The organism is Microbacterium sp. 18062 (assembly GCF_902706225.1).
Classification (GTDB): Bacteria; Actinomycetota; Actinomycetes; order Actinomycetales; family Microbacteriaceae; genus Microbacterium.
Genome location: NZ_CACSKB010000016.1, coordinates 1 through 56904 on the forward strand (window position 1 = coordinate 1; position 56904 = coordinate 56904).

Consider the following 56904-nt stretch of genomic DNA (forward strand, 5'->3'; position numbering starts at 1 on the left):
GGGCGGGTCAGAGCGGGTACTGGCCGGGCTCGCGGCGCAGGGTGATCCAGCGGGTCTCGGTGAACGCGTCGATGTTCGCCTGGGCGCCGCCGTGCCGGGACCCGGTGCCCGAGGCGCCGACCCCGCCGAACGGCGCGTTCGCCTCGTCGCCCACCGTCTGATCGTTGATGTGCACGATGCCGGTCGGGATGCGGCGTGCCAGCTCCAGCGCCGCCAGCCCGTCGCGGCTGACGATCCCGAGCGACAGGCCGTACTCGGTTGCGGCCGCCAGCTCGACGGCCTCGTCGTCGGTCGCGAACGACACGACGGAGGCCACCGGCCCGAACACCTCGTCCGCGTAGGCGGCCGCATCCTTCGGCGGGTTCGCGAGCACCGTCGGGCGGTAGAAGAGCCCCTCGTAGGTCCCGCCGGCGGCGAGGGTCGCCCCCTGCGCGACGGCATCCTGCACGAGGGTGTGCACCCGGTCGCGCTGCACCTCGTCGATGAGCGGCCCCAGATGCACCTGGTCCGCGGCCGGGTCGCCGACGGCCATCGAGTCCGCCTTCGCGGCGAGCTTCGCGACGTACTCGTCGAAGAGCGACTCGTGCACGATGTGCCTGCCGACGGTCATGCAGATCTGTCCCTGGTGGAGGAACGACCCCCAGGTCGCGAGGTTCACGGCCTGATCGACGTCGGCGTCGGCGCGGACGAGGAACGCGGAGTTGCCGCCGAGCTCCAGGTGGGCGCGCTTCAGGTGCCGTCCCGCGAGCTCGCCGACGATCCGTCCCGCCCTCGTCGACCCGGTGAACGCGATGACGCGCACGTTCGGATCGGTCACGAGCGCCTCGCCGACCTCGGCACCGCCGGGCACGAGCTGCAGCACGCCGGCGGGCAGCCCCGCCTCCTCGAAGATGCGCACCATCGACACCCCGCCGGTCACGACGGTGCGCGGATCGGGCTTGAGCAGCACCGCGTTGCCGAGCGCGAGCGCGGGTGCGACGGCGCGGATCCCGAGGATGAGCGGGACGTTGAACGGCGAGATCACGCCGACCACGCCCACGGGCACCTGCTGCGCGAGCGACAGCCGCGGCTCCTCGCTGGAGAGGATCGACCCGAGCGGCGCCGACGGCAGCGTCGCCGCCTCGTAGCACTCCGCGGCCGTCACGTGGAGGGCGAACCCCGCCAGCGGCGGGATCGCGCCCACCTCGCGGATGTTCCAGCCCATGATCTCGTCGGCGTGCTGCTCCCAAAGCTGAGCCGCGCGGCGCAGCACCGCGGCGCGTTCCGGATGCGGGGTCGCCGCCCAGGCCTTCTGCGCCTTGGCCGCGGATGCCGCCGCTCGGGCGACGTCATCGGCCGAGGCGATCCCGACGGTGGCGATGACCTCGCCCGTCGCGGGGGCGACGGATGCGGTCTCGCCGCCTCCGCCGAGCACCCAGCGCCCGTCCAGATGGATCTTTCCGGCGATCGCCGCCGCGTCGATGAGACGCGCATCGGTCTCGGTGATGGTGGACATCGTCGTTCCCTTCGTCGGTGTGGGGATCAGGTCGTTCGGATGGGGGTCACGTCCGGGCGAGGGCCGGGGAGGTCAGGTGGTCGCGCCGCGCGCCAGCCGATGCGCCCGCCGCCCGGCGGTGCTCTCGGACCATCCCCGCCGGATCACGCGGAGCGCCTCCTCGGCGATCTCTCCCCCATCCTGGAACGGAGACCGCCAGATCGCCAGCGTGTCGGCGACGGGCTCGGCGAGCACCGCACGGGAGAACGCCTCTACGCCCCAGCGCCCCTCGTAGCCGTCGTCGATGGCGCGGGCGATGACGGCGGGCAGGTCGATCGCACCGCTGCCGAGGTGGCCCCGCCCGGACTGACCGAGCTCGAGGTAGCCGAGCTTCGGCAGAGCGGTGCGGATGGCGGCGTTCAGGTCCGCCTCCTCGACCGCCATGTGGAACGTGTCGAGGTGGATGCGCAGGTGGTCCGACCCGCTCCGGTCGACGAGCTCCATCGCACGCTCGGCGGTGTTCACGACGGAGGTCTCGTAGCGGTTCAGCACCTCGAAGGTCACGGTCACCCCGCGCTCGTGCGCCTCGTCCGCCACCCGGCCGACGGCCCGCGCCGCCCGATCGAACCGCCCGGTGGGCACCGGTGCGGTCGGATGGGCGAACACGCCGTACGGCACGCCGTTCATCTGGTCGCCGCCCAGGGCGACGGTCAGCTCCAGCACCGCCCGCAGGGCGCGTTCGCCGGCCGCCGCCACCTCCGGTTCGTCGGACGAGACGTCGGCGTCCGGCGTCTGTCCGGCGATCGTGATCGGCGCCAGGCCGTGACGCGCGAGGGCCGCGCGCAGGGGCGCGGGATCCGTCTCGCCGGGATCGAGCGGCGGCAGCACCACGCGACGGTAGCCGAGGTCCGCGAGCGTCGCCAGGGCGCCGTCGAGACGAACGGGTTCCGCATCCGGCACCAGGACGTTCAGGTGACAGGCGAGATCGAGGTCGAGATCGAGGTCGGGGTTCATGGCTCAGAAGACCGGCAGGTCCAGCCGCTGCTTGAACACCGAGTAGCCGTCGTCGACGTGCACGACCGTGCCGTTGATCACGTTCGACTCGTCCGATGCGAGGAAGGCGACGACGTCCGCGATCTCCGACGGCTCCGTCATCCTGTCCCGCAGCTGCTCGGACGCGAACGTCGCCTTGAGATCGTCGCTGAACTGATTGATGATCGGGGTTCCCACGCGCCCAGGCGTGATCGCGACGGCACGGATGCCGTAGGGCGCCAGCTCGTACGCTGCGGAACGGGTGAAGGAGATCACCGCCGCCTTGGCGGCGCTGTAGGTGAACGAGAGCTCGGCCGCCTGCTCGCCGTAGATCGACGAGGTGCTGATGATGACGCCGCCCGTGCCCTGCGCACGGAACTGTCGGCCGGCCGCGAGGATGCCGTAGTAGACGCCGTCCTGGTCGACGCGGATGATCGGCTCGTAGTCTTTGACCGGATCGTGCTCGAGAAGGGGGCGGCCCCCCGCGATCCCGGCGTTGTTGAAGATGACGTCGAGCCTCCCGAAGTGCTCGACTGCTCGCGCGACAGCGGCCTCGACCTCGGCGTACACCGAGACGTCGACGCCCACCGCGGCCACCGATCCGTCGAAGCCCTCGCCGGAGACCGCGTCGGCGGCAGCCCGGGCGCGCTCGAGATCGATGTCGGCGATCATCACCTTCGCGCCCTCGCGGACGAACTTCTGCACGGTCGCGAGACCGATCCCGCTTGCGCCGCCCGTGATGAGGGCGATCTTGCCTTCAAGCCTCATTCTGAATGCTCCTTCGTGATGGTGTGCCGGCGGGGAGCGGATCTCCCCGCCGGCACAGGTGGGTGGACTCTTCCTCAGAATCCGGTGTGCGAGAGGGCGAGCGCGCCGCCGTCGACGGCGAGGATCGCCCCCGTGACGAACGACGATGCGGGCGCGACGAGGAACAGCATGGGCCCTTGGACCTCGGCCATGGTCCCCATCCGCGCGAGGGGGATGGTCTCCGCCCACATGGCCTCCGCCTCCGGCGTGATCTCGGTCTTGCCGTCGCCGATGCGCGTGCCCTTGAACGGACCGGGTGCGATCGCGTTGACGCGGATGCCGCGCGGTGCGAGCTCGAGGGCGAGCTGGCGCACGAGATTGAGGATGCCCGCCTTGGTGGTGACGTAGGCGTACGAGACCATCGGGTCCGTCCGAAGCCCCGCCGTCGAGGCGGTGACCAGGATCCGGCCGCCGGATTCGAGCACCCTCGATGCCGCGCGGACCGTCTCGAACGTGCCGGTGAGGTTGGTCGCGAGGACCTCGTCCCACTCGGCGTCCGTGTAGTGCGCGATGCGGCCCTCGCCGAGGTAGCTCGCGCCGCCGGCGATCCCCGCGTTCGCGACGACCACCGTGGGACGACCGACCTCGGACGTGATCCGCTCGAACACGGCATCCAGAGCGCCGCGCGCGGCGACGTCGACGGCGTACCCGTGGGCGTCGCCGCCTGCGGAGACGATCCCCGCTGCGACGTCGGCCACGCGCGCCTCGCTCCGTCCGAGGACGACGACGGTGGCACCGGCGGCGGCGTAGATCTCCGCCGCCGCCTGCCCGATGCCGCTGGAGGCTCCGGTCACGACGACGACGTCCCCGCTCAGATCGAGCAGTGCCGACAGATCGGATGGGGTGACAGCACTCATCGTCACGGCCCCGATCAGAGCGTCGGCACGTAGGTCGCGACGTTGCTGCGGTCGATCAGCTCGCCATCCAGCGGGATGTAGTTCTCCGCGGGCAGCGTCGCCGAATCGCGGTAGTCGTTCATCAGGACGATCATGTCGTCGACGACCTTGACCCAGTCCTGCGCCACGGACGCGTACATCGGGCCGTTCTTCGCGATCTCGACCGCGGTCTCGCCCAGGGCATCGACGCCGGTGACGAAGATGTCGTCACGGCCGGCCTCCGTGATGGCACGTGCCGCGCCGAGGGCTGCGTCATCCCAACCGACCCAGACCCCGTCCAGTCCCTCGGGGTTCGCCTGCAGGTAGTCGGTGACGAAGTTCAGCGCCTCGGTCCGGCCGGTGCCCGGATCCAGCGCCTGCTTCATCCCGCCGCCGGCGATGATCGCTCCGGCCGCCTCGAGCTTGTCCAGGGCCAGGTTCGACCGGGTCTGGATGCCGATGTGCGGGTCGTGCCCGATCACCATGACGTTCTTGCCCTCGAGACCGCCCATGGCCTCCTCGAGCGCGCCGACGGTGAGGTCCGCGGTCACCTCCTGGCTGAAGGTGATGTCCACGACGAAGTCGTCGTTGGGCTCCACGCCGCCGTCGATCGAGAAGATCGGGATGCCGGCCTCCTGCGCGGCCTGGACGAGCGGGGCGATCTGACGCGGGTCGGGGAAGCCGGCGAGGATCGCGTCCGCGCCCTGCTGGATGGCGGTCTGGACGTCGCTGTTGATCTTGTCGTAGTCGAACGCGCTCGTGTACAGCGTCACCTCCCAGTTCTCCTGGGCGTTGCCCTTCTCGACGAACTCGTCCAGCGTCAGCTTCCCACCGGGCGTCGCATAGCCCGCGGTGAATGCCGCCACCTTGAAGACGCCGTCGTCTCCGAGACCGTCGGTCTTGCCTTCGGCGCTCGTGCCGCCGCCCGATGACCCGGTGGTGACCGAGCATCCCGCGAGGGCCACCACGGCGGCGATGGTGAGCGCGGTCGTGGTGAGGCGACGCTTCGTGATTACAGTGCGCATGAGCGGACTCCTTTGTCGTGTTTCGTACTGTGTCTTGCATGGGATCGCCGGAACGATCGCCCCGGCGGGAGGAATTGCCTGTGTTCGGCGAGGCGCGCCGATGGCGCGCTACGCGTTCTTCTGCTTGAGCCCCGACAGGAGAACCGCGGCGATGATGATCACGCCGATGAGCACCTGCTGGATGTAGGTGTTGACGCCGACGATGTTGAGGCCGTTCTGGACGACACCGATGATCGCGACGCCCACGATCGTTCCGCCGATGTTCGCCTGTCCCGACCGCAGCAGGGTCATGCCGAGGAACACCGCGGCGACGGCGAACATCATGAGGTCGTTGGCGCTCGAGGAACCGGCGCTGCCGAGGCGACTGACCAGGACGATGCCTCCCAGGCCCGAGAGGAAGCCGGCCACCGAGAATGCGAGGAAGCGAGTGGAGCGGACGCTGACACCCGAGAGCCGGGCGACCTCGGCGTTGCCGCCGATCGCGTACCAGCGACGCCCGATCGTCGTGAAGCGCAGGACCGCCCAGGCGATCAGGGCGATGACGATCGCGTAGACGACGGGGAACGGCACGCCGTTCACCCGCGACTGCCCGAGGAAGCCGAACTCCTCCGGCCAGCCGTACAGGGTGGTTCCGCCCGTCACGATCAGGGCGAGCCCGCCGACGGTGGTCATGGTCGCCAGGGTCGCGACGAAGGCCGAGAGGTTGAGGTAGGCGACGAGGATGCCGTTGACCACGCCGACGAGCGTGCCGACCACCAACGCGATGACGATCGCCAGCGGGACGGGCACGCCGGCGATCATGAGGGCGGCGGCCGACGCTCCCGAGAGGGTCGCCGTCGTGCCGACCGACAGGTCGAAGTCTCCGACGACCATGACGAAGGTCTGCGCGACCGCGATGATCGTCAGGATCGCGACCTGATTGAGGATGTTCGTCATGTTGCCCGCGGTGAGGAACACCCCGTTGCCGGCGATCGTGAACACGATGACCAGAACGACGAGGGCGATGACCGTGCTCCCCTGCCACACCCACTGCAAGGGCGAGGGCCGGTCGCGCTCCACGGCGGCGATCGTGAGGGTGTCTGTCTGCGCCATGTCAGGCGTCCCTTCCATATGCATAAGTGAGGATGAGCTCGTCGTCGGCTCCGTCTGCGTCGACTTCGCCGGAGATGCGACCCTCGTGCATGACGAGGATCCGGTCCGAGAGACCGATGAGCTCGGGCAGTTCGCTGGAGACGGCGACGACCGCTGTCCCCGTCGCGGCCAGCTCGCGGATGAGGCGGTAGATCTCCGCCTTCGTCCCCACATCGATTCCCCGAGTGGGCTCGTCCATGAGCAGCACCTTGGGGCCCCGCGCGAGCATCTTCGCGAGCACGACCTTCTGCTGGTTTCCGCCGGAGAGCTGCCCGACCGGCTGCCGGACGCTTCTGGCCTTGATCCGCAGATCGGCGAGCGCCCGCTTGGCCAGCTGCACGATGCGTCGCTGGGACACGATGCCCCCGGGGCTGACCGACTTCAGGTTCGCGATCGCGATGTTGTCGGCGATCGGCGCCGAGAGGATCACACCCTGCGCCCGGCGTTCCTCGGGGACGAGAGCGATGCCCGCGTCCAGGGCACGACCGACTCCACGACCGACCACGGCGGTCCCGCCCACCTGCACGATCCCCGCCGAGTTCTTCTGCGCTCCCGCGAGGAGGCGGAGCAGCTCGCTCCGCCCCGATCCCGCGAGGCCTCCGACCCCGACGACCTCGCCCGCCCGCACCTGGAACGACACGTCCTTCACGCGCCGGCCGGAGAGCCCGTCGACGGCGAGCACGACCTCGCCCCCGCCTCTGCCGCGCTCGGGGTACAGCTCGTTCTGCTCGCGACCCACCATCGTCGAGATGACGTCGTCGATCGACGAGTCGGACACGTCCTTGGTCACGATCGTGCGGCCGTTGCGCATGACGGTGAGTCGGTCGCACAGGGCGAACACCTCTTCGAGTCGGTGCGACACGTAGACGATCGCGACGCCTTCGTCCCGGAGGTTGCGCAGGACCGTGAAGAGTCCTTCGATCTCGGTGTCGGTGAGAGCCGCGGTCGGCTCGTCCAGGATCAGCACCTTGGCATCGATCGACAGTGCCCGGGCGACCGCGACCATCGTCTGCTGCACGGGCGAGAGACCGCCGGCGAGGCGACGCAGGTGGATCTGCTGGCCCAGGCGGTCCAGCTGCGCCTTCGCGTGCGCGCGGAGCTCCTTCCACCGCACGAACCCGACGGTCGACGGCGCGTCCTCGCCGAGCACGATGTTCTCCGCGACGCTGATCGTCGGGACGATCGAGAGCTCCTGGTAGAGAGCGACGACACCGGCACGGTGCGCGGCGCGCACATTGGGGAAGTCGACGGGCTCGCCTCCGACCAGCACCTCGCCCTGGTCCTGCTGGTAGAGGCCGGTGATGATCTTGATGAGCGTCGACTTGCCCGCGCCGTTCTCGCCGAGGAGGGCGTGGATCTCGCCCGGGCGCACCTCGAGGTCGATCCCGCGCAGCGCCTGGACGCCATCGAAGTGCTTCGTGATGCCGCGCACTTCGAGGATCGGCGCGGCGACGGCGGCGAGGTCGGCGGGGACGCTCATCGCCGCACCTCCTCGAGGTCGTTGCAGCGGATGACGACCTTCGGGTACCGCCCGCTGACGTGCATCGCGAACGCGTCGGCCGCGTCCTCGAGCTCGAACACCGATCGGGTGAGCTCCTCGACGTCCAGGTGCGGCAGGATCTGCAGCGCGCGCGGGAACGCATACGGCGACACGAAGACGCCGGTGAGGGTGAGCTCCTTCAGGTAGAGATGGTTCGACAGGTTGAGCGGCAGCTCGTAGTCCTCCGGGTACATCGCCCCGTAGACCACGGTCGCGCCCTTGGCGGCGATGTCGAGGAGCCCGCGGACCGCGCGGGTCGATCCCGACGCGTCGATGACGACGTCGAACCCGCGGCCACCGGTGATCTCGCCGGCCACCGCATCCTGGTCCTCGTTCACCGGGTCGATGATGTAGTCGGCACCGTGCCGGCGGGCCATCGCACGACGGTCGGCGATCGGCTCGATCATGGTCAGCGAGGTGGCGCCGTGCATCTTCATCACCTGGAGCGCGAGCTGCCCGATCGGACCCCCGCCGCAGATCGCGACGCGGTCGCCCACGCGGATGCGGGTCTTGTCGGCGATGCGCACGGCCACCGAGGTGGGCTCGAGCAGGCATCCCTTCAGCAGGCTGACGTCGTCGGGCAGCCGGTAGACCTGCGACTCGTGCCAGGTGACCGTCTCGGCCATGCCCGGCCGGTTGTAGTCCTGGATGTGCTCGCAGAACTGCTGCCTGCCCTCCTGACAGGGACGGCAGGTGCCGCAGAACCGCAGGAAGTTGCCGGCGACCCGGTCACCGACGCGCAGCCCGTTGCGGTGCGCCCGCTCGCCCAGCTCCTCGACGACGCCGGACAGCTCGTGCCCGAGCCCGATCGGCACGTCGGTGCCGAAGAAGCCCTCCGCCAGATGCGGGTCCGACCCGCAGATGGCCGAGTAGGCGACCCGGATGCGGACGTCCTCGGGCCCCAGGGGCTGCTCCGGGAAGTCGACGACGCCGATGCGTCCCCGTGTGCTCTCGTCGGGGTCGCGCAGACTCCCGATCTTGGTGACCGCTACCGTTCTCATACGTCTCTCCGTCGAAACCGAACATGGATGGCTCGGGAATCCCTCTTCCCGAGTCGGTCAGTGCCGGGCGATGGCACGCCGGGCGGCGGCGATGGTCGCCTCGAGCCCGTAGCCGTGCTTGTCCCGCAGCTCCTCATCGTCGCCGAAGCCGGCGTACACCTGCGGGATGCCGAGTCGCTCGAACGAGGTGAGGGAGACGCCGCGATCGGCGACGACGTCGGCGATGCGGGTCGCGAGCCCCCCGTAGGCGAGGTGGTCCTCCAGCACCACGAACCGGCCACCGGTCTCCTCCGCGGAGCGCACGATGAGCTCTTCGTCGATCGGCTTGAGGGTGAACATGTCGACGACGCGCACCGAGCGGCCGTCCTCGGCGAGCGCGTCCGCGGCGTCGAGGGCCTGCGCGACGGTGGTGCCGTGCGTGAAGATCGTGAGGTCTGATCCGTCGCGGGCGACGATCCCCTTGCCGATCCGGATGTCGTGCTCCCCGGGCGCGTAGAGCACCTTGTCCTTCTTGCCGACCGCCAGTCGGATGTAGATCGGACCGCTCATCGCCATCGACTGGCGGATGATCTCGCCGACCATCATCGGGTCGCCGATCGAGGTGACCGTCATGTTCGTCAGCGCGCCCATGAGCGTGAGGTCCTCGACGGCGTAGTGCGTCGACCCGCCGTTGCCGACGAGCCCGCCGTGGGTGCCGATGATCTTGACCGGGAGGTTCGGATAGCAGACGTCGGTGCGCACCTGCTCGAGCGCGCGCATCGACAGGAACGGCAGCATGCCCGACACGACCGGGATGTTGCCGTCGTAGGCGAGGCCGGCCGCGATGCCGACGCACGCCTGCTCCGCGAGGCCCACGTCGATGAACCGGTCCGGGAACGCGTCGCGGAACTCCGTCAGCGACTGGCCGATGTCGGGAGTCAGCACGAACAGGTTCTCATGCTCCTCGCCCAGCTCCGCCAGCGTCGAGCCGATCACCGAACGCGCGGAGAGCATCTCCCCGAATGTGAACGTCGTGGGCATCAGACACTCTCCTTCTCACGCGACGTCTCGAGGGCCGCCAGGGCACGCTCGAGGTCCGCCGCTCCCAGCGACCCCGCGTGCCACGCGAGGTTCCGCTCCATGAAATCGACCCCCTTGCCCTTGACCGTCTCGCAGATGACCACGGTCGGCTTGTCGGAGTCGGTCGCCGGCAGGGCATCGATCGCGCCGACCAGCGCGGCCATGTCGTGGCCGTCGATGTGCACGACGTTCCAGCCGAACGCGGCCCATTTGTCGGGGTAGGGCTCGAGCACCACACGCTCCTCGTCGAAGCTCGTCATGAGCTGCCGGTTGCGGTCGATGAACGCGACGAGGTTGCCGAGCCTGTTCGAGTTCGCCGCCATCGCGGCCTCCCACACCGAGCCCTCGCCGGTCTCGCCGTCGCCCATCAGCGTGATCACCCGGTGGCTCTCGCCGCGGTGCCGGGCGCCGAGCGCCATCCCCACCGCGAGCGGCAGACCGTGACCCAGCGATCCCGTCGAGGCCTCGACCCCCGGCAGCTGGACCTTGCACGGGTGCATCCCGTAGGCGCTGTCGAGCAGCCCGTAGGTGTCGACGATGCCCTGATAGGAGAAGAACCCGCGGATCGCCATCGCGATGTACATCGCCACGGCAGCGTGGCCCTTGCTGAGGACGAAGCGGTCGCGGGAGGGATTGGCGAGATCGGTCGGATCCACGCGCAGCCCGTACTCGAACAGCGCGGTGAAGATGTCCGCCGACGACAGATCGCCGCCCACGTGCACCGCGCCCTCGTAGGTGCCGCACAGGTGCAGCAGCTTCGTGCGCAACTCGAAGGACAGCTCCTCGAGCTCCTCGACCGTGTGCAGCTTCCCTGTGTCCAGGGTGTCCGTACTCATCTCATGTCTCCTCATTGAATGACACGGATGCCGTTTCCGACGCCGACCACGCGCGTCCTCATCGACACTCTCTCGGTTGCCGGGAGGCCTTCCGCCTCGCGACGGGAGTGACGCTAGCACGAACCTATTTACAAGTAAACAAGAATGTACCTAAACTCGTTTACACGCTTGATGGCGAGGCGATCAGGCCGCAGACTCGTCGACAAAGCCGTTGCGATCCCGCGACGGCCACTCGACCCGAGACTTCCGTCGAATCCGACGGAGACCGGGAGCGCCGCTCCCGGAGGCGAACGACACACAGAGAGGTGAATGTCGAGATGACTGGAGACGTGTTGACCACCGCGGGAGCGCGGACCGGCTTGTACATCGGAGGGCAGGAGCGATTCACCGAGAGCACGCTCACGGTGAACGACCCCGCCAAACCGGGCGTGATCGTGGGCGAGGCGGCCGCGGCCACCCCTCAGGACGTGACCGATGCGGTCGCCGCGGCGAAGGATGCCTACCCGGCGTGGTCCGCTCTCGGCGCGACCGAGCGGGCTCGGATCATGGCCGAGGCGATCGCGGGCATCGCCGACGATCGCGATGCGGACGCGGCGATCCTCTCGCAGGAGAACGGGAAGATCCGTTTCGAGGCATGGGTGGACGCGCTCGTGTTCGAGATCCGATGGAACCTGGCACTGATGCTCGCGGAGGAGGTGGACACCTCGAAGACCCTTCCCGTCGTCCCGGGCGCCATCCCCGTCTCGACAGAGGTCGCCTACCAGTCCCTCGGCGTCGTGACCGTCATCGTGCCGTTCAACTGGCCGATCGCCATCCTCGGCGCCGCCCTTCCGCATGCTCTGCTCGCGGGAAACACCGCGATCGTGAAGCCGCCGCCCTCGGCGCCCCTCGCCACGACGCGCGTCGTGCAGCGCATCGCGGAGAAGCTGCCGCCGGGCGTCCTCAACGTCATCACGGGCCGCGACGAGAACATGACCGGCCTCATCCAGAACACGGATGTCGCCAAGGTCTGCTTCACCGGCTCGGTCGGCGGAGGCAAGCGCATCATGGAGCTCGCGTCCAAGACCCTCACCCGGGTGACCCTCGAGCTCGGCGGGAACGATGCCGCCCTCTTCCTCGAGGACGCCGTCATCGACGACGTCCACCTCGACCGGCTGTACGCGGCCGTCTACGACACGACCGGCCAGATCTGCATGAACGCGAAGCGCGTCTTCGTGCATCGCTCGCGCCTGGACGAGGTCGTCGCGGGCCTGTCCGCCCGCCTCGAGAAGGCGGTCATCGGATACGGACTCGACGAGGGCACCACCCTGGGACCGCTCCACCAGCCGGCGCAGAAGGCGTTCGTCGAGGAGATCATCCAGGAGGCCAAGGACGCCGGGGCGGATGTGCGCGAGTTCGGCGAGCTGCCGGGCGGCGAGCTCGCCGGCGGCAACTTCCTGCGCCCCGCGATCGTCGTCGACCCGTCGCTGGATCTGCGCGTGGTCACCCAGGAGCAGTTCGGCCCGGTCATCCCGCTCATCCCCTTCGACACCGAGGAGGAGGCCGTCCGCCTCGCCAACGACACCTGGGGCGGCCTCTGCGGGTCGGTGTGGACCGCCGACCCCGATGCCGCGCAGCGCGTCGGCAGCCGGCTGGAGTGCGGATACGTCTGGGTCAACGACCACGGCGCGACTCGGCTGGACCTGCGCGCGCCGTTCGGCGGCGTGAAGCAGTCCGGCTTCGGCCGCGAGCAGGGCATCGAGGGCATCCGGGCCTTCCAGGACACCCGCTCGATCGCCACGATCGATCCGGAGGCATTGGCCGCCATGGCACACTGATCGATCACCGGAGGAAGAGGGGCCCGATCCTCGAGGTCGGGCCCCTCTTCTCTTCTTTCGCAAGACCCCGACAAGGAGCAGCATGCCCCGCGCAGACGCACGGCCCGGTCCCGTCCGCCCCGGAACGGAGATGGTGACCCATCCGCTCGACGAGACGATCGATCCGGAGAACTTCACGCCTCGGCTGCTCGCCCTCCTCTCGAACGCGCTGGTGTGGCGCGAGTCGCACGAGCTGCGCCGGCGCTTCGGGCTCGGCACCAACGACTGGCGGGTCGTCTCCGCGCTCGCGCTGCGCCCCGGCGCCTCGGCGACGGAGGTGTCGGATTTCATCGGCGTCAACAAGGCGGTCGTCTCCAAGAGCGTCACCACCCTGACCGCGCACGAGCTGATCGTGCTGGTGGACGGCCCCCGCGGATCGCGGCCGATGTACCTCACCACCACCGGCGCGCAGATGCACCGCGACATGCTGCCGGTCTCCCTGAGCGGCCAGGACATCATCCTCGGGGGGATGACGCCGGAGCAGATCACGTCGCTCAACATGCTGTTGCGCGGGATGATCGACCGCGTCCGCGACGCCGGGTCGCTGCGCGCCGCGCCGTGGGGCGAAGAGAGCCCGGCCGCCCAGCGCGCCTAGCGGGCGCATCGCGCCCCTTCGTCTCGGAGCCCCTGCTCCCCGCTCAGGGACCGAGAAGTCTCGTCGCTCCGATCCCCGCTCAGAGACCGGAACAGAAGACACTGGAGCCGAGGAGCAGGGGCTGCCGCATCAGTGGGCCAGGTCGCCGGCCATGAGCGGCGAGGGGTCGCCCGCCACTTTGGCGTCGACGACGAGCGGTCGCCGCCGAGGCCCGTCGAGCCACTCCTGGACCGCCCCCAGATCGTCGAGCGAGCGCACCGTGACGCCCTCGCAGCCGTATCCGCGCGCGATCGCGGCGATGTCGGTCTCGGGGAACCTCACGATGGCGTGCTTGTCCGGCTGGTCCGCGAACAGATGAACCTCGGCGCCGTACGCATCGTCGTTGTAGACGACGACGAGCATCCCGAGCCCCTCTCTGACGGCCGTGTCGAGCTCCACCGCCCCCATCAGGAACGAGCCGTCCCCGGTGCCCACGACCGTCATCCGATCGGGCCGGGCGATCGCGGCGCCGATCCCGTTCGAAAGACCCAGGCCGATCGACTGGAACGACAGCGGCATGACGAACCCCCGGTCGTCGGGCACGCGCAGGAACGCTCCCGCGTACATGTTGACGTTGCCGCCGTCCGGCACGACGACCCGCTCGGTCGGGAGCATCGCGTCGAGAGCGGCCGTCAGGGCGCCGGGGCCGACACGACCGGGATGGTCCCGCTCGTCCGGCAGGTTCTCGGTCCAGTACCGGATGCGGCGGATGCGCTCAGCGGTCGCGGGCGTGCGCCAGCCGGTGCGAGCGGGCCCCCGAGCCGCGAGCCGCGTCGCGACCGACGAGGCGACGGATGCGGTGTCGCCGAGGATCCCGACCGTCACGTGGCGGTGCTTTCCGAAGGCGTCGGCCCGATCATCGACCTGGACGAGCACCGGCTGCGCCGTCAGGGCGCCGCCATGGGCCGTCCAGGGGTTGAGCGCGGCCCCGAACGCCACCAGCACGTCGGCCTCCTGGATCAGCTTCTGCGCGCCCGGGGTCGCGAAGCCGCCCATGACATCGAGCGCCCACGCCTCGTCCGCGAACAGGCCGCGCGCACCCGCGGAGGGGACCAGCACGGCTCCCGTCTGTGCGGCGAGGGCGCGCAGTTCGGCGGATGCGTGCCGCGCCCCGCGGCCGCCGAGGAGCACGGGGCGCTGCGCCTCGGCGAGGATCCGGGCGAGCTCGGCGACGCCTGCCTCCGACGCAGCGGCCGGGATCACCCGCGCCGGCGGATCGATCGCCGCCGACGCAGGACACTCCTCGGCCTGCAGATCGACCGGGAGCGAGAGCACGACGGTCGTCCGGTCGCGGACGGCGATGTCGTAGGCCGCCACGGCGTCGGCGACCGCCGTCGCGGCCGAATGGATGCGCCGGGCAACCGCGCCGACCGACGCCACGAGCGCGTCCTGATCGATGACGAAGTTGCCCTCCTCCTGGCCCACGGCGGAGTCCCCCGTGACGACCAGCATCGGGGTGTGCGACTTGGCCGCCTCGCCGATCCCGGTCATCGCGTTCGTGAGCCCGCATCCCTGGTGCACGCTCACCGCCGCCACACGTCCGGTCAACCGGGAGTGCGCATCGGCCATGCACGCGGCGCCCATCTCGTGCCGCGCCGCGGTGAAGCGCACCCCGGATGCGACCAGCCCGTGCGTGACCATGAAATTGCCGCTGCCGACGACGCCGAACACGTGGGCGATCCCCCGCTCGGCCAGCGCCCGCCCGACGGCCTCGCCGACCGTCACCGTCTGCGTCACCTGATCCTCTCCCCTCGACATCCGTTCCTCTCCCTCGCGGTTCCCGGCGGCACCGGCCGCGCTCACCGGATCACCGTCCGGATGCTCCCCGTGCGCATCAGCTCGCTCGATCGGCGGATGCGGCGATACACGTCGCTGCGCACGCGCGCGAACTCCGGCAGCTCCTTCGTCTCGATCTGGTCCCGCGGCGCGGGCAGCTCGACGGGCAGGTCGGCCTCGATGAACGTCGGCCGCGGGCCCATCACCAGGACACGGTCGGCCAGGTACACGCTCTCGTCGATGTCGTGCGTGACGAAGACGATCGTGATGTCGAACGCGTCCCTGACCCGAAGCACCAGGTCCTCCAGCTCCGCTCGCGTCTGCGCGTCGAGGGCTCCGAACGGCTCGTCCATCAGCAGCATCCGGGGCTGGTAGGCCAGCCCCCGGGCGATGGCGACGCGCTGCTGCATCCCGCCCGACAGCTGCCACGGATAGCGATCCTCGAACCCGAGCAGACCCACCGACTCGATCGCCGCCATCATGCGCTCCTTGCGCTGCGCACGATCGCGCACCTCCCGCTTGAGGGGGAACTCGACGTTCTGCCCGACGGTCATCCAGGGGTAGAGCGAGTTGATGTAGTCCTGGAAGACGAGCGCGATCTCTTTCGGCGGCCGCGTCACCGCGACGTCGTCGATCGTGATCGACCCGCTGGTCGGATCGATCAGACCGGCCATGAGCTTGAGCACCGTCGTCTTCCCGCAGCCCGAGGGGCCGACGATGGTGACCACCTCGTTCCGCCCGATCTCGAACGTGAGATCCTGCACGGCGAGGGTGCCGGTGGCGGCGTCGCCGTATCTCTTGGCGACGTTGTTCAACGCGAGCATGGTGTTCCTCCGTCGGTCAGTGGACGTCGGCCCGCGCGCCGTGATGCCAGGCCAGCATCCGCCGCTCGATGACCGTGAAGACGAGATTGAGCAGGTAGCCGAGGATCCCGAGCAGGATGATCCCGGACCACATGTCGGGGATCGCGAAGGTGCGCTGGGCCTGGACGATGAAGAATCCGACTCCGTTGGTGGCCCCGACCATCTCGCTGATCACCATGATGATCAGCGCGAGCGGGAGGGCCGCCCGCATCCCCGCGAAGATCTGCGGGCTCGCCGCACGGAGGTCCACGTGCACCAGGGCGTCCCAGCCGCCGATCCGGTAGCTGGCACCGGTCTCGCGGAGCGTGGAGTCGACGCCCGTGATGCCGTCGACGGTGTTCAGCAGGATCGGCCAGACGCAGACGAGCGCGATGAGGATGATCTTGGCCGCGTCCCCGGTGCCGAAGGCGATGAGGGTGAACGGCAGCAGCGCCGGCGGCGGGATCGCGCGCACGAACTCGATGACGGGGTCCGCCTGACGCCGGATCCGCGGGCTCCGCCCGATCAGGATGCCCGCGCCGATGCCGACGACGACCGCGATCAGGTATCCGGAGAACAGGCGGAACAGGCTCGGCAGGAGCTCGGCCGGGACGAGCGCGAACAGCCAGTTCTGGGCGAACGCGACGAAGACGTCCTGGAGCGGCGGGAGGAAGAAGCTCGAGCCCGTGTTCGTGGCCCACAGGATGATGAGCACGACGAGCACCGGCGTGACGATCTCCGCCGCCACGTGCACGCTGCTCCTCAGCCTCATCGCGCACCCGCCCTCTGCGAGGCGTGCCAGTGCAGCGCCCTGCGCTCGAGGGCGGCGAAGAGCATGTTCAGGAGCAGCCCGAGCACTCCGGCGATGATGACGTACGCGTACATGAGGGGCACGTCCGCGCCCTCTCGCGCTCGGTTGATCTGCAGACCGATCCCCGGTGCGCCCATGATGATCTGCCCGGTCACGACCAGGATCAAGGCCACCGACGACGAGATCCGCAAGCCGGTCACGAGGTAGGGCGTGGCCCCCGGAAGGACGACCCGCAGGAAGGTGCGCACGCGGCCGATCTGGAACGAGCGCGCCGTCGCCATCTGGATCGGGTTGATCGACCGCACGCCGTAGATCACCTGCACCAGGAGCGGCCAGGTCGCGGCGAAGGCGGCGAGGAAGACGGTGCCCTCCAACGACCCGGGGCGGAAGATCAGGAAGACGACGGGGATGAGCGCGACCGAGGGCACGGGCCGGAGGAACTCCACGATGGGCCGGGTCGCCCGATAGGCCAGCTCGCTCGTTCCGAGCAGCATTCCGAGCGGGACGGCGACCAGCGCGGCGATCCCGAGCCCGAGGGACCACGCCAGCAGGGTCAGCCCGATCGCCTGCCAGGCGATCGCCTCGGTCAGCAGCTCCGCCAGTGCGGCGACGACGACACTGGGCGGCGGCAGGTAGCGCGACGGAAGGATCTCCAGTCGCGTCACCAGCTCCAGCGACAGGACGATGACCAGGGCGCCGCCCAGTGAGCCGATCCGATGCCGGAGCCGGCTCAGGGCGCCGCCCGCGGTGCGGTCTGCAGACCCGGACGGCGCCCTCGGCGGACCGAGCGAGACCGGTGCGGTCATGGCCGTCACCCCTCGATCAGCTGGTCCAGATCGGGTGCCCGGTCGACGACGCCGAACTCCACGAGGATCTCCACCAGCGTCTCGAGCTGTTCGCGGTCGAGCGCGGAGCGGAAGATGGGCAGGCGGATCTCGGCGGCGAGCTCCGGCGACAGCGCGGTGAAGGTCGGCAGGATCTGCCGCACGGCGTCGTCGTTCTCCGCCGCGTGGTCGACGGATGCCGTGATCGCGGCCGTGAAGCGATCCACGAGGTCCGGATCGCTCTCGACGAGGTCCGCCGAGGTCGCCCATGCGCCGTTCGGGAAGTTCGCACCGAGGTTGTAGGAGGGCGTGTCGAGGATCCGCCCGCCGTCCCCCAGGGTGCCGGTGATGAAGGGCTCGGAGCCGAACGCGGCATCCACCGTCCCGTTCGCCAGGGCCGCGGGGACCTCGGAGAAGGGGATCTCCACGAACTGCACGGCGGTGTCGTCCACGCCCTGCTGCTGCAAGGACGCACGGATGGTGGCCTCGGCGACGCCCTTGAGCGCGTTCACCCCGACCGTCGCGCCCTCGAGGTCCTGCACCGACTGCGCCGTCGAGTCGGCTCCGACGACCAGCGCCTGCCACTCCTCGTCGGGAGTGGCACCGCCGACGTCGTTGGCGGAGATGATCGACAGCGGCAGTCCGTTGGCGGCGGCGGCGAAGAGCGGGACGTAGCCCGCCACGACGAAGTCGAACGATCCGGCCTGCAGGCCGGCGATCATCTCGGCGCCGCCCCCGACCGTGGTCATGCTCAGCTCGAGCCCCTCCTCGGCGAAGAAGCCCTCCTCCTCGCCGAGGTACACGGCGGCCATGTTCGAGGTGGGCAGGACCGCGACGTTCACCGTCCGCGTCGCGGGCTCGCCGCTCGACCCGGCCTCCGCACCGCCCGGGGAGCACCCGGCCAGTGCCGCGGCCGTCATCGCACCGCCGGCGACGGCGGTCGCCAGCCGCCCCGTGAATGATCGCTTCGCCATCTTCGAGCCTCCATGATCGAATGTGGTGCGCCGCCGGCGCCTTCGCCGGACGGCTTCGGCAAGTCTGCGTCACCCGATGCCACATCCGTACTTAATCCTCCTCATGGATTGCATTAGTCTCACTGAATACTCCGATACGGATCTGCGAGGGAGGAGCGGCGGTATGGACCTCAATCTGCTCACGGTCTTCGTCGCCGTCTACGAGACGGGAACGGTCACCGCGGCCGCCGAGCGCCTCTTCGTGACGCAGTCCGCGGTCAGTCAGTCGCTCACACGTCTGCGGCGCGAGCTCGGCGACCAGCTCTTCGTCCGCGAGGGGCGCACGTTGCGGGCGACCCCCGCCGCGCACACCCTCTATCCGGAGTTCCACGCCGCCCTCAGCCGCGTCGAGACCGCCGTCGCGGGTCTTCGGGACTTCGATCCCACGACCGCCCGGCACCGATTCCGCCTGGCGCTCTCCGAGCTCGGAGAGGTCGGCTTCCTCCCGACCATCCTCCGATCGATCGCCGCGGTCGCGCCGCACGTGGAGGTCGAGGTCGTGCCGCTGGATGTCCGGGCGCTGCCGGAATGGCTCGCCCGCGGTCGCGTCGACCTCGCCATCGCGTCGACCCCGCCGCCCGGCGAGTTCACCGGCCCGGTCCTGAAGACCGAGCGCTACGTGCTGCTTATGTCCGCCGACCACCCGCTCGCCGGACGGAAGGCGATCACCCGCCAGGCCTTCACCGACGCGCGGCATCTCACGACCTCGAGCGACTCGGCCGCACCCGGCGTCGGCGCGGCTCTCGAGCGCGCGGGCCTGCCCATCAGCCCCGACCTCGTGGTCGGCCACACCTCCTCACTGCCCGGGCTGCTGCATGCCGGACCCTGGATCACGGTGGTCCCGTCGAGCCTCGCCGAGAACTGGATGCCGCTGTGGCCGCTCGTCTCACGACCCCTGCCGGTCGACCTGGCCCCCATCCACGTCCGGCTCTACACCCGCTCCACGAGCTACGAGAGCTCCGCGCTCAACTGGTTCCACCGGGCTGTCGTGACTGCGGTGCAGTCCGCGCCGCGGCGCTTCTGGTCGCCGCCGGAGACGGACGGAGGCGACGCAGGCGCGCATCGACCCGGGAGCGACGGGGCGTGGACGGGGTGACCGCGGGATGCCGTCGCCGACCACGGCGGGATCTGGCACTTCGTGGTCGACGCGCTCGAGCGGATCGCGGATCAGGCGGGATGCGGCGCGGGGAAGCGGTAGACCCGCGCCGACGGCTCGGCTCTGCCGCCCGTGCCGGCCGGGGTCATCCGGACCGTTCCGGGCTCCTCCGCCACGTCGGCGAGCCCCCAGGGCGGCAGCTGCACCGGGTAGACCGTCTCAAGCTCCGCGGCGCCCGCCCCGAGCGCGAGCTCGACCGGCCGGCCGGCCCGGTTCCACACGTAGACGTACGTGTGCGCCGGCGCGCGAAGGCACAGCGTCACGACGGCCTCGTCCCACGCGGGGAAGCCGGCCGGCCACCAGGGGACGGATGCGGAGACGTCGGCTCGGATCTCCCGGTGGACCCGGACACCGTCCGCCACCAGCGCGAGCTGCTGAGCCGTCATACGGTCGTAGAAGCCCGAGAGGTACGGCTGACCCGCGAGCCCGGTCACCGTCGTGAACGCGATCTGCTCGAGCGACATCGTCGGCTGTGCATACGCCCAGTTGCCTGCGAGCTCCGGCGGCATCATCATCGGAGCACCCGCCGCGATGACCGGGTAGAGCAGCGGGTCCTGCTGATCCGAGGTCGACTGCAGGTCGAAGACCTCCAGCTGCGCGAAGTCCGCGCGCATCGCCCCGGAGCCGCAGTTCTCGAACACCACGTGCGGGTAGCGCCGGCGAAGCTCCCCGAACCACGCCAGGTATGCCCGGGAGTGCTCGAGCAGGCCATGCCCGGCCGAGGACGCGGCACGGTCGGTGCCGGAGCCGGGCGTCACGTTGTAGTCGAGCTTCACGTACCCGAAGCCGAGCCCGCCGAGCAATCGATCCGCGGCACGGTCGAGGTGACGCCGCGCCGCGGGGCTGCGCAGATCGAGGAACCAGCGATCGTGTTCCCGGATGCGCACGCCGCCCCGCTGCAGGAACGCCTCGTCGGGGAGGGCGCGTCCCGCCTCGGATCCCACGCCGACCACTTCCGGCTCCATCCAGATGCCCGCGATCATCCCTCGATCGCGGATGCGCTGCGCGAAGGCGCCCAGCCCCGAGGGGAAGCGTCCGAGGGACGGCTCCCAGTCGCCGACCGTCGACCACCAGTCGATGCCCGCGTCCGCGTACCACCCCGCGTCTATGCAGAACACGTCCGCGCCCACGCGCGCCGCCGCCTCCAGCAGCGGAGCGTCGGCAGCCTCCGAGGGATCCCCGTCGAGGGTGTTCATGTAGTCGTTGTAGACGACGACCGCCTCGGGACGGCTGTGCGCGGCACGCAGGCGCCGGCGATGCCGGGTGAGCGAGGCCACCGCGTCCTCCGGGGACCGCGCGAAGCACACCGACGCCGGAACGGTCTCGAAGCGCTCGCCCGGCGCGAGCCGCACGGAGGCCTGATGGTGAAGATCGGTCGGTCCGCTCAGCACCAGGACGAAGGCGTCGACGCCGTCGCGGATGTCGTCGACCTCCCAGTGCCAGGCGCCGTTGTTCTCCACCTGCCACGCGACGGTGCGGCCGGAGCGCTCGTTCACGAGCATCCCGGCGGGAAGCAGGGCCGCCGTCGACCACGTCGACAGGCCCGTGGCCTCCACGATGCCCCTCGCCGACTGGTTCGCATGGGCGTGTGTGCGCACGTCCGCCAGCGCGCCATCGCCGCGGAGAGGGCGGCTCGACCAGCGGAACTCGGCCAGCTGCTCCGAGCGTCCTTCGACCAGGCGCAGCTCCTCGGCGGCCTCGCCCGGGGCCACCAGGGCTCCGATCGACACCGACGGCACCGCGTCGACGACGAGGTCGGCGGAGCCCAGGTTGCTCACGGAGGCGGTCACCTGCACCGCTCCGGTGCTCGTCGCGCGGAACCGCGTGACGAGCTCCACGGGCGGGTCCTCCGCCCTCTGCACGATCGTCGCCACCGGATCGTCGCCCTCCCACGACTCCGCGTGCGCGACATGACGCAGCGCCTGGCCGGTGGCCGTGTGGGTCAGGCGCGTGTTGTTCCACGCCCGCCCGTGCCCACGCACGAGCACCTCGGCGATCGGCCGCGACGACGAGGCGTCCGCGCCGCCCCAGGCCAGCCCGTCCACCTCCCACGCCGCGAGCCGGACCGGCGACCGGTCGTCCCACCGGAATTCCAGACGCAGGGCACCCGTGTCCCACGTCCAGGAGCTCTCGTCCCGAGCCGCCGGGTCATTTCTCTGCGCCATCGAGCATTCCCTTCATGAAGTACCGCTGGAGGAAGACATAGGCGACCAGGACCGGCAGCACGCCCAGGAGCGCGGCCGCCACCGCCGCGTTGACGTTGGATCCCTGCGCGCCGAAGAACGAGGCGATCGCGGGCGCGAGCGTGCGCATCTGGTCGCCGGACATGATGTACGAGCTCAGCGCGAACTCGTTCCACACGTTCACCGCCGTGAGGATCACGACGGACGCCGTCACGGGTTTGAGCAGCGGCAGCAGCACCTGGAAGAAGATCCGCATCCGTCCCGCGCCGTCGACCCGTGCCGCCTCCTCCAGGGTGGTCGGCACCGAGCGGATGAACTGCGTGTAGAGGAAGACCGCCTGCGGCAGCGACAGGCACAGCAGCGGCAGGATGAGCCCGGGATAGGTGTTCAGGAGCTTCATCTGGTTGAGCATCGAGTAGAGCGGGACCAGGATCGTCAGCGGCGGGACCATCATGACGCCCAGCATGAGCACCTCGACGCCGCGGTTGAGCACCGATCGGCGCCGCGCCAGGGGGTATCCCGCGAGCGCTCCGAGCAGGCAGGTGAGCACCGTGACGACAACCGTGACGATCGCCGAGTTGAGGATGGCGCGGATCACGTTGCCGTCGTCGATCGCGGAGACGAAGTTGTCGACGGTCGCGCCGTCGAACGGGAACAGCCAGACGGAGGAGAGATCGGACTGCTGCTTGAAGGAGGTCGTCAGCGCCAGGTAGAACGGGACGATCTGCAGGATGCAGAACAGGATCAGGGCGCTGCCCGACAGGACCTTGACTCGCGTGCTCATGGTCTCACCCCTCGATCCGCGTGCGCCGGCGGTCGAACCACACGTTCAGCGCGACCGTGACCACCGCGATGATGAGGAACAGCACGAGTCCCTGCGCGGCGGCGTACCCGGCCGCCTGGTTGCCGAAGTAGGTCTTGCCGATCAGGGTCGAGACCGAGTTCGTCGCATAGCCGGGGCCGCCTCCGGTGAGCACCTGCACGATGTCGTAGAGCTTGAGCCCGCCGACGAGGTTGATCACGACGCTCGAGGCGAAGGCCGGCATCAGCTGCGGGATCGTGATCGCGCGGAACTGCTTCCAGCCGACGGCGCCGTCGAGCGCGGCCGCCTCCTTGATCTCCCGCGGGACGGATTGGAGGCCGGACAGATAGATGATCATCGAGATCCCGACGAACTGGAGCGAGTTGATCAGCACGATCACCGCGACCGCGAAACCGGCGTCGCTGAGCCAGGCCGCCGGTGCCGCGCCGAACAGCTGGAGCACGTCGTTGAGCGCACCCTGGTTGTAGCGGAACACGAGGTAGTACATCGTCCCCATGACCACCGGCGAGACCAGCACCGGAAGGTAGATCACCGCACGGGCGAGGTTGCGCCCGCGGAGCTTGCTGTCTACGAGGACGGCGAGCCCGAGCCCGAGCACCTGCTGGATGACGGTGCTGCCGATGCCGTAGACGAGGGTGTTCAGCAGGGCGGTGCCGAAGTTGCCGTCGGAGAGCAGCCGGAAGAAGTTGTCGAGGCCGACGTTTCTGCTGGTCGGCGAGTAGCCGTCCCAGTTCGTCATCGCGATGCCGATCCCGCTGATCACGGGGTAGACGATGAACGCCGCGAACAGCAGGAGCGTCGGAAGGTACATCACGTTCACGGAGGCACCGCGCCACCGCGCGCGGCCCCGTGGTCTCAGTCGCGGCGCGACGAGCGCGCGTGTCTCGGTCATCTCTGCTCGCTTCCTCCGCGGGGCGACACGTTCGCGCGCGTCACCCCGCGGATCCGTTCCGGTCGGTCGGGGCTCACCCGTTGAAGAGGGTCTCGTACTGGGTCTCCATCTGGTCCACGGCGGTCGTCGCGGTGCTCTGGCCCGCGATCACCGCATCCGTCGACGAGACGATGGTCGACCACATGCCGTTGGGCAGGTAGACCCGGTCGAAGAACGGAAGCGTCTCGAGCTCACCGGGCGCCACCCACTCGTCGTAGCTGGCCTGCAGCGTGCCGAGGTCCACGGTGACGTTGGTCAGCCCCGAGTACGTCCCGATCGCCTCGACGAGCGGGACGGCGTTCACGGGGTCGGCGAGGAAGTCCAGGAACTCCAGCGCCTCCTCCTTGCGCGGGCTGTCCTTCCACACGCCCAGCGCGTTCGTGCCCTCGCCGCCGACGAGATACTGTCCGTCCTGCGACACGAACGGGATGAACCCGATGTTCGCGTCGGGATTGAAGGTCAGGGCGGTCGTCATCAGGGACGGCTGCGTCACGGCGATCGCGGCCTGACCCTGTGCGAGCTGCTGAGCCATGTCGTCGATCGTGGCCGAGACGTAGTCGGGGTTGAAGTAGCCCGCCTCCGACCACTCGGCGATCGGGTCCAGCACCAGCGACTCGTAGGCGTCGGCGTCGAACGTGCCGGTGGAGAAGTCCTCGAGCTGCGCGGAGCTGAACGCGCCGGAGGCGATGAAGTTCGCCAGGTCGCCCGCCGGACCGTTGTCCTTCCCCGAGCTGACGATCGGCGTCTTGCCCGCGGCTTTCACCGCGGCGAGGGCGTCGGTGAGGTCGTCCATCGTCGTGATCGCGTCCGGATCGACGCCCGCCTGGTCCAGCACGTCGAAGTTGACCATCAGGCCCGCGACCGTGTACTCGATCGGCAGCGCGTACAGATCGCCGTTCTCATCCCGCATCGAGGCGTCCAGCCCCGGCGCGACGTATTGCGCCCACGGCTGGTCGGTCAGCGGCTCGAGGAACGGGCCGTATCGCAGCACGGACCAGCCGTGCGTCGACCACACATCGGGGAGGTTGCCCGACGCCATCCGCACCTTCATGTTGTTCTCGAAGTTCGAGGAGTCGATCGTGAGGTCGACGTCGATTCCCGTCGCCTCGGTGAACGAGTCCGCCAGGGTCTGCATCTGCGCGTACTGCGCGCTTCCCGTGGTCATGTTGAGATACACCTGGAGCGCATCCCCCGATCCGGTGGTCTCACCGGATCCGCTGCCCGCGCACCCGCTGAGGGCGACCACGGTCGCGATCGCGCCGGCCGCCATGGCGGTCATCTGCTTCTTTCGCATGTCAGTCCTTCCTAGACATCATCGGCTTGGCGGATACGAGTCGTATCCGTCGGACGGTCCTCGGTCGAGGACCCGCGATGGACCGGCGACAGGCCGGTCCGTCATTCCCCGTGCGGTCCGGACACCTCCTGCGCTTCGATCAACAGGACCTGATCGGGAGAGATCAGCGGCGCGTGGAGCACGTCGTGCGCGAGCATCCGCCCGGTCAGCACCGTCCCCTCACCGTCCGCGCCGAACCAGCCGGGCGCGAACAGGCCCTCCGGTCCGCCGCCGACGAGCAGGGGCCGGACGCGATAGGTCTTGTGCTCGTCGAGACCCGGCAGCCCGAGGCGTCCCCTCGGGGAGAGCGGCGAGCGCCGTCGCGCGACCAGCTGGTACAGCGCCCGGGAACGGTCGGGCGAGACCACACCCTGCAGCCACAGGCTGGGCTCGACGCGGTCGGCGCGGACGATGTCCGAGGAGAGCAGGAAGTCGCGATTCTGCGTGTAGAAGGAGAACCACTCGCACAGCTGCTCCCGTTCGCCCGGCGTGAGGTCCGTGATGTCCCACTCCATGCCGAGGTGGCCCCAGAGCGCCGTCCCCGCCCGGAACGAGAGCGAGGACACGCGGTCGGTGGTGTGCGAGTGCGCCGACGCGATGTGCGTTCCCATCATCTCGGGCGGGACGAGCTGACCGGTCCACCGCGTGATGCCCTGACGCTCATGCGGGTCGATGCAGTCCGACAGCCAGAACCTGCTGGCATGACGCGCCATCTCCAGGTCGATCCGGCCGCCGCCGGAGGAGCAGCTCTCGATCTCCAGCCCGGGATGCCGTTCGCGCAGCTCGTCCATGAGCCGGTATGTGGCGAGCGTCTGCTCGTGGACGACGGCTCGCCCGTGCGAACGCCGGTCCCCCGCGTCGATCAGGTCGCGGTTGTGGTCCCACTTGAGGTAGGCGATCTCGTACTCGTCCAGAAGGTCCAGCAGCCGCTGGCGTATGTGCGCATACGCGTCCGGGTTCGCCAGGTTCAGCACCTGCTGATGGCGCCACTCCACCGGCAGGCGGTCACCCGACGCCAGGATCCACTCGGGATGCGCGCGGGCCAGATCCGAGTCGACGTTGATCATCTCGGGCTCGACCCACAGGCCGAACTGCATCCCGTGCGCGCGCACGTGGTCGACCAGGGGATGCAGGCCTCCCGGCCACACCCGGTCGTCCACGAGCCAGTCTCCGAGGCCCGCGCGGTCGTCGCGCCGTCCGCGGAACCACCCGTCGTCGAGGACGTAGCGCTCCACGCCGACCTCCGCCGCGACGTCGGCGAGACGCCTCAGCTTGTCGAGGTCGTGGTCGAAGTAGACCGCCTCCCAGACGTTGAGGGTGATCGGCCGCGCCGTGTCGGGATGCCCGGGCTGTCGCCGGAGCCAGCGATGGATGCGGCGCGCGACGGCGTCCAAGCCCTCGCCGCAGGCGAAGTAGGTCCAGGGCGAGACGTGGCTCTGCCCCTGGGCGAGGACGATCTCCCCGGGCAGGAGAAGCTCTCCCGCCCCGATGACCTGCCGGCCGTTGTTGAGGCGCTCCACCCAGGTGCGGTGATTGCCGGAGAACGCGACATGCGCGCCCCACACCGTCCCCTCCGCGAATCCGAACCCGGCACGGCCGGCGAACATCATCATGGGGGCGTCGAACCCGGTGCGTCCGTGCCGGCCCTCGTGGAGGTGGCAGCCGAGCTCGACGGGCAGCCTGAGCGGCTCCCGCTCCCGGCCCCATCGGCCCGAGAAGTCCAGGATCTCGTCGGCGGACAGGGGCACCGGGAGCGCGATCGCGAGCTCGTCGAGCAGATAGGGGCTCTCCCGGTCGTTGCGGACCTCGGCCCGCGCGCGGAGGAATCCCTCCGGCACGAGCTCCGCACGCACCCGCACGAAGAGCCCCGCTTCGTCGTCGGCCAGATCGAGCGACAGCGTCGACGCGCCCGCCGTGACGGCGTCCTCCGACCGCGTGATCCCGTCACCGTCGATCCGAGCGCCGCGAAGCACGAGGGCGGGCGCCCACGCCGAGCCGTCGGGACGATGTCCGACGAGGCCCGGGCGCCCCATCCACCCGCTGGACGACAGCGGCACCCACGACGCGCGCAGCGGCTCTTCCGGGGCATTGCCGTCGAACGGCGCGTCGGCCGACCGCGCGAGTCCGCGCAGGGCGGCGGCGGAGGCCGCCCCCAGCTCCGGGCCCCAGTACACGATCTCGCCCGCCGCGCCGCCCGCGAACGACACCACGAGCGACACGCCCCCGGCGCTCAGATGGGCGACCGACGTCGTCTCCGGTTCGATCTGCACGGAACCCCTCCTTCGGGCATGCACGGCGCCGCATCCTCAAGGCGCCTAAAGCTCTTAATGACAGAACAAATCTGCCTGCCTTCGAATCTACTCCAGTAGATACCCGTGTTCGCAACCCCTCGTCCTGATTTCTCCTCGCCCGCCACCGCCGCAAGCGTCCCCCGGAAGGGCGTATGGTGCAATGCGAGCAGCCCGCGAATGCGGCAGGGGACGCCGCGCACGTGGCCTCCCCCTCGTCCGGGAACATCGAAGGGGTCACGACGTGGACGAACGCACGGATGCCGCGCGCGCGACCCGCGGCGACGTCGCGCGCCTCGCCGGCGTCAGCACCGCGGTGGTCAGCTATGTCGTCAACGGAGGCCCCCGCCCCGTCGCCGACGACACCCGGGCGCGGGTCCTGGCCGCGGTCCGCGCGCTCGACTACCGGCCGAACGCGAGCGCGCGCGCGCTGAAGCGCGGGTCGACGCAGCTGCTCGGGCTCGTGGTCTCGGAGATCGTCAACCCCTACTTCTCGGAGTTCATCGACGCCATCGACGCCGCTGCGTTCGAGCACTCGCACAGCATCATCCTCACCAGCACGCACGAACGCGCCGAGCGCGAGCGGCTGCTCGTCCCCGCCCTGATCGAACGCGGGATCGACGGGCTGATCTTCCTCACCCGTCTCCACGACCACGGCCTCTACTCGATCGCCGAGGCGACGATCCCCCGCGTCTTCCTGGATCACTCGTACCCCACGCTCCCCCATCACACGATCAGCCCCGATGCTCTGGACGGCGCCCACCGGGCGACGAATCACCTCATCGAGCACGGACACACTCGTCTCGGCATCATCCTCGGGGTGCACGAGTCCCCGCAGATCGACCTGCGGCGCGTGGGCTGGGAGCGTGCGCTCGCCGCCGCGGGGATCGCGGATCCGGGACCGACGATCACGACGTGGGACCGCAGAGGCGGATACGACGGCGCCCGCCTGCTCCTCGACTCGGCCGAGCCCCCCACGGCGATCCTCGCCGGCTCGGACCTGATCGCGGTCGGCGCGCTGCAGGCCATCCGCGACCACGGACTGCGCGTGCCCGACGACATCGCGATCGTCAGCTACGACGGCACCAGCGAGTCCGAGTACTCCTCACCGCCCCTGACGGCCGTGCGCCAGCCGTTCGAGGCGATGGCGGCGGCGGCGGTCGAGCGGGTGATCTTCCGGCAGTCGACGCCCGATCATCTCGTCTTCCCGATGGAGTTCGTCGTCCGGCGTTCCTGCGGCTGCGCGCCCTGAGCCCCCGGCCGGCGCCGGTCCGGGCGGTGCGGCCGTCAGTCACAAGACGGTTCGGGTCGACACAGACGTTCCCGTCGAGCCGGTTCAGGTCATCTATGAACCAGTTTCAGTTCACTGGTCGCCTTGCGCCTCGTCGATGCTCCGGCACAGCCGCGCCGGAGCATCACAGCTCCAGCACGAGCCGCTTGCCCTTGCAGCGCGAGACGCAGATCATCATGACCTCGGACTCCTCGCGTTCCTTCGCGTTGAGCACCGCGTCACGGTGGTCCGGCTCCCCCTCCACGACGAACGTCTCGCAGGTTCCGCACGTTCCTCCCCGGCACGACGAGGGGGCGGGGACCCCCGCCTCGCTCACCTTGTCGAGGATCGACTCGCCCGGCAGCACCGTGATGGTCCTGCCCGTCAGCGACAGCTCCACCTCGAAGGCGTGATCGCTCTCCGTCTCGACGACGTTCTCGTTCGTGAACCGCTCCACGACGAGGTCGACGCCGGCCGTGCCCGCCTCCTGCTCGAGCGCGTCGAGCAGCCGCGCCGGCCCGCACGCGTACACGACCGCCTCCTCCGCCTCGGCGACGATCGACGGCAGCGCCATGCGCTGGCCCAGCGAGCTCACGTAGACGCGCACCCGGTCGCCGTACCGCTCGAGGTGGCCGCCGAACGCCATGGTGCTCGGCTCGCGTCCCGCGTAGTGCAGCACCCATTCCGCGCCCGCTGCCTCGGCGGCGGCGATCATCGGCAGGATCGGGGTGATCCCGATCCCGCCGGCGACGAACACCATCCGCTCGCGCGGCACGAAGTGGAACAGGTCGCGCGGCTCCGAGACGCGTACCAGCTGCCCCTGGCGGACGTTCTCGTGGAGGTGGCGGCTCCCGCCCTCGCCCGCCTCCTCGCGCAGCACCGCGATGCGGTACGCGGAGCGGTCGGCCGGGTCGCCGCACAGCGAGTACTGCCGCACGAGCGCCGGCTGCCCCGGGCGGTCGATGTGCACGTCGATGTGCGATCCCGGCGTCCACTCCGGCAGGTGCTGACCCTGCGGATCGGTCAGCACGAGCCCGGCGATCCCGTGCGCCTCGTCGACGCGGGACGCCACCTGCAGCGTCAGCATCCTTCTCCTCCTGCGATCGTCCCGACCCCGCTCACGGCGCGGTCGCCTGACCGTGCGTGCGGTAGTTCGTGTGCTTCGCGCGCTGGATCAGCTCGTACACCCGGGTGCGCAGCACCGCGAACTCCGGAAGGGCGCGCGTGGAGAGCTGATCGCGATCGGCGGGGAGGTCGATCGCGACGTCCTCGAGCACGAAGGTCGGGGCGTGCGAGAGCACGATGACGCGCTGGCCGAGGTAGACCGACTCGTCGATGTCGTGCGTGACGAACAGCACCGTGACCCCCAGCTGCTTCCACAGCCGCCGCACCAGGTCCTCGAGGTCCGCGCGCGTCTGCGCGTCGACCGCGGCGAAGGGCTCGTCCATGACGAGCACGTGCGGCTGATAGGCGATGGCCCGCGCGATCGCGACCCGCTGCTGCATACCGCCCGACAGCTGCCACGGGTACTTCTTGTGCGCCGCCGCCAGACCCACCGCCTCGAGCGCGTCGGCGACGAGCCTCGTGCGCTCGGCGCGGGACGTGCCCTTCGCCTTCAGCGGGAGCTCGACGTTGTCGTGCACCGTGAGCCACGGATACAGGCTGCGCCCGTAGTCCTGCAGCACGACGGCCATGCCCTCGGGCGGCTCGGTGACCGCACGCCCCTCGAGGACGACCTCTCCGGAGGTGGGGGCGAGCAGGCCCGAGACGCACCTGAGGAACGTCGTCTTGCCCGCCCCGGACGGCCCGACGATGCAGACGAGCTCGTTCTTCCCGATCGAGAAGTCGAGGTTGCCGATCGCCTCCACCGCGGTCGGCCCGCTTCCGTAGACCTTGCGCAGCCGCTGGACCTCGAGCATGGGCTCCGTGGCGTGTGTGGACATGTCTGTCACCTCTCCTGCGTCTGCATGCCGACGTACCAGCGCAGCACCCGACGCTCGATGAACTTGAAGATGATGTTCGCGACGACGCCGATGACGCCGAGCAGGATGATCCCGCTCCACATCTGCGTGATCTGGAACAGCCGCTGGAACTGGATGATGTTGAAGCCGATGCCGTCGGTCGAGGCGAACATCTCGCTGATGACCATCATGATGATGCCGATCGACAGGGCCTGCCGTGCGCCCACGAAGACCTTGGGGGACGCCGCGGGGATGGTGATCGTCATCAGGCGACGCCATCCGCCGATCCGGTAGGAGCGGGCCGTGTCCATCTGGGTCAGCTCGATCCCGCGCACGCCCTCGATCGTGTTGATGAGCACCGGCCAGATGCAGCCGAACGCGATGACGGTGATCTGCATGTTCGCCCCGAAGCCGGTGAACAGCATCACGATCGGAACGAGCACCGGCGGCGGGATCGCGCGGAAGATCTCGAACACCGGCTCGGTGTACAGCCGCACCCGGCGGAACGAGCCGACCAGGACGCCGACGGCCACGGCGATCACGACGGCGCACAGGTAGCCGACCAGCAGCCGCGTCAGGCTCGGCAGTACGTCGTCGGTCAGACGCCCTTGCAGCCAGGTCTCGGGGAACACCCCGACGATCGCCACGGGCGAGGGCCAGTAGAGGCTCCGGGAGACCTCGGCCACCAGCTGCCACAGGGCGACGAGAACGACCGGGACGGCGAAGGTCACGAGTATCCAGCGCAGCGCCTTCATCGTCACCTCCCCTCCGACCGCACCGAGGCGTGCCAGAACAGCACGCGCCGCTCGACCAGCCGCGTGCCGACGTTGACGACGACGCCGAGGACGGCGGTCACGAGCACGAGCGCGTACATCGTCGAGACGGCCGCCGAGGACTGGGCGAGAGCGATGAGCTTGCCGATCCCGGGGGAGCCGATCACGAGCTCGCCCGTGATCTCGAGGATGAGCGCGACGGAGGCCGACAGCCGGATCCCGACGATGAGATAGGGCATCATGCTCGGCCAGACGACCGTCCGCACGATCCGCGCCGCGCCGAACCGGTAGCTGCGCGCCGTGTCGAGGGCGACCCGGTCGACGTCGCGCACGCCGTAGATCACCTGCACGAGGACGGGCCACAGGCTCGCGAAGACGACCAGCAGAAGGGTCGCCTGCATCGTCGTGCCGAACAGCAGCGCGGCCACCGGCACGAGCGCGACGGAGGGGATGGGGCGGAGGAACTCGATCGTCGAGGCCAGCATCCGGTCGATCACCGGCACGCTGGCGATCACGACGCCCAGCGCCACTCCGCCGACGACGGCGAGCGACAGGCCGATGAGCCATCCGAGCACCGTCGCCCCGAGCGCCTGCCAGAACGCCTCGGACTGCACCTGCGCGGCCAACGCCGAGATCATCTCGGACAGCGGCGGGAAGTAGGTGGGGTTCACCAGGCCGCTCGCAGGCAGCACCTGCAGGAGCAGTGCGAGGGTAAGGATGCCCGCCGCTCCCCACGCCAGCGGGTCGATGCTCGCGCGCGGGGCACGGGCGCTGCGCGTGCGCACCGTCGTGGTCGGCGAGGTGACCGGCGCGGTCATGACGTGGTCCCCGTCGCCAGGGCCCGCGCGGCTGCCTCCAGCTGCAGCGCGACGGCGACGGCTCCCGGGTCCGGGATGCCGTCGGCCCGCGCACCGATGTAGCTGCTGCGCCCGAGGGACGGCCGCAGCCCCGCGGTGGACTCGGCGCCTGTGCGCGCCGCGGCGGCGGCCATGCCCAGCAGCTCGGCCCCGGCGGCATCGCCGACGGAGAGCGCCTCGGCGGCGGGCTGGAGCGCGTCGACCATCGTGCTGTCGCCGGGAGCGGCGCCGCCGACGGCGCGGATGCGGGCGACGCCGGCGACGAACGCGCGCGCCCAGGCGGCGGCGATCGGCTCCGCGTCTCGGAGCTCCTCGCTCATCGCCAGGACGAGCAGGCTGTACAGGGGCCCCGACGTCCCGCCCACCTCGCGACGCAGGATGTCGGCGACGGCGGCGAGGTAGGCGTCGACCCGTGGGCGTGCACGAAGGGCGTCGCCGGCGGCGAGCACGGCGGAGGCTCCGCGGGCGAGATTGGTGCCGAGGTCGCCGTCGCCCACGCGCCGGTCGAGATCGGTGAGGTCCGGCTCGGCCTCGACGAGCGCGCGGGCGATCTCGTCGACGACGGCCGCGACGCGCACGACGAGCGGGTCGGTCTCGCCCGCGGCAGGCTCCTCCGGCGCTCGATGCGGCGCCGGAACGGTCTGCACGCGGTCGTCCGGGAGCACCGGCGTCGATGCGGGGAAGGCCGCGACGCGCGCGGGCGCCCCCAGCAGCTCGAGCGTCTCGGCGTCCGCGCGGGCGAGGGTCAGCGAGGCGCCGGGCATCTCCAACGAGGTGAGGAACGGACCTGCCCAGGTCATCCGCACGCGCAGCCCCGCCTCCCGCACGGTGCGCAGGATGTCGCCGTGCAGGATCCGCAGATCCAGGTCCGGGGTGCCGCCCAGCGAGTTGACGAGCACGACGACGTCCTCGCCCGGCGCGAGGGCGCGGTCGGCGAGGAGCGTCGCGACGAGCTCGCCGGCGATCTCCCGGCTGGGGACGAGGGCCCCGCGCCGACTGCCGGCCTCGCCGTGGATGCCCAGTCCCCATTCGATCTCGCCGTCGGCGAGCTCGAAGTTGGGCGCGGTCGCTCCCGGGACGAAGCACGGCCCGAGGGCGACGCCCATCGTCGCCGCTCCCGCGAGGAAGCGCCCGACCAGCCGCACGATCTCCTCGGCGCCGCGCCCCTGTTCGGCGGCGGCCCCGGCGATCTTGTGCGCCAGGACCGTCGCGGTCAGGCCGCGACGGCCGGCCCTGGAGGCGTCCCCCAGGGCCGCGTCGTCGGCGACCACGATCATCTCGACCCGGATCCCCTCGGCGCGGGCGATCTCCGCCGCCAGGCCGAAGTTGAGCCGGTCGCCCGTGTAGTTCTTCACGATCAGCACGACACCGGCCCGGGTGGCCACGGCGCGGATCGCGGCGTGCACGGCGTCGACCGACGGCGAGGTGAAGACCGGTCCGAGCACGGCCGCGTCCAGCATCCCGTGGCCCACGTAGCCGGCGTGCGCCGGCTCGTGGCCGCTTCCGCCGCCCGAGACGAGGGCGACGCGGGCGTCGTCCTTGCGCTCGTCGGGCGTGCGGACCACGACGGGCCAGCCGTCCACGCGGGCCAGGTGGGGACTCGCCGCCACGAGTCCCGAGATGTAGTCCTCGATGACGTCGGCGGGGGCGTTGATGATCTTCTTCATGGCGTGGCGACCGTCACCCCTACTCGGCGAGGACGAAGGCGCCGGCCTTCTCGGCGGCCGCCTCCGGGTCCTCGAGGGTCCCGGCATCCGAGGCGAGCTCGGCGATCAGCAGCAGATCGTCGTAGTCGAGGCCCCACGAGAAGTTCGTCAGGACCATCGTGTCGATCAGCGCCGGGTCGATCTGCGTGAAGTTGGTCAGCTCCGCGCGGACCGCGTCGGGGTTCTCCGTCGCGTACGCGAACGACTTCTCCAGCGCGCGGTTGAACCTCTCGATGAGCTCGCGGTCCTCAGCCGCCTTCTCCTCGGTGACGAAGTACAGCGCCGTGACCAGCTCGGGGTCGGCCTCGACGTAGAGGCTCGACACGACGCGCGCGCCCTGTCCGCCGAGCACGCCGAGGAACGGCTCCGACGTCGACGCGGCGTCGATCTGTCCGGACTCGAGCGCGGCGCCCATGTCGGGCAGCGCCAGCTCGACGAAGTCGACCGTCGTCGGGTCCCCGCCGTCGTTCTCGATCGCGCGCCACAGGAACACCTCGTGGAGGCCTCGGAGGGCGTTGACGGCGACCGTCTTGCCCTCGAGGTCCTTGGCGGAGCGGATGTCGCTGTCCTCGAGCACGACGACGCCGCCGTGGTCCTCGCCCACGACGCCGGTCGTGCGCCCGCCCGCGGCGGTGGCGACCAGCGGAAGGCCCGAGGCCACCGCCTGGAGCACGTTGACCGATCCGCCGTACTGGATGTCGTACTGGCCGTTGAGCAGCGCGGGGATCATCGCCGCGCTTCCCTGGCCGAACTCGATCTCGACCGTGAGACCTTCGTCGGCGAAGAAGCCCTGCTCCTCCCCGATGTAGAGCGCTGCGACGTCGACGACGGGGACGGCCCCGACGGTGACCGTCTGCAGCTCGCCCTCGGCAGCCGTCTCGGCCGGCTCGCCGCCGGAGCCGCACGCGGTCAGCGCCAGCGCCGTGACGGTGATGGCGGACAGCATCATCGCTGTTCTTCTCATTTCTTCTCCTGTTGTTCGGTGCATGTGTGGACGGTGGTGCGGAAAGGACGGGGGCGTCTAACGGAGCGTGACCCGTACGGGCAGCTCCTCGAACCCCCGCAGCCAGTTCGAGTAGAACCGGACGGGTTCGCCGGCGAGCTCGATCGCGTCGACCCGCCGCGCGAGCGCGCTGAGCAGGCAGGTCGCCTCCATGCGCGCCATCATCTGGCCGACGCATCCGTGGATGCCCGTGCCGAAGGCGAGGTGCCCCGTGGGGTCCCGGGTGAGGTCGTACACGTCGGGGGCGTCCCAGCGCCGCGGGTCGCGGTTCGCGGCGGCGAGGTCCATGATGACCTTCTCGCCCTCGGCGATGCGCGTGGCGCCGATCGTCGTCTCGCGTGCGGCCGTGCGGCCGATGAAGGGGCTCGGCGCGTTCCACCGCAGCCCCTCCTCGAAGGCCTTGCGGGCCAGGCCCGGGTCGTCGCGGAGCATGGCCCACGACTCCGGGCTCTGCAGCAGGGCGAGCAGCGTGAACTGGATGCCGAAGATCGTCGTGTCCACGCCCGCCGACAGGAAGGTGCGCACGAGCATGCCGGCGTCCTCCTCGGAGATCTCCCCCTCGTCGACGTAGCCGTAGATCGTCTGACCGAGGCCGTCGGGCGCCAGCGCCTCGCGCCGCATCTGCCAGTTGACGTAGGCGGAGGCCTCCTGCGCCGCCTCGAACGCGCTCTCGTAGAGCTCGTTGCGCGGGCCCATGGCCTGGAAGTTCAGGTTGGAGTAGGGCAGCAGATGCTGCCGCCCCTCGGGGGTGAAGCCGACGGCGTCGGGCAGCACGCTGAGCGGGTAGGCCTCCGCGAGGTCCTTGGCCGCGTTGAACTCGCCCGCCGCGACCACGCGGTCGACGAGCGCGTCCGCCGACGCCTGGAACTGCTCGGTGAGCCGGCGCACGACCCGCTGGCTCACGATCGAGGTCATGATGCGGCGGTACTTCGTATGGCCGGGAGGGTCGTTCTCGAGGATGACGCTGGGCTTTCGCCAGTTCTCGGTCCGTTTCGTGTTGGTCAGACCCGTCCCCGCCGAGGACTCGAAGGTCTCGTAGTCGCGGAAGACCGCCTCGGCGACGTCGTAACGTCCGGTGAGCCAGAAGCCGTGCCGCTCGACCCAGACGATCTCGCCCGCCTCGCGGATCATCTCGTCGAACCCCTCGGGGTCGTTCAGGGTCTCGACCGCGAACGGATCGACCTCCGTGCGCACGACGGCTCCGCGCGCCTCGGCTTCTGTCATCAGGGACTCCATCGTTCACGCCGCCACGATGCTGTGCCGGCACTGACAAGTCTGGACAGGTTATATGTCAACCGGTTCATTAGCAAACCGAAATCCGAAGGACGCTAGCATTCAGTGGTGCGACGCACGGCGCGCTGAGGAGGCGGATCAGTGACGAAGGCGACGGGAGCATCTCCCGAGGTGAGGGCGCGCGCGGCCGATCTCGGGCTCGTCGTGGAGCAGCTGCCGCACACGATCGACCGCGACCACTACACCCCGGCGCTGCTGGGTCTGCTCAACAACATCCTCGTCTGGGGCGGCTCCCGCGCATTCCATCACCTGCACGGGGTGGGCACGAACGAGTGGCGGATCATCAGCGCGCTCGGAAACCACCCCGGCGCCACCGCGCGAGAGCTGTGCGGCATCCTCGGGATCAACAAGTCGATCGCCTCCAAGAGCGTCAACCTGCTCCTCGGGCGCGAGCTCATCGCGCAGCTGGACGGACCGCGCGGCTCGCGCCACCTCTACCTGACCGACGCCGGCGCGGTCGTCCACGACGACTTCATGCCGATCGCGATGCGCCGGATGGAGATCCTCCACGAGCCGCTCTCCCCCGAGGAGATCGAGCTGCTCGACTCCTTCCTCGTGCGGATGCTCGCCTCCGCCGAGTCGATGCAGCGCTACGAGCGCGAGATCCTGCAGGACCCTCAGCCCTCCTCGCGCACGAACAGCGGGGCGAACGGCGCCCCCGGCACGTAGTTGTACATGAAGAGGACGTCCGCCTGGGCCGCCAGCGCGGTGCGGTAGCGCACGACCCCACCCCCGCGTTCGGGCGCTTCCTCGCGTACGGGCTCCGCGAGCGTCACGAGCGGCATCCGGGCGCCGGGCCCGTCGACCGGATCGTCGATCCACAGAGCCGCCCCGTCGAGCACGACGCCCACGAGGGGAACCGTCAGCGCCCCGCCGTGGGCGCGCAGCACCACCGATCCGGTCGCTCGCAGCGTGCCGTCGGCGTGTCTCGCGAGCGGCAGCTCGATGCCGCGACCGGCACGGTACACGGCGCCGTCGCGCACCTGGGCCTCGAAGTCCGCCGATCGCTCGAGGTACTGCAGGAGCGTGTCGCGAACACCCCACTCCAGGACGAGCCGCCCGCTCATGCCTCGGTCCGTCCGATCGCGGAGCGGATGAGCACGGCCGCTGCGGCGGCGACCGCTGCGGCGTCCGTGCAGACATCGCGCCAGACGCGGAGCCGATCGGCCCCGGCGGCGGGGAGCGGTCTTCGCGAGAAGGCCTCGAAGGCGATGGGCCCCCGGTAGCCGCCGGCGTCGATCGCCGGCACGAAGAGATTGAGGTGACAGCTCACGGGGTTCGCCATCAACGGCCTCCTCGCCTCGACATCCTGGGCGTCGCGACACTAGCATGTCTCTGGTTTATATCTAAACCATTCATCGCGACATAGAAGTGAGCGACGACATGGAATACCGTCACCTCGGAGACAGCGGGTTCAAGGTCTCGGAGATCACCTACGGCAACTGGATCACGCACGGGTCCCAGGTCGAGAACGACGCCGCCATCGCCACCGTGCACGCCGCGCTCGACGTCGGGATCACGACCTTCGACACCGCCGACGTCTACGCGAACACGGCCGCCGAGGTCGTGCTCGGCGAGGCGCTGAAGGGTCAGCGGCGGGAGTCGCTCGAGATCCTGACGAAGGTCTTCTTCCCGATCGGACCGAAGGGGCCGAACGATCAGGGACTGTCGCGCAAGCACGTGTTCGACGGCATCCACGGCTCCCTTACGCGCCTCGGCGTCGACTACGTCGACCTCTTCCAGGCGCACCGCTACGACTACGCGACGCCGCTGGAGGAGACGATGCAGGCCTTCGCCGACATCGTGCGCCAGGGCAAGGCGCTCTACATCGGCGTCTCGGAATGGACGGCCGAGCAGCTGCGCGAGGGGCACCGGCTCGCGCAGGAGCTCGGCTTCGCGCTCGTGTCGAACCAGCCCCAGTACTCGATGCTCCACCGCGTCATCGAGGGCGCCGTCGTCCCCGCCAGCCGGGAGCTCGGCATCTCGCAGATCGTCTGGTCGCCCGTGGCCATGGGTGTGCTGACCGGGAAGTACCTCCCCGGGCAGCCCGTCCCGGACGGCAGCCGGGCGACCGACCCCACCGGCGGCGTCTTCATCAAGCGCTTCCTCGAGGACGACGTGCTCGCCGCCGTGCAGCGGCTCGCCCCGATCGCCGAGCGTGCGGGCCTGACGATGCCGCAGCTGGCCATCGCGTGGGTGCTGCAGAACCCGAACGTCGCATCGGCGCTGGTCGGCGCCTCCCGGCCCGAGCAGCTGCAGTCCAACGTCCGCGCCGCCGGGGTGACGCTCGACGCCGAGACCCTCGCCGGCATCGACGAGGCCCTCGCCGGCGTCGTCGTGGACGATCCCGCCCTCACCGACGCGTCCTCTCCCCGGTCGCGATGAGCCGGGGAGCGCCCGAGATGCGCACGGATGCCGTCTCCGCCTTCCGCATCGAGACCCCGCAGGAGGTCCTCGACGACCTGCGGGAGCGGCTGGCCCGCATCCGCTGGCCCGACGCCGTGACCGGCGATGCCGAGGACTGGAGCTGGGGGACTCCTCCGCCCGCGCTGCGGGCGCTCGTCGACCGCTGGCGCGGCGGCTACGACTGGCGTGCGACGCAAGCGCGGCTGAACACCCTCGACCAGCGACTCGTGCGGGTGGGCGACCGGCGTATCCACGTGGTCCGCGCCGGCACACCCGGAGCGACGCCCCTCATGCTCATGCACGGCTGGCCGGACGGCTTCCTCCGCTTCGAGAAGGCACTCCCGCTGCTGGCCGACCGCTTCGACATCGTCGTCCCGACGATCCCGGGGTTCGGCTTCTCCGACCGTCCGACCGCCCCGGGCACGGGCCCGAACGTCGTCGCCGACCTCTTCGCGGAGGTCATGACGACCCTCGGGTTCGCGCGGTTCGGCGTGCACGGGGCGGATCTGGGCAGCACGGTCGCCGAGACGCTGGCGCTGCGCCATCCGGACCGCGTCGTCGGCGTGCACCTGGGCGACGTCCCCGCGTGGCGGCGGTACACCGTCGACCCCGCCGCGCTCGACGCGGACGGCCGCGCCCACGCCGACCGGATGGCGGCATGGCTGCAGGCCGAGGGCGGGTACGCGATCCTGCAGCGCACGAAGCCGCAGACCCTCGCCTATGCCCTCGCCGACTCGCCCGTCGGCCTGGCCGCCTGGTTCCTCGAGAAGTTCCGGGCGTGGAGCGACACCGACGGCACGGTGTGGGACAGGTTCGCGGTCGACGAGGTGCTCGACGACATCATGCTCTACTGGGTCACCGGCACGGCCGGTTCGGCCGCGCGCTACTACCGGGAGTCGGCCCTGGCCGACCCCGAGCCGTCCGGTCGCGTCGCCGTTCCGGCCGGGTTCACGGTCTTCCCGCGGGACATCGCCCCGCCGCCGCGCTCCTACGCCGAGCTCTTCTACGACGTGCGGCGCTTCACGACGGCCCCGCGCGGCGGGCACTTCGGCCCCTGGGAGGAGCCCGGTCTCTTCGCCGACGACCTGCGGGCCTTCTTCGACGGGCTCGACTGAGCGCCTCGTCGGGCCCGGCCGTCAGTCGCGCCGGGCGAGCTCCTCGGCGGTCACCCAGTTGCCGTGCAGACCGCGCGGGATGCGCAGCGGGATCTTCAGCGTGCAGACCGGCTCGCCGTCGACGTCCTGGGCGTCGAGGATCACCAGCTCGGAGTGCATGAGGTCACGACGGGAGACGATGACGAAGACGTAGCCGTGGCCCTCGGGCGCGTTCTCGTCGCCCTGCACGAAGATCGGCTCGCCGACCGTCGCGCGATCGCCCGGATAGTAGAGCCTGTGCGCGCCGGTGCGGTGGTCGATCGTCGCCACCCAGCGGAACCCGCGGCCGGGCGCGTCGTGCCCGGGTCGCTCGGTGAGCCCCATGAGACCCCACTGGTACGTCAGCGTCTCGTAGCGGTCGTCCATGCGCGGGAACTCGCTCGGCACGTTCGACAGTCGTGTCTCGGTGAACGAGCGGCCCTCGCCGGCGAGGTCGATCGTCCAGCGCGAGAGGTATCCCTTCGACCTCTCGGGGTCGTGCTCGCCGTTGCCGACGATCGGGAACCACGGGAAGTACGACGAGTGGCTCACGGGGGTGTCGATGTAGATTCGACGGCCGTCGTCGTAGGCGCCCATGATGTGGCTCGCGAAGCGGTTCGGGCCCTCGTACCAGACGGCCTTGTCACCCCTGCCCTTGCGCGGGATCACCCCGAGGTGCACCTTCTCCTGCGGGTCCCACTGGAACGTCGACTCGCCCGCTTCGAGCCACGCCAGCTCGCTGCGCAGCGGGATGACGGGGAACACGACGTAGTTCTGCGTGACCGCGAAGTCGTGGATCATGCACGAGTAGGGCGCCTTGAACCACGTCTCGTGGACGATGTCGCCGTTCGCGTCCGCCTCGTAGTACGCGATGTCGCGCGTCGTCTCGCCCTTGGCGGCGTAGCCGAAGAACACCAGCTCGCCCGTGCGGGGGTCGATCTTCGGGTGCGCCGTCGCCGTCTGCGAGGTGAACGCCCCGCCGAAGTCGTAGTGGCCGATCGTCTCGAGGGTCTCGGGGTCGATGATGATGGGCGGGGCGTCCTCCTTCGACGCGTAGAGCTTGCCCGCGTGGTAGACGAGGTTCGTGTTGGCGATTCCGCGCACGACCCCCTCGACGAGCGGGTCGTCGTGGAGCGGATTGCGGTAGTAGCCGAACAGGGACCGGCCCGCGGCGCGCTCCGCCTCGAAGCGCGGCGTGCGGATGAAGCGGCTCTTGTAGTCCACGCGCCCCTTGTGGAATCGGAACGAGATCGCCATCCCGTCGTCGTTGAAGGCGCCCAGCGGCCCCTCGGGCACGGCCTTGGGGTACTGCCGGTCGCACACGGCCTTGAAGTAGGTGCCGTCCAGATGCGCCGGCACCTCGCCCTGGATGCACTCGATCCCCACGATGTCCGCCTCGACGCGCATGGGCGCATCGAACGGGTCGGGGGTGGAGGGGAAGCGGATGAGGGGCCAGACGTCGGGGGCCGGGATCGGCCGTGCGGGGCTGGTGCGGCTCCAGGTGAGCCGTTCGGCGAGCAGGTCGTCCTCGGGTCGGCTTTCGTGCGTCATGGTGTCTCCTCAGAACGTCAGATCGAACACGCGCCGGGCGGTGTTCTCGAAGAAGTCGGCCTTGTCCGCGTCCGAGATCGGCAGGGCGTCCTGCTCGGCCACCTCGGCGAGGTCGTACTGGTAGGGGTAGTCCATCGCGTACATGACGCGATCGGCGCCGACCACGTGGCGGACGAACATGATCGGATCGGTCCACGGCATCCCGGACGTGGTGATCCACACGTTCGTCCGGAGATACTCCGACGGCTTCTGCCGCAGGGGACCGGTCGCGGCGTAGCGGGCGGCGGCGACCTGTTTGGCGTGCATGTGGTCGATGCGGCGGATCCAGAACGGCAGCGCCTCGCCGAGGTGCCCGACGACCACCTTCAGACCGGGGAAGCGGTCCAGAAGCCCGGAGGTGATCAGCCGCAGCAGGTGGAACCCGGTCTCGACGCCGAAGCCGAACACCGCACCGTCGAGCCCGGCGTCGAGGAACGGAGCGATCATGTCGTTCGGGGGCGTCGTCGGGTGCAGGTAGAGGGGCACGTCGAGATCGACCAGCGCCTCGACGATCGGCGTGAAGCGGTCCTCGCTGAGGTAGGCGCCGCGCACGTGCGAGTTGGCGATGAGCCCCTTCAGCCCCAGCTGCGTGACTCCCCGCTCCAGCTCGGCGACCGCGGTGCCGGCGTCCTCGAACGACACCGCCGCGAGAGCGGAGAACCGGTCGGGGTGCAGATCGCACGCCTCGGCCGCGCGATCGTTCGCGATGCGGGCGATGCGGGCGCCCTCCTTCGCGTCGAGCACCTGGGTGCCGGGGGCGGTGAGGGCGAGCACCTGGTGGTCGATCCCGGCCGCATCCATGTCGGCGATGCGCGCGGCGCCGAGGTCCTCCAGCCGGTCCACGACCCACCGGGGCTGCGGATGCGGCGAGCCGAGGAAGTAGCCGACGAGGCTGTTGAAGCCGATGTCGTCGATCGTGCCGTCGCGCAGGTGCTCGCTGTAGAGCGCGAACATCTCGGGCGGCGCGAAGGCCTCCTCCGTCGCGATGCGCAGGTAGGGGCGGTCCGGGGTGGTCACGGGGTGTCCTCCGAGGTCAGGTCCGCCCAGTGGTCGATCCCGCGGATCTGTGCGGCGGGGTCGGTGTAGCGGATGACGGCGTGCTCCTCCGTGCACTCCGCGATCGCATGCATGAGGTGGTTGCGGCCCAGGCCCGACTGCTTGACGCCGCCGAACGGCACGAGCGGGACGCTCGCCCCCACCCGGTGCGCGTTGACGAACGTGTTGCCGGCCTCGATCCCGAGCGCGACGGCGCGGGCGTGGTCGGGGTCGGCCGACCACACCGAGGAGCACAGCCCGTACTCGGTGCGGTTGGCCTCCCGCACGGCGACGGCATCGTCGTCGACCGCGACGATCGGGACGATCGGCGCGAACTGCTCGGTGAGCACGAGCTCGTGATCGGGACTGATGCCGCTCACGACCGTCGGACGCACGAACCGGCCCCCGGCGGGGTCGACGCCGGGGGCGAACGTGCCGCCCTCGTGCACCTCGGCGCCCGCATCCCGCGCCGCCTGCAGCAGGCGCAGCGCGTTGCGATGACCGGCCTCCGTCGTGAGCGGGCCCATGTGGACGCGCTCGTCCGCCCCCGGTCCGACGACGATCCGGTCCACCATGCGGGTGAACCTGTCGACGAACTCGTCGTGGCGCGCACGGTGCACGTAGATGCGCTTGATGTCGAAGCACACCTGCCCGGCCAGCGAGAAGCATCCGGCCACGATCTCGCGCAGCGTCGCGTCGTCGAGCACGGCGTCCTCGAGCACCAGGGCGGGATCGTTGCCGCCGAGCTCGAGGGAGACCTTCTTGACCGTGTCGGCGGCGGCGCGCATGACCTCGCGCCCGGCGACCGTGCCGCCGACGAAGGACACGCCCCGGATGCCCGGAGCACGGCAGAGCGCCGCGCCGACCGCGGCGCCGGTGCCCTGGACGACGGTGACGGCCCCCGCGGGCAGCTCCGCCGCCAGCAGCGCGAGCGCCGCGGTGAGCGACAGGGGCGCCGCCTCGGCGGGCTTGACGACGACCGAGCACCCGGCGGCGAGCGCCGGGGCGACGCAGTTGAGGGCGAGGTAGACCGGCGTGTTCCACGGCGTGATGACGGCCATCGGACCGACCGGAACCCGGTGCAGCAGGACCTCGTCGGCCGCGCCCGCTCCGGGCCTTCCCGTGAGGTCGTGGATCTCTGCGGCCTCCTCGGCGAGATCGGCGAACGAACGGAGCAGCTGCACGCCGCCGCCGACGTCGCCGCGCGCCTCCGAGAGCGGCTTGCCGACCTCGGAGGTGACCGAGCGTGCGAGGTCCTCGGCCCGCTCGGCGATCGCGTCGGCGCCCCGGTGGATCGCCGCCGCCCGCTCGGCGGGGGTCAGCGCCGACCACGTGCGGAACCCCGCCGCAGCGACGTCGACGGCGGCCGCGATGCCCTCGGGGGGCGTCGGCAGACACCATCCGACGATGCGTCGCGTCGCGGGGTCGTCGACCGCGATCGGCGCGCCCTCGCCGCCGCCGGGCACGCCGACGGCGGCGGCCGCCGGCAGTCCGTCGGCCGACCGCGGCCACAACGGCGCGCGCGTGAGCGTGTCAGGCATGCCGGGCCGCCTCGGGGTCGGCGGACACGACCTGCCGTCCGGTCACCGGGTGCGCGTAGTGGAACGGGAACACCGAGGTGTCGGGGAACAGGCCGTAGCCGTCGAGGTGCGCGTCGGGGCCCAGCGGGTCTTCGGGGAACAGGCCGCCCCGGAACTGGTCCATCGGCTCCTTGTGCGCCCAGCCCTCGCCGTACTCGCCGTGCCACACGGGACGGTAGTTCAGGCGCGCGATCTTCCAGACGCCGTCCTCCTTGACGTACTCGTTCTCGTAGAGGCCGCCCTCCCACCACTGGTCCATCGACAGCCGGCCGGGATAGCTCTCCTTCGCCGCGTCGTGCAGGCCCGCCTGCATCGTGCAGCGGAAGCGGCCCCGGGCGCTCCGGCCGTCCTCGGACACCGTGATGACGTCCTGGTGCTGCGGGTGGTCGAGCAGGAAGCCGAACCGCGGCCCGTTGAGACCGTCGGTGAAGCGCCTCTGGAAGCGCTCGACGAACAGGCGGCGGACGCCGCCCTTGCCCCGGTAGAGGCCGCCCAGGAAGACCGCGTCGGCGTCGTCGGCGAACAGGTCCACGACGTCCTCGTAGAGGCACTTGTCGAGGTAGTAGCCGTAGGTGTGGTGCAGCGTGCGCACGGCCTGCGCGGCCTCGAGGCGGTCCACGCGCGCGAGGAGCGCGGCGACGGTGTCGGTCAGGTTCTCGTCGGTCATCATTCGTCCTTGCTGTTTCTCGGGGAGGGAAGAGGGCGGGGTGGCGGCCGCGATCACCCCGGCGCGTCCGGGGTGTGGTCGAACAGGTAGTAGGTGCGCGGCACGAGGTAGCTCTCCAGCGCCTCGGGGCCGTTCTCGCGCCCCTGGCCGCTGTCCTTGACGCCGCCCCAGGGCGCTGCGGCATCGGGCTGATAGCCGTTGACGCCCACGGTTCCCGCCTCGATGCGCCGCGCGAGCGCGAGGCCCCGCGCGGTGTCGGCCGTCCAGACGCTCCCGGCGAGGCCGTAGGGCGAGTCGTTCGCGATGCGCACCGCGTCGTCGTCGTCCTCGGCGGCGATCACGACGACGACCGGGCCGAAGATCTCCTGCTGCGCGACGTCGTCCCGGCTGCGGACGCCGGTGAGCACCGTCGGCGCGACGTAGAACCCCCGCTCCGGCACGGCGGCGTCCCGTCCGCCGGCCTCGACGACGGCGCCCCGGTCGACGGCCTCGGCGATCGCGCGCCGCACCCGTTCGCGCTGTGCGCCCGTGCCGAGCGGTCCCATCGTCGTCGCCGTGTCGAACGGCGAGCCGAGCCGCTGCCCCTGCGCATGGTCGACGAGCAGGCGCACGACCGCGTCGTAGACGCCGGGCGTCGCCACGACGCGGGTCTGCGCGAAGCACGTCTGCCCAGAGTTCTGGAACGCCAGCGGAGGCAGGTCGCGGGCGACGACGTCCAGGTCGGCGTCGTCGAGCACGACGGCGGCCGACTTGCCGCCGAGCTCCAGGTTGACCGTGGCCAGGCGCTCCCCCACCGTCCGGGCGATGGTGCGCCCGACACCGGTGGATCCGGTGAACGCCACCCGCGCCACATCCGGGTTCGCCACGAGGGCCGCCGCGAAGTCCGGGCCACCGGGCACGACGTTGACCACGCCCGGCGGCAGATCCGCCTCGTCGAGGATGCGCCCGATGATGCGCGCCGAGACGCCGTTCTCCTCGGCGGGCTTGATCACGATCGTGCACCCGGCGGCGAGCGCCGGGGCGAACTTCGAGGCCAGGAGCGTGGCGGCGTAGTTCCACGGCGCGATCGCGGCGACGACGCCGGCCGCGGTGGGACGGATGCGGGCGGAGCCGCGGAAGTAGGCGGGGACGCGGTCCTCCTCCTCGACACGGGTGCGGGCGAGCTGAGCGTAGTAGCGCAGCATCTGGGCGGGCGCGAACCCGTTGAAGAAGCCGGACATGCCCACGGGCATGCCCATCTCGCGCGAGATGGCCGCGCCGATCTCCTCGGCGTGGGCCTCCCACACCTCGGCGAAGCGCTCCAGGTGGTCGGCGCGCTGCGCTCCGGTGAGCGCGGACCAGGCCGGGAAGGCGGCCTTGGCGGCCTGCACGGCGGCGGCGGCGTCGGCGGCCTCGCCGATCGAGACCTCGGCGACGACCTCCTCCGTCGCGGGATCGACGATCCGCCGGGTCAGGTCGCCCGCGGCGGGCTCCCACCGTCCGCCGACGAAGAACTCACGCAGGTGGCCGACCGCGCCGGCCACCTCGTCCTCATGAACGCGTGTACTCAATGCTCACTCCCGTGTCCTGCCAGCCGCCCTTTTCGACGTCGTACCGGCGTAGTTCGATGTAGTCGAGGATGTAGGGATCGCCGGCGTCGGCGTCCACCCTCTGCTCCGGCCGGAGGTAGTAGTCGCGCGTGAGCTCGAGGTCCCACAGGGCGTTCATCAGCGACGCCCGTGTCAGGCCGGCGTCGCTCGCCGCCGCCTGCTCGAGCGCCGCGACGACCCACTCCATCCCGCCGTAGCCGTCGAGGGCGTTCGAGCCGTACGGGTCCGCCTGCGGCTGGTACTCGGCCATGTCGGCGAAGTACGCGGCCAGGCGGGGGTCGTCGGCGTTGGCCGGATCGCCCGGGTCCACCGTGTAGAACGGCGCGACGACACCGTCGCCGTCGGCGCCGATCGGGATGAAGTACTGCTTCGCGCCGTTGCAGGCGGAGGAGACCATGGTGATGCCCTCCCAGCCCGCCTGGGCGAGCCCCTGCAGGAACGTCGAGCAGGCCGGCCCCTGGATCTCGGCGAGTACCGCATCGGCGCCCGAGGTGACGAGCGTCGCGATCTGCGGGTCGTAGGTCGTCGCGACGGGCGAGACCGTCTCGGGCTCGAGCACGGTCAGGCCCTGCGCCTCGGCGCGCTCGGCGAAGGTGAGCGAGAAGTCGGCGCCGAGCTCGTTGTCCTGGCGGATCTCCATGATCGTCGCGCCCGGCCGCTCCGCGGCGAGCCACTCGGTGAGGGCGACGGCCTCGGCGTCGGCGGGGGCGATGCCGACGATCGTCCACGGGTTGCTCTCGGCGTCGCCGATCTCGAGGTTGGTGGTGATGGCGTTCACCTGCGGGGTGCAGGTGTCCGCCGCGAGCTGCTGAGCGGCGAGGATGATCGAGGTCGTGATCTCGTTGGCGAGCAGGAACACCTCCTCCTGGCCGATGAGCTCCTGCGCGTTGCTGATCTCGCGTGCGGGATCGAGGCCGTTGTCGCGCGCGACCAGCTCGATGTCGTGGCCGTCGACGCCGCCGTCGTCGTTGACCCGATCGGCGACGGCCTGGGCGCCCGCCTGGACGAGTGCCCCGACCGGCGCGAGCGGGCCGCTCAAGGGCAGGCTCAGCCCGACCTTGATCGGCGCGCCGTCCGCCAGCGAAGCGAGGGCCTCGGCGGGGCACGCCGACGTGTCGACGAACCCTGCGCCCGTCGCGCCGGACACGTCGCCCGAGCCTTCGTCGCCGCCGGAGCGGGAGTTCCCGCAGCCGGCGAGGGCGAGCACGGTGACGCCGGCGAGGGTGAGGGCCGCGCACCGTCGCGCGGCGGGTCTGAGCATGCTCATGAATGGATCTCCTCTGGTGTGCGGGGTGCGGCATCGGCATCCGGCGCGGGAGGCGCCGGGCGACGAGTCCGGGCGCCGGAGGCGGCGGGGAGCTCGCCTCCGGCGGGGATGACGACGACGAAGCGGCGGGCGAGCCGCGCGGCGGCGGGGACGACGCCCCGCGGCAGGAAGAACACGCACAGCAGCAGGAGGGCGCCGTAGACGATGTTGGACACCAGGCCCACGTGCGCCGTCAGCGACTGCAGCCCCGGGATGCCGAGGACCAGCTGCGAGCTCATCGGCGGCAGGTAGACCATGAAGAAGGCGCCCACGACCGCACCGGCCACGGAGGACTTGCCGCCGATGATCATCGCCGTCAGGAACAGCAGCGTGAGGCTGAACCCGATGCTCTGCGGGGTCACGATCGGCACGACCAGCATGTACATGGATCCGCCCACCGCCGCGAGCATGGAGCTGACGACGAACGCGCCGATCTTCGTTCCCGCCGTCCACACGCCGGACACCGCGGCGGTGCGCTCCCCCGACGAGATGTAGAGCAGGCCGCGGCCGACCCTGCTGCGAAGCACCTGCGCGACGAGGAGGAAGACCACCACGGCGATCGCGAGCAGCACGAGGTACTTCCACCCCGCGGCGCTGACGTCGAGCAGCAGCCAGTCGGGCTTGGTCCAGCGGAACGACGCACGCACGCCCGACGCGGAGCCCGCGCCCAGCCATGCCGAAGAGTGGCCCTGCAGGTAGATGGGCACGGCCGTGCCGAGCGCGAGGGTGACGATCGCGAGGTACATGCCCTTCAGCCGGAGCGCCGGGATCCCGACGACGAGGCCGACGAGGGCGCCGATCGCCGCCGAGACCGGGATGGTCGCGAAGAACGGCCATCCGTGGTCGCCCGCGAGGATCGCGGTCGTATAGGCGCCGACGCCGAAGAAGGCGGCGTGGCCGAGCGAGATCTGCCCGCTCATCCCGGTGACGATGTTCAGCCCGAGCAGCGCGACCGCGTAGGCCGCCACCTGCGAGAGCCGGCCCAGCTCGAAGTCGGTGACGACGACCGGGACGAGGATGCCGACCACCGCTGCGATCGCCGCCACGGCACCGACCAGCAGCCGGTGGCGGGCGCTTCCGCGCACGAGGACGCGCCCGGCGGCCTTCGGGATCGGCACCGCGGCGGTGCTCATGGTCGAGGTGCTCACACCCGCTCCGATCTCACGTAGCCGAACAGTCCCTGCGGGCGCACCAGCAGGACCACGAGGATGACGGCGAGGGCGACGACGAAGCCCATCTCGCCGGGGATGAACGACAGCAGGCCGGGCACGGTGTTCACCAGGAGCCCGACGGCGATGCCGCCGACCACGGCGCCGACGATGCTGTCGAACCCGCCGAGGGTGGCCGCCGCGATGCCGTAGATCAGCAGCGGCACCATCATCATGAAGTCGATCGTGCCGATCGAGGCCGAGACCAGGACGGCGCCGGCGGTGCCGATCACGCCGGCGATCCCCCATCCGATGACGGCGAGCCGCGTGGGGGAGATCCCGACCAGGGCGGACGACTCGCGGTTGCTCATCAGCGCGCGGAACGCCAGGCCGAGCGAGGTGCGACGCATGAGCAGCAGCAGCCCCGTCACCACGACGGCGAGCGAGACGAGCACACCCAGGTGGGCGGCGCTGATCGAGACGCGCGGAGGCCCTTCCGCGATGACGCCGCGCCCGTCGCCGAAGGGCGCGAGGCCCGGCAGCACGTCGGTGCCCCAGACGATGCCGGTGAGCGAGCCCACGATGAGGATGAGGGCGACGGTGGTCAGGATGACGGCGAACTCGCTGCGCTTCTCGGCGGGGCGGATGAGGAGCCGCTCGACCGCCGCGCCCATGAGGAAGGACACGCCCAGGCCAAGGACGATGGCGATCCACGGCGGCAGCCCCAGCCCGGTGAGGGCCAGCACGACGAAGGCGCCGAGCGAGGCGAGCTCGGTCGCGGCGAGGTTGATGTGGGAGGAGGCCCGGTAGGCCATCACGAACGCGAGCGCCGCGAAGGCGTAGAGGCTGCCGTTGACCACGCCGGTGAGCACGAGTTGCAGCACGTAGGCGGGGTTGCCGATGTTGTCGTCGAACACGTGTCCTCTCCCTTCTCTTCGCGCCGTCAGTAGCCGAGGTAGATGCGCTGGACGGACTCGTCGTCGCGGACCTGCTGAGCGGTGCCCGACAGCGAGAGCTCACCCGACTCGAGCACGTAGGCCCGGTGGCCGATCTCCAGGGCGAGGTCGGCGTTCTGCTCGACGACGACGACCGCGGTGCCGCGCGAGGCGTTGAGGTGGGCGAGCCGCTCGAACACCTCCTCCGTGATGCGCCGGGACAGCCCGAGCGAGGGCTCGTCGAGCAGGAGCAGGCGCGGATCGCTCATCATGGCCCGGGCGATCGCGAGCATCTGCTGCTCGCCGCCGCTCATCGAGCCCGCCTTCTGCCGGCGACGCTCCGCGAGCCGGGGGAAGAACTCGAACCACTCCTCCATCTCGGCGTCGACGCGAGCGCGGTCCTTGCGGATGAAGGCGCCGACGACGAGGTTCTCCGCGACCGTGAGATCGGGGAACGTGCCGCGGCCCTGCGGGACGTGCGCGATCCCGCGACGCAGGATGCGGTCCGCGGACCGTCCGCGGATGGTCTCGCCGGCCAGCTCCACCCGCCCCTGCGAGGGGATCATCCCCGACACCGCGCGCAGGGTGCTCGTCTTGCCTGCGCCGTTCGCGCCCAGCAGCACGACGATCTCGCCGGAGGCCACGTCGAAGTCGATGCCGTGGACCACGCGCACCCGGCCGTAGGCGACCGTCAGATCGCGCACGGCCAGCAGCGGCGCGGAGGCCTCCGGGCGGGCCGCGGCGACGGGCTGTCCTCTCATGCGGCCTCCGCCCTTCCCAGATAGGCGTCGATGACGGCGGGATCGCGCTGCACCTCGGCCGGAGTGCCGTCCGCGATGCGCCGGCCGAAGTCGAGCACGCTCACCCGGTCGCTCACGCTCATGACGAGGCGCATGTGGTGCTCGACGAGCAGCACCGAGACGCCTCGTTCGTCGCGGATGCGGCCGATGAGGCCGGCGAGGTCGTCGACCTCGCCGTGGCTGAGGCCGTTTGCGGGCTCGTCGAGCATGAGCAGCCTCGGGTCGCTCGCGAGCGCGCGGGCCAGCTCGACGCGCTTGAGCGTGCCGAACGGCAGGGCGCCCGCGGTCTCGTGCGCGACGCGGGCGAGCCCCAGCTGGTCGAGCGTCTCCATGCACGCCCGCCGGGCGGCGATGTCGACGCGGGCGGAGCGTCCCGGCACGAGCGCGGTGGCCCAGTTCCCGACGCAGCGGGTGTGCGCGCCGAGCATGACGTTCTCGAGCACGGTCATGCCCGGGTAGAGGGCGACGTTCTGGAACGTCCGCGCCATCCCGTGCTCGGCGATCCTGTGGACGGGGATCGCGAGCAGATCGGTACCGTCGAGGTCCACGGTTCCGCTCGTGGCCCGGTAGACCCGGGTGAGGACGTTGAACAGTGTCGTCTTGCCTGCGCCGTTCGGGCCGATGAGGCCCGCGATGTGTCCGCGGTGGACGTCGAGGTCGAGGCCGTCGAGCGCGACGATCCCGCCGAACCGGACGCCGACCCCTCGGGCCCGCAGAAGCGGGCGCGCGGCCTGTTCCGCCATGGCGTCCTCGCCTTCCGATCGTCGCGAGGAGCCCGTGATCCGGGCATCGTCGCCCGGGGGTGTCACCTCGCTGTGATGTGGTGGTGTCATTGGACATCCGGGCAGGCGATCGGGTCCAGCGCTGCGCGTATGCTTTCCCCCATGTGGAAAGGGATCCACCGGAGAATCCCATGAACTCCTCACAGCTGGCGCTGCGCGCCGTCATGATCCTGGCCGAGCGCGGGTCGATCACCCTGTCGGAGCTCGCCCTCGCGCTCGACGTCGCTCCCGCGACGGCCCATCGCGTGCTGGCCAACTGCCGCGAGACCGGATTCGCCTCGCAGCACGAACGCGGCGGCGCGTACACGGTCGGCCCCGCCGTGCACGAGCTGACCCTCATCCTCACCCAGGCGACGGGTCTGCGCGACGCGGCGGGGCCCGTGCTGCGCCGACTCGTCGAGCAGACCGGAGAGACCGTGTCGGTCGGCGTGATCGAGGGACGCAGCATCCGCTTCGTCCAGGCCATCTCGGGCACGAGCGAGGTCGCCGTCGGACCCCGCGTGGGAACGGTGCGTCCCGCGCACTGCACCGCGATCGGCAAGGCCCTGCTCTCGCACGAGACGCCGGAGCAGCTCGAGGCGCGGTACCGCGGCTCGCCGCTGCTGGGCGCCACGCCGCGTTCGATCACCAGCTGGCCGCGACTGCACCGGCAGTTCGCGCAGGCGCGGTACACGGGGTGGGCGTACAGCCTCGGCGAGTCCGACATCAGCATCGCGGCGATCGCGGCCCCCATCGTGCTGAGCACGGGCCGCGCCACCTCGGCCGTGTCGATCGCCGCCCCCATCTGGCGGATGCAGACACGGGACGAGCTCCTGCAGTTCGCGGACGACCTGCTCGCGGCCACGGACGTGATCCAGCAGCGGCTGCGCGGCATCGGGGAATAGGCTCGCCCCTTACCTCTTGCCTTTACCTATCTCCATAGGTAAAGTCGTCAGCGCGCGATGACGCGCCGACACTGACCGGAAAGGACCGAGACCAGTGGCTCAGACTTCACCCGCGGCGAATGACGCCGCGTCCCTTCGCCTCGTCGATGGCTACTCGTTGGAGATGACCGGGAAGGACGTGCCGGGTCTCGAAGAGGCGCGCGGTGTGATCCCGGCGGGGACGAAGATCAACGTGACGTTCCTCGGGAACGAGGACCTGCAGATGCGGGTCGCGGCCGCGAAGGCCGTGAAGGACTTCGGGTTCACGCCCGTTCCGCACATCTCCGCCCGCCGGCTGTCGTCACAGGCGCAGCTCGAGGAGTTCCTCGCGGCGCTGCAGGAGGTCGGGGCGACCGAGCATGTGTTCGCGGTCGGCGGCGACCCGGCCGAGCCCGAAGGCCCCTACCCGGACTCGCTGTCGGTGATCCGCTCCGGGATCCTGCAGCAGTACGGCGTGAAGGAGGTGTCGATCGCCGGGTATCCGGAGGGACACCCCGACATCCCGACGGACGTGCTGTGGCGGCATCTGGAGGACAAGTCGCGGGCGTTGACGGAGCAGGGCCTGGATGCGGTCATCCTCACCCAGTTCGCGTTCGACACCGACCCGGTCACATCCTGGATCCGCACCGTGCGGGAGAAGGGCATCGACACCGAGATCCGGATCGGCACGCCGGGACCGGCGGGCATCAAGCGGCTGATCGGGTTCGCGCGCCGGTTCGGGGTCGGCGCGAACGCGATGATCGTGAAGAAGTACGGGTTCTCGCTGACGAACCTGATGGGCACCGCGGGACCGGACCGGTTCGTCACCGACCTCGCCGCGCTGCTCGCGCAAGACCCCTCCTCGGGAAATGTCAGACTGCATTTCTATACGTTCGGTGGACTCCTCGCGACCTCGCAGTGGGCTCGCGACTACGTCGCCGCACGGTCCTGACGAACTCTGACGACCCCGACGCCCGAGGAGGTACTCCCATGCCGCAGCACACGAACGCCCGGCGCGACCACGCCTGCCTGATCGTGCACGGTCCCGACCAGCCCGGCCTGGTCGCCGCCGTGACCGCTCTGATCACCCGCAACAACGCGAACATCGTCACCCTCGACCAGTACTCCGACAACCCCGAGGGCGGCGCGTTCTTCCAACGGGTCGTGTTCCACCGTCCCGACCTCAGTGCCGCGATCCCCGAGATCGAAGCCGACCTTCAGAACACCCTCGGCCCCTACGGCATGAGCTGGCAGCTCACCGACCAGTCCGTGCCGAAACGGATGGCGATCCTCGCCTCCACGAGCGACCACTGCCTGCTCGAGCTGCTGTGGCGCCACCGCCGCGGAGAGCTCAACGTCACCATCCCGATGGTCATCAGCAACCACACCAACACCGCCGAGGACGTCCGCTCCTTCGGGATCCCGTTCTTCCACATCCCCTCCGCCGGCTCCGACAAGGCCGCCGCCGAGGCGGAGATCGTGAAGCTGCTCGCGGGGAACGTCGACTTCGTCGTCCTCGCCCGCTACATGCAGATCCTCTCCGACGACTTCCTCACGGATGTCGGCGTTCCCGTCATCAACATCCACCATTCCTTCCTCCCCGCCTTCATCGGCGCCGGTCCCTACAAGAAGGCCAAGGAACGCGGCGTCAAGCTCATCGGCGCGACCAGCCACTACGTCACCCGCGACCTCGACGAAGGCCCGATCATCGAGCAGGACGTCGCCCGCGTCACCCACGCGATGAGCGCCGCCGACCTGCAGGCCCGCGGAGCCTACGTCGAACGCGCCGTCCTCTCCCGCGCCGTCCAATGGCACGCCGAGGACCGCGTCATCCGACACGGCAACCACACCATCGTCTTCACCTGACCCCAACCCGCCGACCCGGGCACCTCACCCCGAGGCGTCCACCGACAGAACAGAGAGGTTCATCCATGGCCAGCAATCTCCAGGAGCTCATCGACGGAGCCAACCCCGTCGACATCCTGCGCAACTCGCAGATCGGCTCGTACATCTACCCGGTCGTGCCCGCCGACTTCCAGAACTGGATCAAGGAGCAGCAGGCGTGGCGCAAGACCGCGGTGCTGTACGACCAGTCGCACCACATGGACAACGTGTTCCTGAAGGGCTCCGACGCGATCAGGCTCATCAGCGACACCGCGATCAACTCGGTCGCGACCTTCCCGGTCGGACGCGCCAAGCAGTACGTGCCGACGACCTCCCAGGGCCACGTCATCGGCGACGGCATCCTCTTCCACGAGGCCGAGGACGAGTACGTGTACGTCGGACGCGCCCCCGCGTCGAACTGGCTGCTCTACCACGGCGAGACCGGCGGCTACCAGAACCTCGACATCTCCGTCGACCGCCGCTCGCCCTCGCGTCCGTACGGCCACGCCGTCTCGCGCCAGTACTACCGCTTCCAGATCCAGGGCCCCAAGGCCTGGGACGTCATCGAGAAGCTCAACGGCGCCCCGGTGGAGCAGATCAAGTTCTTCAGCTTCGGCACCATCCAGATCGACGGCACCACCGTGCAGACCCTGCGTCACGGCATGGCCGGAGCGCCCGGTCTGGAGCTGTGGGGACCCTACGCCGATCATGACCGCATCCGCGACGCGATCGTCGAGGCGGGCGCCGAGTTCGGCCTGGTGCCCGTGGGCTCGCGCGCCTACCCGTCCAACACGCTGGAGTCCGGCTGGATCCCCTCGCCCCTCCCCGCCATCTACACCGGCGAGGCCGAGCGCGGCTACCGCGAGTGGCTCGGAACCGACAGCTACGAGGCGACCGGCACGCTGGCCGGGTCCTTCGTCTCCGACGACATCGAGGACTACTACCTCACCCCGTGGGAGCTCGGCTACGGCTCGTTCGTGAAGTTCGACCACGACTTCATCGGCCGCGACGCGCTGGAGAAGATCGACCCCTCCACGCAGCGCAAGAAGGTCACCCTCGCGTGGGACGCCGAGGACCTCGGCAAGGTCTGGACGTCACTGCTGAACGTCGACGGTCCGCACTACAAGTTCTTCGACCTGCCGCTGGCGAACTACGGCTCGGCCAACTACGACGCGGTCGTGGATGCCGACGGCAACACGGTCGGCCTGTCGCTGTTCACCGGCTACAGCGCCAACGAGCGGCGTGGCCTCTCGCTCGGCATCGTCGACCACGACGTGCCCGAGGGCACCGAGCTGAAGGTCGTCTGGGGTGAGCCGAACGGCGGCACGTCGAAGGCCTCCGTCGAGACGCACGAGCAGACCGAGGTCCGCGCCGTGGTCAGCCCCGTCCCGTACTCGACGGTCGCCCGTCAGACGTACCAGGGCGGATGGCGCACCGGCTACAAGGCCTGACCCGTAGTCTGGCCCGAAGACCCGCGAGACTGCACCGTGGCGCCGAGACAGTGGGGTTACCCCGCTGCCTCGGCGCTCACGTGCAGTCTCGCGGCCCTGAGGGATGGGGCCGACGCGACGGGGCACCCCCCGTCGACGGCGACAGAAGGAGTCCGATGAGCCTGAGATACGCGCTCCTGGCGCTCGTCCGCGTCGGCCCGCAGTCCGGATACGACCTGCAGAAGCAGTTCGCGGTCTCGGTGGGTCACGTCTGGCACGCTCCGGACTCCCAGATCTACCCGGAGCTTCGCAAGATGGAGGCCGAGGGGCTCGTCCAGGGGGAGGAGCAGATCCGCGGCGAGCGCGGCACCCGGCGGATGTACCACATCACCCCGGCCGGCGAGCAGGCGTTCCTCGACTGGCTGGCGTCGCCTCCCGAGTACCAGCGCGTGCGCGACCCCGCGCATCTGCGCGCCGCCTACCTCGAGGCGGCCACGCCCGCGCAGGCCCGCGCCTTCCTGCGCGCTCACATCGCGCAGTGGGAGGGCGAGCTCGATCAGTGGGAGGGGGAGCTGCGCCGCATCGACGCGGTCGACAACCCCATGCTGCTGCGCCGCCTCGCGGTCACGGCCGTCGCCGACCGCGAACGGACCATCGCCTACAAGCGCTTCGCCTACGAGGGCCTGGTCGAACGCGCCCGCGGCGAGATCCAGTGGGCCCGCGCCGGCCTCGGGCTCATCGACCGACTGGACGGTCCGGAGGACACCCCATGACGATCAGTGCCCCCGCGACCCGGACCGATCGCGCCCGCGCCGTCGCGGCGGTGCGGGAACTGCTCCTGGCCGTCGGCGAGGACGCCGACCGGCTCGGCCTGCTGCGCACCCCCGAGCGCGTCGCCGACCTGATGCTCGACCTCTTCTCGGGGCTCGGCGTCGATCCCGCCGGGGCACTCGGCGCACCCGTGGCACTGACCGAGAACGAGCACCCCGGCGAGCTCGTCGGCATGACCGGCATCCCGTTCCGCTCCGTCTGCGAGCACCATCTGCTCCCCTTCGACGGCACGGTCGACGTGTACTACGCGCCGAGCCGCCACATCGCCGGGCTCAGCCGCATCGCGACACTCGTCGAGCTCGCCTCCCGGCGCCCGCAGTTGCAGGAGCGCCTGGGGCAGCAGATCGCCGACGCGCTGACGGCCGTGCTGCGCCCGCACGGCGTGGCCGTCCGCATCGAGGCGACGCACGGATGCGTGGCGCACCTCGAGCCGAGCGCCGCGGCATCGCGGGTCGTGACGGTGGCGACCGTCGGCTCGATCCCCGAGACGACCTGGCGCCTGGCGGCGCGCGAGACCCCCGCGTCCTGAGCACCGCGCCCCGAGCCTGCATCCGTTCGACATCGGCCCTCGGCGAAGGTCTCCCGATTGGCGTGGAAATCGGCGACAATAGTGCACACGATCCGCGGCAGCGGCGCCGTCGGATCTCGGCAGCGGCCGGACGGCGGCAGACAAGGGGACGACGGATGACGCTCACGCCGGTCTCGGGCTTCGTCGACGAAGCGGGTCGCCCCGAACTCGCGCAGCGGATCCGCGAGTCGATCCTGGGCGGCGA

Annotated in this window: 53 protein-coding genes (1 of these 53 only partly in view); 14 read left to right on the top strand and 39 right to left on the bottom strand. The window is 70.5% G+C overall.

The window, feature by feature from the left end:
* Positions 1-7: 7 nt before the first annotated feature.
* The 10 genes from GVL03_RS07835 to GVL03_RS07880 form a co-directional block, all read right to left on the bottom strand.
* Complete coding sequence (locus GVL03_RS07835; RefSeq protein ID WP_159500435.1) at positions 8-1495, bottom strand: aldehyde dehydrogenase family protein; 1488 nt, start codon at positions 1493-1495, stop codon at positions 8-10.
* A gap of 72 nt (positions 1496-1567) precedes the next feature.
* Positions 1568-2488, bottom strand: a complete 921-nt coding sequence (locus GVL03_RS07840; RefSeq protein ID WP_159500436.1) for a sugar phosphate isomerase/epimerase — start codon at positions 2486-2488, stop codon at positions 1568-1570.
* A 3-nt stretch (positions 2489-2491) separates the two neighbouring features.
* On the bottom strand, positions 2492-3274 hold the full coding sequence (locus GVL03_RS07845; protein ID WP_159500437.1) for an SDR family NAD(P)-dependent oxidoreductase: 783 nt from the start codon (positions 3272-3274) through the stop codon (positions 2492-2494).
* Positions 3275-3348: 74 nt separating this feature from the next.
* The gene (locus GVL03_RS07850) at positions 3349-4170 is read right to left on the bottom strand and encodes an SDR family NAD(P)-dependent oxidoreductase (RefSeq protein WP_235038072.1); all 822 of its coding nucleotides are present in this window, start codon (positions 4168-4170) and stop codon (positions 3349-3351) included.
* Between the two features lie 14 nt (positions 4171-4184).
* Positions 4185-5213, bottom strand: a complete 1029-nt coding sequence (locus GVL03_RS07855; RefSeq protein ID WP_159500439.1) for a sugar ABC transporter substrate-binding protein — start codon at positions 5211-5213, stop codon at positions 4185-4187.
* A 108-nt stretch (positions 5214-5321) separates the two neighbouring features.
* Entirely contained in the window at positions 5322-6305 is a 984-nt protein-coding gene (locus GVL03_RS07860; RefSeq protein WP_235038069.1) for an ABC transporter permease, read from the bottom strand.
* Position 6306: 1 nt separating this feature from the next.
* A complete protein-coding gene (locus GVL03_RS07865) occupies positions 6307-7824 on the bottom strand; it encodes a sugar ABC transporter ATP-binding protein (protein ID WP_159500441.1) in 1518 nt (505 codons plus the stop codon).
* Positions 7821-8885, bottom strand: coding sequence for a zinc-binding dehydrogenase (locus GVL03_RS07870; protein ID WP_159500442.1), 1065 nt, complete (start codon positions 8883-8885; stop codon positions 7821-7823). Before GVL03_RS07870 ends, GVL03_RS07865 begins: the two co-directional genes overlap by 4 nt.
* 57 nt (positions 8886-8942) lie before the next feature.
* A complete protein-coding gene (locus tag GVL03_RS07875) occupies positions 8943-9905 on the bottom strand; it encodes a transketolase family protein (protein WP_159500443.1) in 963 nt (320 codons plus the stop codon).
* Complete coding sequence (locus tag GVL03_RS07880; RefSeq protein ID WP_159500444.1) at positions 9905-10780, bottom strand: transketolase; 876 nt, start codon at positions 10778-10780, stop codon at positions 9905-9907. Before GVL03_RS07880 ends, GVL03_RS07875 begins: the two co-directional genes overlap by 1 nt.
* Positions 10781-11097: 317 nt before the next feature.
* On the opposite strand from GVL03_RS07880, the gene GVL03_RS07885 reads away from it, so the two are divergent.
* Together GVL03_RS07885 and GVL03_RS07890 are read left to right on the top strand one after the other, a co-directional pair.
* On the top strand, positions 11098-12597 hold the full coding sequence (locus GVL03_RS07885) for an aldehyde dehydrogenase family protein (RefSeq protein ID WP_159500445.1): 1500 nt from the start codon (positions 11098-11100) through the stop codon (positions 12595-12597).
* Positions 12598-12679: 82 nt separating this feature from the next.
* Positions 12680-13231: a MarR family winged helix-turn-helix transcriptional regulator gene (locus GVL03_RS07890; protein ID WP_159500446.1), complete on the top strand. Its 552-nt coding sequence runs from the start codon at positions 12680-12682 to the stop codon at positions 13229-13231.
* 129 nt (positions 13232-13360) lie between these two features.
* Here the strand turns inward: GVL03_RS07890 and GVL03_RS07895 are convergent, their stop codons facing one another.
* From GVL03_RS07895 to GVL03_RS07915, 5 genes are all read right to left on the bottom strand, one after another.
* Positions 13361-15007, bottom strand: coding sequence for a thiamine pyrophosphate-binding protein (locus GVL03_RS07895; protein ID WP_235038070.1), 1647 nt, complete (start codon positions 15005-15007; stop codon positions 13361-13363).
* Positions 15008-15069: 62 nt separating this feature from the next.
* Positions 15070-15870 (bottom strand): ABC transporter ATP-binding protein, encoded by an 801-nt coding sequence (locus tag GVL03_RS07900; protein ID WP_159500447.1) that lies wholly within the window; start codon positions 15868-15870, stop codon positions 15070-15072.
* Between the two features lie 16 nt (positions 15871-15886).
* Positions 15887-16642 (bottom strand): ABC transporter permease, encoded by a 756-nt coding sequence (locus tag GVL03_RS07905; RefSeq protein WP_200847099.1) that lies wholly within the window; start codon positions 16640-16642, stop codon positions 15887-15889.
* A gap of 14 nt (positions 16643-16656) precedes the next feature.
* Positions 16657-17505: an ABC transporter permease gene (locus GVL03_RS07910; protein ID WP_159500449.1), complete on the bottom strand. Its 849-nt coding sequence runs from the start codon at positions 17503-17505 to the stop codon at positions 16657-16659.
* A 5-nt stretch (positions 17506-17510) separates the two neighbouring features.
* A complete protein-coding gene (locus GVL03_RS07915; protein WP_159500450.1) occupies positions 17511-18497 on the bottom strand; it encodes an ABC transporter substrate-binding protein in 987 nt (328 codons plus the stop codon).
* A gap of 163 nt (positions 18498-18660) precedes the next feature.
* Between GVL03_RS07915 and GVL03_RS07920 the strand changes: the two genes are divergently transcribed.
* Positions 18661-19632: a LysR family transcriptional regulator gene (locus tag GVL03_RS07920; RefSeq protein ID WP_159500451.1), complete on the top strand. Its 972-nt coding sequence runs from the start codon at positions 18661-18663 to the stop codon at positions 19630-19632.
* 71 nt (positions 19633-19703) lie between these two features.
* Here GVL03_RS07920 and GVL03_RS07925 read toward each other — a convergent pair whose 3' ends face one another.
* The 5 genes from GVL03_RS07925 to GVL03_RS07945 form a co-directional block, all read right to left on the bottom strand.
* Positions 19704-21857 (bottom strand): glycoside hydrolase family 36 protein, encoded by a 2154-nt coding sequence (locus GVL03_RS07925; RefSeq protein ID WP_159500452.1) that lies wholly within the window; start codon positions 21855-21857, stop codon positions 19704-19706.
* Positions 21841-22659 (bottom strand): carbohydrate ABC transporter permease, encoded by an 819-nt coding sequence (locus tag GVL03_RS07930; protein WP_159500453.1) that lies wholly within the window; start codon positions 22657-22659, stop codon positions 21841-21843. Before GVL03_RS07930 ends, GVL03_RS07925 begins: the two co-directional genes overlap by 17 nt.
* 4 nt (positions 22660-22663) lie before the next feature.
* Positions 22664-23590, bottom strand: coding sequence for a carbohydrate ABC transporter permease (locus tag GVL03_RS07935; RefSeq protein ID WP_159500454.1), 927 nt, complete (start codon positions 23588-23590; stop codon positions 22664-22666).
* Positions 23591-23663: 73 nt separating this feature from the next.
* Positions 23664-24923, bottom strand: coding sequence for an ABC transporter substrate-binding protein (locus GVL03_RS07940; protein ID WP_159500455.1), 1260 nt, complete (start codon positions 24921-24923; stop codon positions 23664-23666).
* A gap of 101 nt (positions 24924-25024) precedes the next feature.
* The gene (locus GVL03_RS07945; protein ID WP_159500456.1) at positions 25025-27232 is read right to left on the bottom strand and encodes an alpha-galactosidase; all 2208 of its coding nucleotides are present in this window, start codon (positions 27230-27232) and stop codon (positions 25025-25027) included.
* Positions 27233-27494: 262 nt separating this feature from the next.
* Between GVL03_RS07945 and GVL03_RS07950 the strand changes: the two genes are divergently transcribed.
* On the top strand, positions 27495-28502 hold the full coding sequence (locus tag GVL03_RS07950) for a LacI family DNA-binding transcriptional regulator (RefSeq protein WP_200847100.1): 1008 nt from the start codon (positions 27495-27497) through the stop codon (positions 28500-28502).
* A gap of 163 nt (positions 28503-28665) precedes the next feature.
* On the opposite strand, the gene GVL03_RS07955 is transcribed toward GVL03_RS07950, so the two are convergent.
* The 7 genes from GVL03_RS07955 to GVL03_RS07985 all read right to left on the bottom strand — a co-directional run bounded on the left by GVL03_RS07955 (position 28666) and on the right by GVL03_RS07985 (position 36044).
* A complete protein-coding gene (locus GVL03_RS07955) occupies positions 28666-29607 on the bottom strand; it encodes a PDR/VanB family oxidoreductase (protein WP_159500458.1) in 942 nt (313 codons plus the stop codon).
* Between the two features lie 31 nt (positions 29608-29638).
* Positions 29639-30463, bottom strand: coding sequence for an ABC transporter ATP-binding protein (locus GVL03_RS07960; protein WP_159500459.1), 825 nt, complete (start codon positions 30461-30463; stop codon positions 29639-29641).
* 5 nt (positions 30464-30468) lie between these two features.
* Positions 30469-31236 (bottom strand): ABC transporter permease, encoded by a 768-nt coding sequence (locus GVL03_RS07965; RefSeq protein ID WP_159500460.1) that lies wholly within the window; start codon positions 31234-31236, stop codon positions 30469-30471.
* A gap of 2 nt (positions 31237-31238) precedes the next feature.
* Complete coding sequence (locus GVL03_RS07970; protein ID WP_159500461.1) at positions 31239-32072, bottom strand: ABC transporter permease; 834 nt, start codon at positions 32070-32072, stop codon at positions 31239-31241.
* Positions 32069-33778 carry a dihydroxyacetone kinase family protein gene (locus GVL03_RS07975; protein ID WP_159500462.1) on the bottom strand — a complete coding sequence of 570 codons (1710 nt, stop codon included), beginning with the start codon at positions 33776-33778 and terminating at the stop codon, positions 32069-32071. Before GVL03_RS07975 ends, GVL03_RS07970 begins: the two co-directional genes overlap by 4 nt.
* Positions 33779-33797: 19 nt before the next feature.
* Positions 33798-34766: an ABC transporter substrate-binding protein gene (locus tag GVL03_RS07980; RefSeq protein WP_159500463.1), complete on the bottom strand. Its 969-nt coding sequence runs from the start codon at positions 34764-34766 to the stop codon at positions 33798-33800.
* A gap of 72 nt (positions 34767-34838) precedes the next feature.
* Entirely contained in the window at positions 34839-36044 is a 1206-nt protein-coding gene (locus GVL03_RS07985; RefSeq protein WP_159500464.1) for a cytochrome P450, read from the bottom strand.
* Positions 36045-36194: 150 nt separating this feature from the next.
* Between GVL03_RS07985 and GVL03_RS07990 the strand changes: the two genes are divergently transcribed.
* The gene (locus GVL03_RS07990; RefSeq protein ID WP_159500465.1) at positions 36195-36782 is read left to right on the top strand and encodes a MarR family winged helix-turn-helix transcriptional regulator; all 588 of its coding nucleotides are present in this window, start codon (positions 36195-36197) and stop codon (positions 36780-36782) included.
* On the opposite strand, the gene GVL03_RS07995 is transcribed toward GVL03_RS07990, so the two are convergent.
* Both GVL03_RS07995 and GVL03_RS08000 read right to left on the bottom strand, forming a co-directional pair.
* The gene (locus GVL03_RS07995) at positions 36731-37180 is read right to left on the bottom strand and encodes an HtaA domain-containing protein (RefSeq protein WP_159500466.1); all 450 of its coding nucleotides are present in this window, start codon (positions 37178-37180) and stop codon (positions 36731-36733) included. The genes GVL03_RS07990 and GVL03_RS07995 overlap by 52 nt on opposite strands.
* Complete coding sequence (locus tag GVL03_RS08000; RefSeq protein ID WP_159500467.1) at positions 37177-37398, bottom strand: hypothetical protein; 222 nt, start codon at positions 37396-37398, stop codon at positions 37177-37179. Before GVL03_RS08000 ends, GVL03_RS07995 begins: the two co-directional genes overlap by 4 nt.
* A gap of 98 nt (positions 37399-37496) precedes the next feature.
* On the opposite strand from GVL03_RS08000, the gene GVL03_RS08005 reads away from it, so the two are divergent.
* Both GVL03_RS08005 and GVL03_RS08010 read left to right on the top strand, forming a co-directional pair.
* Entirely contained in the window at positions 37497-38498 is a 1002-nt protein-coding gene (locus tag GVL03_RS08005) for an aldo/keto reductase family protein (protein ID WP_159500498.1), read from the top strand.
* A complete protein-coding gene (locus GVL03_RS08010; protein ID WP_235038071.1) occupies positions 38495-39634 on the top strand; it encodes an epoxide hydrolase family protein in 1140 nt (379 codons plus the stop codon). The genes GVL03_RS08005 and GVL03_RS08010 overlap by 4 nt, the downstream gene beginning before the upstream one ends.
* 21 nt (positions 39635-39655) lie before the next feature.
* On the opposite strand, the gene GVL03_RS08015 is transcribed toward GVL03_RS08010, so the two are convergent.
* The 10 genes from GVL03_RS08015 to GVL03_RS08060 are packed head-to-tail and all read right to left on the bottom strand — an operon-like array spanning position 39656 to position 51045.
* Positions 39656-41203 carry a carotenoid oxygenase family protein gene (locus GVL03_RS08015; protein ID WP_159500468.1) on the bottom strand — a complete coding sequence of 516 codons (1548 nt, stop codon included), beginning with the start codon at positions 41201-41203 and terminating at the stop codon, positions 39656-39658.
* Between the two features lie 9 nt (positions 41204-41212).
* Positions 41213-42259: an amidohydrolase family protein gene (locus GVL03_RS08020; RefSeq protein ID WP_200847101.1), complete on the bottom strand. Its 1047-nt coding sequence runs from the start codon at positions 42257-42259 to the stop codon at positions 41213-41215.
* Positions 42256-43818 (bottom strand): aldehyde dehydrogenase, encoded by a 1563-nt coding sequence (locus GVL03_RS08025; protein ID WP_159500469.1) that lies wholly within the window; start codon positions 43816-43818, stop codon positions 42256-42258. The genes GVL03_RS08020 and GVL03_RS08025 overlap by 4 nt, the downstream gene beginning before the upstream one ends.
* Positions 43811-44524, bottom strand: a complete 714-nt coding sequence (locus GVL03_RS08030) for a nuclear transport factor 2 family protein (protein ID WP_159500470.1) — start codon at positions 44522-44524, stop codon at positions 43811-43813. The genes GVL03_RS08025 and GVL03_RS08030 overlap by 8 nt, the downstream gene beginning before the upstream one ends.
* A gap of 53 nt (positions 44525-44577) precedes the next feature.
* On the bottom strand, positions 44578-46074 hold the full coding sequence (locus GVL03_RS08035) for an aldehyde dehydrogenase family protein (RefSeq protein ID WP_200847102.1): 1497 nt from the start codon (positions 46072-46074) through the stop codon (positions 44578-44580).
* The gene (locus tag GVL03_RS08040) at positions 46055-47380 is read right to left on the bottom strand and encodes an ABC transporter substrate-binding protein (RefSeq protein WP_159500471.1); all 1326 of its coding nucleotides are present in this window, start codon (positions 47378-47380) and stop codon (positions 46055-46057) included. The genes GVL03_RS08035 and GVL03_RS08040 overlap by 20 nt, the downstream gene beginning before the upstream one ends.
* Positions 47377-48567, bottom strand: a complete 1191-nt coding sequence (locus GVL03_RS08045; protein ID WP_159500472.1) for a branched-chain amino acid ABC transporter permease — start codon at positions 48565-48567, stop codon at positions 47377-47379. The genes GVL03_RS08040 and GVL03_RS08045 overlap by 4 nt, the downstream gene beginning before the upstream one ends.
* Complete coding sequence (locus GVL03_RS08050; RefSeq protein WP_159500473.1) at positions 48564-49484, bottom strand: branched-chain amino acid ABC transporter permease; 921 nt, start codon at positions 49482-49484, stop codon at positions 48564-48566. The genes GVL03_RS08045 and GVL03_RS08050 overlap by 4 nt, the downstream gene beginning before the upstream one ends.
* Before the next feature lie 26 nt (positions 49485-49510).
* A complete protein-coding gene (locus GVL03_RS08055) occupies positions 49511-50263 on the bottom strand; it encodes an ABC transporter ATP-binding protein (RefSeq protein WP_159500474.1) in 753 nt (250 codons plus the stop codon).
* Positions 50260-51045, bottom strand: a complete 786-nt coding sequence (locus GVL03_RS08060) for an ABC transporter ATP-binding protein (protein ID WP_159500475.1) — start codon at positions 51043-51045, stop codon at positions 50260-50262. The genes GVL03_RS08055 and GVL03_RS08060 overlap by 4 nt, the downstream gene beginning before the upstream one ends.
* Positions 51046-51215: 170 nt before the next feature.
* Here GVL03_RS08060 and GVL03_RS08065 point away from each other — a divergent pair, with 170 nt between their 5' ends.
* From GVL03_RS08065 to GVL03_RS08095, 7 genes are all read left to right on the top strand, one after another.
* The gene (locus GVL03_RS08065) at positions 51216-51968 is read left to right on the top strand and encodes an IclR family transcriptional regulator (protein WP_159500476.1); all 753 of its coding nucleotides are present in this window, start codon (positions 51216-51218) and stop codon (positions 51966-51968) included.
* A 163-nt stretch (positions 51969-52131) separates the two neighbouring features.
* Entirely contained in the window at positions 52132-52938 is an 807-nt protein-coding gene (locus GVL03_RS08070; RefSeq protein ID WP_159500477.1) for a methylenetetrahydrofolate reductase, read from the top strand.
* Between the two features lie 38 nt (positions 52939-52976).
* Positions 52977-53852 carry a formyltetrahydrofolate deformylase gene (gene purU / locus GVL03_RS08075; protein ID WP_159500478.1) on the top strand — a complete coding sequence of 292 codons (876 nt, stop codon included), beginning with the start codon at positions 52977-52979 and terminating at the stop codon, positions 53850-53852.
* Positions 53853-53917: 65 nt separating this feature from the next.
* Positions 53918-55321 (top strand): aminomethyl transferase family protein, encoded by a 1404-nt coding sequence (locus tag GVL03_RS08080; protein WP_159500479.1) that lies wholly within the window; start codon positions 53918-53920, stop codon positions 55319-55321.
* Positions 55322-55476: 155 nt separating this feature from the next.
* Positions 55477-56073 (top strand): PadR family transcriptional regulator, encoded by a 597-nt coding sequence (locus GVL03_RS08085; RefSeq protein ID WP_159500480.1) that lies wholly within the window; start codon positions 55477-55479, stop codon positions 56071-56073.
* The gene (gene folE / locus GVL03_RS08090; protein ID WP_159500481.1) at positions 56070-56660 is read left to right on the top strand and encodes a GTP cyclohydrolase I; all 591 of its coding nucleotides are present in this window, start codon (positions 56070-56072) and stop codon (positions 56658-56660) included. Before GVL03_RS08085 ends, folE begins: the two co-directional genes overlap by 4 nt.
* Positions 56661-56815: 155 nt before the next feature.
* Positions 56816-56904, top strand: partial view of a GntR family transcriptional regulator gene (locus tag GVL03_RS08095; protein ID WP_159500482.1) — the start only. The gene runs 571 nt beyond the window's last position; 89 of the gene's 660 nt are visible here — the first part of the coding sequence; it begins with the start codon at positions 56816-56818; its stop codon lies beyond the right edge, outside the window.

Bases quoted from the DNA above. Each gene is read 5' to 3' on its own strand.
- GVL03_RS07835 (WP_159500435.1), bottom strand. From the start codon at position 1,495: ATGTCCACCATCACCGAGACCGATGCGCGTCTCATCGACGCGGCGGCG.
- GVL03_RS07840 (WP_159500436.1), bottom strand. From the start codon at position 2,488: ATGAACCCCGACCTCGATCTCGACCTCGATCTCGCCTGTCACCTGAAC.
- GVL03_RS07845 (WP_159500437.1), bottom strand. From the start codon at position 3,274: ATGAGGCTTGAAGGCAAGATCGCCCTCATCACGGGCGGCGCAAGCGGG.
- GVL03_RS07850 (WP_235038072.1), bottom strand. From the start codon at position 4,170: ATGAGTGCTGTCACCCCATCCGATCTGTCGGCACTGCTCGATCTGAGC.
- GVL03_RS07855 (WP_159500439.1), bottom strand. From the start codon at position 5,213: ATGCGCACTGTAATCACGAAGCGTCGCCTCACCACGACCGCGCTCACC.
- GVL03_RS07860 (WP_235038069.1), bottom strand. From the start codon at position 6,305: ATGGCGCAGACAGACACCCTCACGATCGCCGCCGTGGAGCGCGACCGG.
- GVL03_RS07865 (WP_159500441.1), bottom strand. From the start codon at position 7,824: ATGAGCGTCCCCGCCGACCTCGCCGCCGTCGCCGCGCCGATCCTCGAA.
- GVL03_RS07870 (WP_159500442.1), bottom strand. From the start codon at position 8,885: ATGAGAACGGTAGCGGTCACCAAGATCGGGAGTCTGCGCGACCCCGAC.
- GVL03_RS07875 (WP_159500443.1), bottom strand. From the start codon at position 9,905: ATGCCCACGACGTTCACATTCGGGGAGATGCTCTCCGCGCGTTCGGTG.
- GVL03_RS07880 (WP_159500444.1), bottom strand. From the start codon at position 10,780: ATGAGTACGGACACCCTGGACACAGGGAAGCTGCACACGGTCGAGGAG.
- GVL03_RS07885 (WP_159500445.1), top strand. From the start codon at position 11,098: ATGACTGGAGACGTGTTGACCACCGCGGGAGCGCGGACCGGCTTGTAC.
- GVL03_RS07890 (WP_159500446.1), top strand. From the start codon at position 12,680: ATGCCCCGCGCAGACGCACGGCCCGGTCCCGTCCGCCCCGGAACGGAG.
- GVL03_RS07900 (WP_159500447.1), bottom strand. From the start codon at position 15,870: ATGCTCGCGTTGAACAACGTCGCCAAGAGATACGGCGACGCCGCCACC.
- GVL03_RS07910 (WP_159500449.1), bottom strand. From the start codon at position 17,505: ATGACCGCACCGGTCTCGCTCGGTCCGCCGAGGGCGCCGTCCGGGTCT.
- GVL03_RS07915 (WP_159500450.1), bottom strand. From the start codon at position 18,497: ATGGCGAAGCGATCATTCACGGGGCGGCTGGCGACCGCCGTCGCCGGC.
- GVL03_RS07920 (WP_159500451.1), top strand. From the start codon at position 18,661: ATGGACCTCAATCTGCTCACGGTCTTCGTCGCCGTCTACGAGACGGGA.
- GVL03_RS07925 (WP_159500452.1), bottom strand. From the start codon at position 21,857: ATGGCGCAGAGAAATGACCCGGCGGCTCGGGACGAGAGCTCCTGGACG.
- GVL03_RS07930 (WP_159500453.1), bottom strand. From the start codon at position 22,659: ATGAGCACGCGAGTCAAGGTCCTGTCGGGCAGCGCCCTGATCCTGTTC.
- GVL03_RS07935 (WP_159500454.1), bottom strand. From the start codon at position 23,590: ATGACCGAGACACGCGCGCTCGTCGCGCCGCGACTGAGACCACGGGGC.
- GVL03_RS07940 (WP_159500455.1), bottom strand. From the start codon at position 24,923: ATGCGAAAGAAGCAGATGACCGCCATGGCGGCCGGCGCGATCGCGACC.
- GVL03_RS07955 (WP_159500458.1), bottom strand. From the start codon at position 29,607: ATGCTGACGCTGCAGGTGGCGTCCCGCGTCGACGAGGCGCACGGGATC.
- GVL03_RS07960 (WP_159500459.1), bottom strand. From the start codon at position 30,463: ATGTCCACACACGCCACGGAGCCCATGCTCGAGGTCCAGCGGCTGCGC.
- GVL03_RS07965 (WP_159500460.1), bottom strand. From the start codon at position 31,236: ATGAAGGCGCTGCGCTGGATACTCGTGACCTTCGCCGTCCCGGTCGTT.
- GVL03_RS07970 (WP_159500461.1), bottom strand. From the start codon at position 32,072: ATGACCGCGCCGGTCACCTCGCCGACCACGACGGTGCGCACGCGCAGC.
- GVL03_RS07975 (WP_159500462.1), bottom strand. From the start codon at position 33,778: ATGAAGAAGATCATCAACGCCCCCGCCGACGTCATCGAGGACTACATC.
- GVL03_RS07980 (WP_159500463.1), bottom strand. From the start codon at position 34,766: ATGATGCTGTCCGCCATCACCGTCACGGCGCTGGCGCTGACCGCGTGC.
- GVL03_RS07985 (WP_159500464.1), bottom strand. From the start codon at position 36,044: ATGACAGAAGCCGAGGCGCGCGGAGCCGTCGTGCGCACGGAGGTCGAT.
- GVL03_RS07995 (WP_159500466.1), bottom strand. From the start codon at position 37,180: ATGAGCGGGCGGCTCGTCCTGGAGTGGGGTGTTCGCGACACGCTCCTG.
- GVL03_RS08000 (WP_159500467.1), bottom strand. From the start codon at position 37,398: ATGGCGAACCCCGTGAGCTGTCACCTCAATCTCTTCGTGCCGGCGATC.
- GVL03_RS08005 (WP_159500498.1), top strand. From the start codon at position 37,497: ATGGAATACCGTCACCTCGGAGACAGCGGGTTCAAGGTCTCGGAGATC.
- GVL03_RS08010 (WP_235038071.1), top strand. From the start codon at position 38,495: ATGAGCCGGGGAGCGCCCGAGATGCGCACGGATGCCGTCTCCGCCTTC.
- GVL03_RS08015 (WP_159500468.1), bottom strand. From the start codon at position 41,203: ATGACGCACGAAAGCCGACCCGAGGACGACCTGCTCGCCGAACGGCTC.
- GVL03_RS08025 (WP_159500469.1), bottom strand. From the start codon at position 43,818: ATGCCTGACACGCTCACGCGCGCGCCGTTGTGGCCGCGGTCGGCCGAC.
- GVL03_RS08030 (WP_159500470.1), bottom strand. From the start codon at position 44,524: ATGACCGACGAGAACCTGACCGACACCGTCGCCGCGCTCCTCGCGCGC.
- GVL03_RS08040 (WP_159500471.1), bottom strand. From the start codon at position 47,380: ATGAGCATGCTCAGACCCGCCGCGCGACGGTGCGCGGCCCTCACCCTC.
- GVL03_RS08055 (WP_159500474.1), bottom strand. From the start codon at position 50,263: ATGAGAGGACAGCCCGTCGCCGCGGCCCGCCCGGAGGCCTCCGCGCCG.
- GVL03_RS08060 (WP_159500475.1), bottom strand. From the start codon at position 51,045: ATGGCGGAACAGGCCGCGCGCCCGCTTCTGCGGGCCCGAGGGGTCGGC.
- GVL03_RS08065 (WP_159500476.1), top strand. From the start codon at position 51,216: ATGAACTCCTCACAGCTGGCGCTGCGCGCCGTCATGATCCTGGCCGAG.
- GVL03_RS08070 (WP_159500477.1), top strand. From the start codon at position 52,132: ATGACCGGGAAGGACGTGCCGGGTCTCGAAGAGGCGCGCGGTGTGATC.
- purU (WP_159500478.1), top strand. From the start codon at position 52,977: ATGCCGCAGCACACGAACGCCCGGCGCGACCACGCCTGCCTGATCGTG.
- GVL03_RS08080 (WP_159500479.1), top strand. From the start codon at position 53,918: ATGGCCAGCAATCTCCAGGAGCTCATCGACGGAGCCAACCCCGTCGAC.
- GVL03_RS08085 (WP_159500480.1), top strand. From the start codon at position 55,477: ATGAGCCTGAGATACGCGCTCCTGGCGCTCGTCCGCGTCGGCCCGCAG.
- folE (WP_159500481.1), top strand. From the start codon at position 56,070: ATGACGATCAGTGCCCCCGCGACCCGGACCGATCGCGCCCGCGCCGTC.